Origin of the sequence: Kitasatospora sp. NPDC086801, from assembly GCF_044745805.1 — a bacterium.
Classification (GTDB): domain Bacteria; phylum Actinomycetota; class Actinomycetes; order Streptomycetales; family Streptomycetaceae; genus Kitasatospora.
On sequence record NZ_JBIVAX010000012.1, the window covers coordinates 1 to 57671 of the forward strand.

46 protein-coding genes, 3 pseudogenes and 1 riboswitch (1 of these 50 running past the window's edge) are annotated in these 57671 nt (G+C 72.7%); of the genes and pseudogenes, 23 read left to right on the forward strand and 26 right to left on the reverse strand.

Annotation, left to right across the window (positions count from 1 at the left end; genetic code table 11):
* Window positions 1-529 precede the first annotated feature (529 nt).
* A riboswitch (M-box (ykoK) riboswitch) is annotated at window positions 530-706 on the reverse strand.
* A 167-nt stretch (window positions 707-873) separates the two neighbouring features.
* The 4 genes from ACIPLC_RS15990 to ACIPLC_RS16005 all read left to right on the forward strand — a co-directional run bounded on the left by ACIPLC_RS15990 (window position 874) and on the right by ACIPLC_RS16005 (window position 5867).
* Window positions 874-1698 carry an ABC transporter ATP-binding protein gene (locus tag ACIPLC_RS15990; RefSeq protein WP_400473582.1) on the forward strand — a complete coding sequence of 275 codons (825 nt, stop codon included), beginning with the start codon at window positions 874-876 and terminating at the stop codon, window positions 1696-1698.
* Entirely contained in the window at window positions 1695-4442 is a 2748-nt protein-coding gene (locus ACIPLC_RS15995) for an FtsX-like permease family protein (RefSeq protein WP_400473583.1), read from the forward strand. The genes ACIPLC_RS15990 and ACIPLC_RS15995 overlap by 4 nt, the downstream gene beginning before the upstream one ends.
* Before the next feature lie 148 nt (window positions 4443-4590).
* Window positions 4591-4959: a BlaI/MecI/CopY family transcriptional regulator gene (locus tag ACIPLC_RS16000; protein ID WP_400473720.1), complete on the forward strand. Its 369-nt coding sequence runs from the start codon at window positions 4591-4593 to the stop codon at window positions 4957-4959.
* Window positions 4956-5867 carry a M56 family metallopeptidase gene (locus tag ACIPLC_RS16005; protein ID WP_400473584.1) on the forward strand — a complete coding sequence of 304 codons (912 nt, stop codon included), beginning with the start codon at window positions 4956-4958 and terminating at the stop codon, window positions 5865-5867. Before ACIPLC_RS16000 ends, ACIPLC_RS16005 begins: the two co-directional genes overlap by 4 nt.
* 288 nt (window positions 5868-6155) lie before the next feature.
* Here ACIPLC_RS16005 and ACIPLC_RS16010 read toward each other — a convergent pair whose 3' ends face one another.
* A complete protein-coding gene (locus ACIPLC_RS16010) occupies window positions 6156-7226 on the reverse strand; it encodes an NlpC/P60 family protein (RefSeq protein ID WP_400473585.1) in 1071 nt (356 codons plus the stop codon).
* A 302-nt stretch (window positions 7227-7528) separates the two neighbouring features.
* On the opposite strand from ACIPLC_RS16010, the gene ACIPLC_RS16015 reads away from it, so the two are divergent.
* Genes ACIPLC_RS16015 through meaB form a run of 3 tightly spaced genes read left to right on the forward strand, consistent with a single transcriptional unit; the run spans window position 7529 to window position 12612 of the window.
* Entirely contained in the window at window positions 7529-9397 is a 1869-nt protein-coding gene (locus ACIPLC_RS16015) for a methylmalonyl-CoA mutase family protein (RefSeq protein WP_400473586.1), read from the forward strand.
* Window positions 9394-11598, forward strand: a complete 2205-nt coding sequence (gene scpA / locus ACIPLC_RS16020) for a methylmalonyl-CoA mutase (RefSeq protein ID WP_063346509.1) — start codon at window positions 9394-9396, stop codon at window positions 11596-11598. The genes ACIPLC_RS16015 and scpA overlap by 4 nt, the downstream gene beginning before the upstream one ends.
* A 12-nt stretch (window positions 11599-11610) precedes the next feature.
* Window positions 11611-12612 carry a methylmalonyl Co-A mutase-associated GTPase MeaB gene (meaB, locus tag ACIPLC_RS16025; protein WP_400473587.1) on the forward strand — a complete coding sequence of 334 codons (1002 nt, stop codon included), beginning with the start codon at window positions 11611-11613 and terminating at the stop codon, window positions 12610-12612.
* 323 nt (window positions 12613-12935) lie between these two features.
* On the opposite strand, the gene ACIPLC_RS16030 is transcribed toward meaB, so the two are convergent.
* Both ACIPLC_RS16030 and ACIPLC_RS16035 read right to left on the reverse strand, forming a co-directional pair.
* Window positions 12936-13409, reverse strand: a complete 474-nt coding sequence (locus ACIPLC_RS16030) for a DIP1984 family protein (protein ID WP_400473588.1) — start codon at window positions 13407-13409, stop codon at window positions 12936-12938.
* A 383-nt stretch (window positions 13410-13792) separates the two neighbouring features.
* Entirely contained in the window at window positions 13793-13927 is a 135-nt protein-coding gene (locus ACIPLC_RS16035) for a hypothetical protein (RefSeq protein ID WP_400473589.1), read from the reverse strand.
* A gap of 168 nt (window positions 13928-14095) precedes the next feature.
* On the opposite strand from ACIPLC_RS16035, the gene ACIPLC_RS16040 reads away from it, so the two are divergent.
* From ACIPLC_RS16040 to ACIPLC_RS16050, 3 genes and pseudogenes are all read left to right on the forward strand, one after another.
* Window positions 14096-15436, forward strand: coding sequence for a hypothetical protein (locus ACIPLC_RS16040; protein WP_400473590.1), 1341 nt, complete (start codon window positions 14096-14098; stop codon window positions 15434-15436).
* Between the two features lie 3 nt (window positions 15437-15439).
* Window positions 15440-15664, forward strand: a pseudogene (locus ACIPLC_RS16045) (putative quinol monooxygenase); the annotation flags it as partial.
* Between the two features lie 105 nt (window positions 15665-15769).
* Window positions 15770-16243, forward strand: a complete 474-nt coding sequence (locus tag ACIPLC_RS16050) for a hypothetical protein (protein WP_400473721.1) — start codon at window positions 15770-15772, stop codon at window positions 16241-16243.
* A 21-nt stretch (window positions 16244-16264) separates the two neighbouring features.
* Here the strand turns inward: ACIPLC_RS16050 and cyaB are convergent, their stop codons facing one another.
* The 4 genes and pseudogenes from cyaB to ACIPLC_RS16070 form a co-directional block, all read right to left on the reverse strand.
* Window positions 16265-16834 carry a class IV adenylate cyclase gene (gene cyaB, locus ACIPLC_RS16055; RefSeq protein WP_400473591.1) on the reverse strand — a complete coding sequence of 190 codons (570 nt, stop codon included), beginning with the start codon at window positions 16832-16834 and terminating at the stop codon, window positions 16265-16267.
* A 113-nt stretch (window positions 16835-16947) separates the two neighbouring features.
* Complete coding sequence (locus ACIPLC_RS16060; RefSeq protein WP_350887191.1) at window positions 16948-17529, reverse strand: HD domain-containing protein; 582 nt, start codon at window positions 17527-17529, stop codon at window positions 16948-16950.
* 13 nt (window positions 17530-17542) lie between these two features.
* Window positions 17543-17722: a hypothetical protein gene (locus ACIPLC_RS16065; RefSeq protein ID WP_400473725.1), complete on the reverse strand. Its 180-nt coding sequence runs from the start codon at window positions 17720-17722 to the stop codon at window positions 17543-17545.
* Between the two features lie 328 nt (window positions 17723-18050).
* Window positions 18051-18197: pseudogene (locus ACIPLC_RS16070) on the reverse strand (transcriptional regulator); the annotation flags it as partial.
* A 268-nt stretch (window positions 18198-18465) separates the two neighbouring features.
* Here ACIPLC_RS16070 and ACIPLC_RS16075 point away from each other — a divergent pair.
* The 4 genes from ACIPLC_RS16075 (at window position 18466) to ACIPLC_RS16090 (ending at window position 22170) form a co-directional block, all read left to right on the forward strand.
* Entirely contained in the window at window positions 18466-18642 is a 177-nt protein-coding gene (locus tag ACIPLC_RS16075; RefSeq protein ID WP_363587065.1) for a hypothetical protein, read from the forward strand.
* Window positions 18639-19826: a methyltransferase domain-containing protein gene (locus ACIPLC_RS16080; RefSeq protein WP_400473592.1), complete on the forward strand. Its 1188-nt coding sequence runs from the start codon at window positions 18639-18641 to the stop codon at window positions 19824-19826. Before ACIPLC_RS16075 ends, ACIPLC_RS16080 begins: the two co-directional genes overlap by 4 nt.
* Before the next feature lie 319 nt (window positions 19827-20145).
* The gene (locus tag ACIPLC_RS16085) at window positions 20146-21006 is read left to right on the forward strand and encodes a tetratricopeptide repeat protein (protein WP_400473593.1); all 861 of its coding nucleotides are present in this window, start codon (window positions 20146-20148) and stop codon (window positions 21004-21006) included.
* Window positions 21007-21060: 54 nt separating this feature from the next.
* Window positions 21061-22170, forward strand: coding sequence for an XRE family transcriptional regulator (locus tag ACIPLC_RS16090; RefSeq protein ID WP_400473594.1), 1110 nt, complete (start codon window positions 21061-21063; stop codon window positions 22168-22170).
* Between the two features lie 61 nt (window positions 22171-22231).
* Here ACIPLC_RS16090 and ACIPLC_RS16095 read toward each other — a convergent pair whose 3' ends face one another.
* A complete protein-coding gene (locus ACIPLC_RS16095; RefSeq protein ID WP_363587062.1) occupies window positions 22232-22834 on the reverse strand; it encodes a superoxide dismutase in 603 nt (200 codons plus the stop codon).
* 178 nt (window positions 22835-23012) lie between these two features.
* Here ACIPLC_RS16095 and tsaD point away from each other — a divergent pair, with 178 nt between their 5' ends.
* Window positions 23013-24065 (forward strand): tRNA (adenosine(37)-N6)-threonylcarbamoyltransferase complex transferase subunit TsaD, encoded by a 1053-nt coding sequence (gene tsaD / locus ACIPLC_RS16100; protein ID WP_400473722.1) that lies wholly within the window; start codon window positions 23013-23015, stop codon window positions 24063-24065.
* A gap of 208 nt (window positions 24066-24273) precedes the next feature.
* A complete protein-coding gene (locus ACIPLC_RS16105; protein ID WP_400473595.1) occupies window positions 24274-26577 on the forward strand; it encodes a M9 family metallopeptidase in 2304 nt (767 codons plus the stop codon).
* A gap of 78 nt (window positions 26578-26655) precedes the next feature.
* On the opposite strand, the gene ACIPLC_RS16110 is transcribed toward ACIPLC_RS16105, so the two are convergent.
* The gene (locus ACIPLC_RS16110; protein ID WP_400473596.1) at window positions 26656-27204 is read right to left on the reverse strand and encodes a DUF5990 family protein; all 549 of its coding nucleotides are present in this window, start codon (window positions 27202-27204) and stop codon (window positions 26656-26658) included.
* A gap of 488 nt (window positions 27205-27692) precedes the next feature.
* Between ACIPLC_RS16110 and ACIPLC_RS16115 the strand changes: the two genes are divergently transcribed.
* Both ACIPLC_RS16115 and ACIPLC_RS16120 read left to right on the forward strand, forming a co-directional pair.
* Window positions 27693-28739, forward strand: a complete 1047-nt coding sequence (locus tag ACIPLC_RS16115) for a cytochrome P450 (RefSeq protein WP_400473597.1) — start codon at window positions 27693-27695, stop codon at window positions 28737-28739.
* Window positions 28740-28778: 39 nt separating this feature from the next.
* Complete coding sequence (locus ACIPLC_RS16120) at window positions 28779-29783, forward strand: JmjC domain-containing protein (RefSeq protein ID WP_400473598.1); 1005 nt, start codon at window positions 28779-28781, stop codon at window positions 29781-29783.
* A gap of 112 nt (window positions 29784-29895) precedes the next feature.
* Here the strand turns inward: ACIPLC_RS16120 and ACIPLC_RS16125 are convergent, their stop codons facing one another.
* The gene (locus tag ACIPLC_RS16125) at window positions 29896-31920 is read right to left on the reverse strand and encodes an ATP-binding cassette domain-containing protein (protein WP_400473599.1); all 2025 of its coding nucleotides are present in this window, start codon (window positions 31918-31920) and stop codon (window positions 29896-29898) included.
* A gap of 554 nt (window positions 31921-32474) precedes the next feature.
* Between ACIPLC_RS16125 and ACIPLC_RS16130 the strand changes: the two genes are divergently transcribed.
* Window positions 32475-33014: a hypothetical protein gene (locus ACIPLC_RS16130; RefSeq protein ID WP_400473600.1), complete on the forward strand. Its 540-nt coding sequence runs from the start codon at window positions 32475-32477 to the stop codon at window positions 33012-33014.
* Window positions 33015-33665: 651 nt separating this feature from the next.
* Window positions 33666-33887: pseudogene (locus ACIPLC_RS16135) on the forward strand (response regulator transcription factor); the annotation flags it as partial.
* 143 nt (window positions 33888-34030) lie between these two features.
* Here the strand turns inward: ACIPLC_RS16135 and ACIPLC_RS16140 are convergent.
* Window positions 34031-34261, reverse strand: a complete 231-nt coding sequence (locus ACIPLC_RS16140) for a hypothetical protein (RefSeq protein WP_400473601.1) — start codon at window positions 34259-34261, stop codon at window positions 34031-34033.
* Between the two features lie 121 nt (window positions 34262-34382).
* Window positions 34383-36617 carry a catalase/peroxidase HPI gene (gene katG / locus ACIPLC_RS16145; protein WP_400473602.1) on the reverse strand — a complete coding sequence of 745 codons (2235 nt, stop codon included), beginning with the start codon at window positions 36615-36617 and terminating at the stop codon, window positions 34383-34385.
* A 200-nt stretch (window positions 36618-36817) separates the two neighbouring features.
* Between katG and ACIPLC_RS16150 the strand changes: the two genes are divergently transcribed.
* Window positions 36818-37231, forward strand: a complete 414-nt coding sequence (locus ACIPLC_RS16150) for a Fur family transcriptional regulator (protein ID WP_400473603.1) — start codon at window positions 36818-36820, stop codon at window positions 37229-37231.
* Here ACIPLC_RS16150 and ACIPLC_RS16155 read toward each other — a convergent pair.
* The 5 genes from ACIPLC_RS16155 to ACIPLC_RS16175 all read right to left on the reverse strand — a co-directional run bounded on the left by ACIPLC_RS16155 (window position 37194) and on the right by ACIPLC_RS16175 (window position 45612).
* Window positions 37194-41486 (reverse strand): caspase family protein, encoded by a 4293-nt coding sequence (locus ACIPLC_RS16155; RefSeq protein WP_400473604.1) that lies wholly within the window; start codon window positions 41484-41486, stop codon window positions 37194-37196. The two genes, ACIPLC_RS16150 and ACIPLC_RS16155, sit on opposite strands and share 38 nt — an antisense overlap.
* A 23-nt stretch (window positions 41487-41509) precedes the next feature.
* A complete protein-coding gene (locus tag ACIPLC_RS16160; protein ID WP_400473605.1) occupies window positions 41510-42361 on the reverse strand; it encodes a hypothetical protein in 852 nt (283 codons plus the stop codon).
* A 176-nt stretch (window positions 42362-42537) separates the two neighbouring features.
* On the reverse strand, window positions 42538-43839 hold the full coding sequence (locus ACIPLC_RS16165; protein WP_400473606.1) for a cytochrome P450: 1302 nt from the start codon (window positions 43837-43839) through the stop codon (window positions 42538-42540).
* Window positions 43840-43897: 58 nt separating this feature from the next.
* Window positions 43898-44737: a helix-turn-helix domain-containing protein gene (locus ACIPLC_RS16170; protein WP_400473607.1), complete on the reverse strand. Its 840-nt coding sequence runs from the start codon at window positions 44735-44737 to the stop codon at window positions 43898-43900.
* An 89-nt stretch (window positions 44738-44826) separates the two neighbouring features.
* The gene (locus ACIPLC_RS16175; RefSeq protein WP_400473608.1) at window positions 44827-45612 is read right to left on the reverse strand and encodes an SDR family NAD(P)-dependent oxidoreductase; all 786 of its coding nucleotides are present in this window, start codon (window positions 45610-45612) and stop codon (window positions 44827-44829) included.
* Window positions 45613-45762: 150 nt separating this feature from the next.
* Here ACIPLC_RS16175 and ACIPLC_RS16180 point away from each other — a divergent pair, with 150 nt between their 5' ends.
* Window positions 45763-46425, forward strand: a complete 663-nt coding sequence (locus ACIPLC_RS16180) for an NADPH-dependent F420 reductase (protein ID WP_400473609.1) — start codon at window positions 45763-45765, stop codon at window positions 46423-46425.
* A gap of 81 nt (window positions 46426-46506) precedes the next feature.
* On the opposite strand, the gene galK is transcribed toward ACIPLC_RS16180, so the two are convergent.
* Window positions 46507-47673 carry a galactokinase gene (gene galK / locus ACIPLC_RS16185; RefSeq protein WP_400473610.1) on the reverse strand — a complete coding sequence of 389 codons (1167 nt, stop codon included), beginning with the start codon at window positions 47671-47673 and terminating at the stop codon, window positions 46507-46509.
* A complete protein-coding gene (gene galT / locus ACIPLC_RS16190) occupies window positions 47670-48770 on the reverse strand; it encodes a galactose-1-phosphate uridylyltransferase (RefSeq protein WP_400473611.1) in 1101 nt (366 codons plus the stop codon). Before galT ends, galK begins: the two co-directional genes overlap by 4 nt.
* A gap of 176 nt (window positions 48771-48946) precedes the next feature.
* Here galT and ACIPLC_RS16195 point away from each other — a divergent pair, with 176 nt between their 5' ends.
* On the forward strand, window positions 48947-49768 hold the full coding sequence (locus ACIPLC_RS16195; protein ID WP_400473612.1) for a DeoR/GlpR family DNA-binding transcription regulator: 822 nt from the start codon (window positions 48947-48949) through the stop codon (window positions 49766-49768).
* Window positions 49769-49792: 24 nt separating this feature from the next.
* On the opposite strand, the gene ACIPLC_RS16200 is transcribed toward ACIPLC_RS16195, so the two are convergent.
* From ACIPLC_RS16200 to ACIPLC_RS16230, 7 genes are all read right to left on the reverse strand, one after another.
* Window positions 49793-50938: a LacI family DNA-binding transcriptional regulator gene (locus tag ACIPLC_RS16200; RefSeq protein WP_400473613.1), complete on the reverse strand. Its 1146-nt coding sequence runs from the start codon at window positions 50936-50938 to the stop codon at window positions 49793-49795.
* 45 nt (window positions 50939-50983) lie between these two features.
* A complete protein-coding gene (locus ACIPLC_RS16205; RefSeq protein WP_400473614.1) occupies window positions 50984-52696 on the reverse strand; it encodes a glycoside hydrolase family 36 protein in 1713 nt (570 codons plus the stop codon).
* A 2-nt stretch (window positions 52697-52698) separates the two neighbouring features.
* Window positions 52699-53604 carry a carbohydrate ABC transporter permease gene (locus ACIPLC_RS16210; protein ID WP_400473615.1) on the reverse strand — a complete coding sequence of 302 codons (906 nt, stop codon included), beginning with the start codon at window positions 53602-53604 and terminating at the stop codon, window positions 52699-52701.
* Window positions 53601-54521, reverse strand: coding sequence for a carbohydrate ABC transporter permease (locus ACIPLC_RS16215; protein WP_400473616.1), 921 nt, complete (start codon window positions 54519-54521; stop codon window positions 53601-53603). The genes ACIPLC_RS16210 and ACIPLC_RS16215 overlap by 4 nt, the downstream gene beginning before the upstream one ends.
* Window positions 54518-55861 carry an ABC transporter substrate-binding protein gene (locus ACIPLC_RS16220; RefSeq protein ID WP_400473617.1) on the reverse strand — a complete coding sequence of 448 codons (1344 nt, stop codon included), beginning with the start codon at window positions 55859-55861 and terminating at the stop codon, window positions 54518-54520. The genes ACIPLC_RS16215 and ACIPLC_RS16220 overlap by 4 nt, the downstream gene beginning before the upstream one ends.
* Before the next feature lie 210 nt (window positions 55862-56071).
* Window positions 56072-57298, reverse strand: a complete 1227-nt coding sequence (locus ACIPLC_RS16225; RefSeq protein ID WP_400473618.1) for a radical SAM protein — start codon at window positions 57296-57298, stop codon at window positions 56072-56074.
* Between the two features lie 20 nt (window positions 57299-57318).
* Window positions 57319-57671: the end of a hypothetical protein gene (locus tag ACIPLC_RS16230; protein ID WP_400473619.1), read on the reverse strand. The gene runs 391 nt beyond the window's last position; only the last 353 of its 744 coding nucleotides appear in the window; the start codon falls outside the window, past its right edge; it ends in the stop codon at window positions 57319-57321.

Sequence of the window (57671 nt, forward strand, 5' to 3'; positions counted from 1 at the left end):
TTGAGCCTTGCGGACAGGCCGTGACGCGGGGTGGTGTCATCGAGCCGGATGGTGCCGAGCGCACCCTTGATGTCGCCGACGTGGGCGTCGTCCAGCACGGCGGTGCGGGTGGTGGTGGCGTTGGTGGTGGCGTTGGTGGTGGGGACCTTCGGGTCCAGCGTCACGTTGGTCATGGCAGGGCCTCCCTGCCCCCTTCCTCGAGGGGGCGACAGGGGGCACGCAGCAGCGATCCTCCCTGCGAGCGCGCAGCGTCGAACCGCACGGCGGCGCTGAGCGGCGGCGGCCGTGAGGGCATGACGAAGCATCAGGCGGCGTGCGTCAGGGCGCGGTTGAGCGCATGGCGTACCGCCGGGTGAACGCGCAGGAAAGGTTGTTACCGCGTGCCAGAGGTGATCGAGAGCATGCGGGGGTAGGGGCGACTATGGCCCGGACTATCGCAGTCCATGTCTCTCGCCTCCTCCCGGTCGGGGGTGCACCGTCTGTGCACCGCATCGCGACACGGCAAGGAGCGGACCGGCCCCACGGGACCGGCACACCCCAACTCGTCAGAGCTTTGGCACTCCACGGCGTGTCCAGCCAGGTCGGCCGGAAGCCACTTGGGGTCAACCCTTAACTCGGGAAGACCTGTCCTGAACCTGGGCGTCTCTCGACGTCGTCGGGTCAGTGGCCTGTGTCCGTGAAGACGCCTCACCGAACGAGGTGCCTTTCAAATCTCGTCCAGCATAGACCCTCCCCATCACCCGGATAGCGGCGCTTCGACCGAACTTCGACAGCTTTGTAGAAGCTTGACCAAACCCGGCCCTCGACGTGCACCCCCATCCGGCATATATAGTTCACCGACATATGCAGCTCAACAGCTCACGAGGGGGAAGTGTGTCCCACAGCGATCCGACCCGGCCCGCACCCGTCCTGCACCTGGCCAACGTCACCCGCGTGCACGGGCGGGGCGCGGCCGAGGTGCACGCCCTGCGCGGCGTCGAACTCGCCGTCCACCCAGGCGAGTTCGTCGCCGTCATGGGACCGTCCGGCTCCGGGAAGTCCACCCTGCTGACCCTGGCCGGCGGACTCGACGCGCCCAGCGAGGGCGAGGTCCTGGTCGAGGGCGTGGCCCTCGGCGGCCTCAGCCGCGGCCGGCTCGCCGACCTCCGGCGGCGCTCCATCGGGTACGTCTTCCAGGACTACAACCTGATCCCCGCCCTCACCGCCGCCGAGAACATCGCCCTGCCCCGCGAACTCGACGGAGTCTCCGGACGCGCCGCCCGCCGGGAGGCGGTGGCCGCGCTGGAGGAACTCGGCATCGGAGAACTCGCCGACCGCTTCCCCGACGACATGTCCGGCGGCCAGCAGCAGCGCGTGGCCATCGCCCGCGCGCTGATCGGCGAGCGCCGGCTCGTGCTCGCCGACGAACCGACCGGCGCCCTCGACTCCGCCACCGGTGAGGCCGTGCTCGCCGTGCTGCGCGCCCGCTGCGACGCCGGGGCCGCCGCGATGATGGTCACCCACGAGGCGGCGCACGCCAGTTGGGCGGACCGGGTGGTCCACCTGAAGGACGGCGAGGTCGCCTCCGAGAGCCACGGGCGCCGCACCGGCAAGCGCCGACTGGGCGGCGACCCGCTCAGCGCTCCGGCCGGGGGCCCCGGCCACGCGGCCGACGGGGCCGGGCACCCGGCCGGCGGCTTCGGCGAGGTGGCCCGATGAGACTCGGTGTCTGGAAGGTCGCCCTGCGCATCGCCCGCCGCGACGCGCTGCGCGCCAAGGGCCGCAGCGCCCTGATCGCCGCCATGATCGCGCTGCCCGTCCTCGGCGTCACCGGCGCCGACATCGTCCACCGCAGCGGACAGCTCACCCCGGCCGAACGCGTCGAACGGGTGATGGGCGGGGCGGACGCCCTGGTCACCGTGCTCTCCCCCGGCCGGACCGTCGAGCAGGCGCCGGTCGCCGAGGACGGCTCCTTCGTGGTCGAGACCCGCTCCGGGCAGCCGCCCACGGCCGAGCAGCAGAAAGCGGCCGGGACCGACCCGGTCGCCCTGGTCACCGGCCTGCTGCCGCCCGGCAGTGTGCTCACCGCCGCCCGGCCGGGCCCGGAGACCGGCGCGACCTCCCCCGAGGGCCTGGTCCGCGCCCTCACCACCGAGGCCGACCTCACCGACCCGATCTGGCACGGCCGGCTCAACCTGGTCGACGGCCACGCCCCGGGCGGCCCGCGCGAACTGGCCGCCACCCGGGCCTTCCTGGACAACGCCGGGCTCTCCGTCGGCGGCACCACCACCCTCCCGGGCCTGGAGCGGACGACCTTCACCATCACCGGCGTCGTCGAGCACCCGGACGACCTCCGCCGGGTCGAACTCGTCGCCCAACCGGGCACGTTGCTGAGCCAGCTCGCCGCCGCCACGCCGCCCGGCAGCCCGGCCGCGGAACCGCCCGGGCCCGAACGCGGCGCCTGGCTGGTCCGGCTCCCCGCCGGGGCCGCCCTCGACTGGGCCAAGGTCCAGGAGTTCAACGCCCACGGCTACACCCTCACCGCCCGCTCGGTCGCGCTCGCCCCGCCGCCGCGCGCCGCCGTCCCCTACTACCGGGACGCCTACCGCTCGTTCGGCCCCTCCGCCGACAACAACACCAAGGTCGTGGTGGCCACCGTCACCGGCATGGGCCTGCTGGAGGTCGCCCTGCTCGCCGGGCCCGCCTTCGCGGTCGGCGCCCGCCGCTCCCGCCGCCAGCTCGCGCTGCTCGGCGCCGCCGGCGGCCGGCGGACGCACGTCGGCGCGGTGGTGCTCGGCGGCGGACTCGTCCTCGGCACGGCCGGGGCACTGGTCGGCGTGGTCCTCGGCGGCGGGCTCGTCGCCGGGCTGCGCCCGTGGATCGAACGGGCCGGCGGCGCCCGCTTCGGGCACTTCGCCCTGCCGGCCCCGGACCTGCTCGCAATCGGCGGGATCGGCCTGCTCACCGCACTCCTCGCGGCCGCGCTGCCCGCCCGGCAGGCCGCCCGCCGCAGCGTCACCGCCGGGCTCACCGGCCGGGACACCACCCAGGCCCCGAACCGCTGGGTCACCGTGCTCGGTGTGCTGCTGCTCGCCGCCGGCGCCGCCCTGGCCCTGTACGGCGCGGGCGCGGTGCAGCGCGGCCTGCCCGTCGTCAGCACCTTCGACACCCGCACGCTCACCGTGCTCGGCGGCTCCGTCATCGCCGAACTCGGCCTGCTCGCCTGCACTCCCGCACTCGTCGCCCTGCTCGGCCGGATCGCCGGGCGGCTGCCGCTCGGGCCCCGGCTCGCCCTGCGCGACTCCGCCCGGCACCGCTCGCGCACCGCACCGGCCGTCGCCGCCGTGATGGCCGCCGTGGCCGGGGCCGTCGCCATCGGCGTCTACAGCACCAGCACCGACGCCGAGAACCGCCGCGACTACCGGCCGCAGGCCCCGTACGGCGCCGTGCAGCTCCTCTCCGCCGCCGACGGACCGCGACTCGACGGCCTGCGCTCCGAGGTGGGCAAGCAGCTGACCGACCTGGGGCCGCGCACCGACCTCGGCGAAGCGGTGTACCAGTTCTGCGCCAACTGCTCCAGCACCGTCCAGCTCAAGGGCACGGTGAACTGGCGCACCGCGTCCGGCCCGCCGCGCCTGGCCGCCGGGGACGCCGCCATGCTCCGCACCCAGTTCGGCATCCACGACCCGGCCGCCGAACAGGCCCTGGCCGCCGGGAAGATCCTGGTCTTCGACCGCGCCTTCCTCGCCGGCGACGGCCGGACGGTGCTCCAACTGCGCGGCGGCTCGGGCGCGCCGCTCCAGCCCGGCGAAATCCCCAAGCCCGACCTGCAGGAAGTCCCGGCCGACGCCGTCCTGGTCGAGAACGCGACCGCCGCCCGCTTCGCCCAGGGCCTGATCCTGCCCGCGGCGCTGCCGAGGCTCGGTCCCGGGCTCACCGCGAAGCCCACCGGCTCGATCTGGGTGCCCGCCACCCCGCCCGACCGCAAGGCCCAGCAGCGCGCCGAGGCCGCCGTCGTCCGGCTCGACCGGGCCGCCCAGCTGGAGGTCGAGCGCGGCTTCCAGCCGCGCGGCGACGCCCTCACCCTGGCCCTCAGCGGCTTCGCCGGACTGGTCGTCCTCGGCGCCGCCGGCATCGCCACCGGCCTGGCCGCCGCCGACTCCCGCCAGGACCAGGCCACCCTGGCCGCCGTCGGCGCACCCCCGCGGATCCGCCGCACCATGGCGGGCCTGCAGTGCGCGCTGATCGCCCTGCTCGGAGCGCTGCTGGGGGCGATCAACGGCTTCGTCCCCGCGGTGGGGCTGCTGAAGTCCCGGGCGAGCGGGTTCGGCAGCCAGCCTGCCCTGATCACCGCCCCCTGGGGCCAGCTGCTGCTGGTCGTCCTGGTGCTCCCGGTGCTGGCGGGGCTGTTCGCCGCCCTGCTCACCCGCTCCCGGATCCCGATGGGGCGGCGGCTGTCCTGACACCCGGCGCACACCGACGCCCGCCCCCTACTCCGGAGGGCGGGCGTCGGCGTGCGCGGGCCGCCCCACGCACGGGAGCGCCGTACCATGGGCAGGTTCTAGCGGCGCGATGGGCGCCGGCGGTCGGCGAGGGAGAGAACGGGCGGTGCTGCGCGGGTTCGGCGACCTGGAGGCCGAGATCATGGACCGGCTGTGGTCCTGGGGCCGGCCCGCCACCGTGCGCGAGGTGGTGGACGACCTCCAGCGGCAGCGGCCGGTCGCGTACACCACCGTCACCACGGTGGCCGACATCCTGCACACCAAGGGCTGGCTGCACCGGGACAAGGTGGGCCGGGCCTGGGCCTACGAGCCGACCTGCTCCCGGGAGGCGTACACCGCGCAGCTGATGCACCAGGCGCTGGAGACCACGCCGGACCGGGCGGGTGCACTGCTGCACTTCGTCGACGGGATCAGCGGCGACGAGGCGTCCGCGCTGCTGGCGGCGCTGGAGCAGGTGAAGGCCCGGGACGCCGAGTGACCCTCGCGCTGCTCGGCCTCCACCTGGCCGTGACCGGGGTCCTGCTGCCCCGCCGACTGGCCGGCTCGACCCGGTTGCAGGCGCGTCCGGCGGCGGGCGCCGCGCTCTGGCTGGCGCTGATGGCCTCCTTCCTGGTCGCGCTGCTGCTGGCGGCGCACCACGCGGTGGAGCCGTTCGCCCACGATCCGGCCGGGCTGGTCGGACTGTTCCCGCACCCGGAGCCGGCCGGGCCGGTCGCCCCGCACACACACGACTGGTGGCTGCTGGCCACCGCCGGGACGGCGATCGCCACGGTGGTGGCGGCCGTCGGCGCCCGGGCCGGGCGGGCACGACGACGGCACCGGGCGATGCTGGACGTGGTCGCCGTCCGGGACCGGCGCTGGGGTGCGCTGATCCTGGAGCACGCCCACCCGACCGTCTACTGCCTGCCCGGCCGCAGCTCCCGGGTGGTCCTGTCGCGCGGGGCGCTGCGGCTGCTGGACGAACGGCAGTTGGCCGCGGCGGTGGCGCACGAGCACGGACACCTCCGCGGCCGCCACCACCTGTTCCGGCTGCCGGCGGACACCTTCGCCCTGCTGTTCGGTCCGCTGCCGCTGGCCCGGCACGGGCGGGCGGAGGTGGGGCTGCTGCTGGAGATGGCGGCCGACGACGCCGCGCTGGCGCGGGTGTCGCGCAGCGAACTGGCCTCCGCGCTCTGCGCCCTGGCGACCTCCGGGGCCCCGACGGGCGCCCCGACCAGCGCCGCGCCGGGCGGGTCGCTCGCGGTGGCCGCCACCGGGGTGCTGGCCCGGGTCCGCCGGCTGGCCCGCCCGGGGAGCGGTCGGCGGAGGCGCCGACTGGCCTCCAGGCTCGGCGTGTCGGTGCTCCCGCTCCTGCCGTACCTGCTGGCCTGCGCGCCGCACCCGTAGGGCGCCCGTCGATCCCGCACGCCCCCTCTTCCCGCCGCGTGATCACGACCCCGGACGGACCTGGGCGGTGCCGCAGGTACGCCTCGGCGGTCGCGCGCAGGCGCTCGTGCAGGCCCTCGTGCAGGCCCTCGTGGGCGGCGGGGCCCCGGGCGACGGCGGCGACAGCAGCCCCGGCACCGACACGTGGTCGAGCAGGACCCTCCAGCCGGACAGGAAGCCGGACCCCCGAGAGAGCACTGCCCCGGGGGACGCCGTCTCCCGGGGCAGTGCGCGGTGACGCGCCGAGGCCTACGGCCGGACGGCACCCACGTACGGCATGGCGCTGATCGGGAGGACCTCGACGTTCTTGCCGGTGCGCGGGGCGTGGATCATCTTGCCGTCGCCGATGTAGATGCCCACGTGGTGGATGTCGCCGTAGAAGAAGACCAGGTCGCCGGGCTGGAGGTCGGCGCGCTGGACGCGGGCGCCGCTGTTCCACTGGTCCTGGGACATCCGGGGCAGCTTGACGTTGGCCGCGCGGTAGGCGCCGCCGGTGAGGCCGGAGCAGTCGAAGCTGTTGGGACCGGTCATGCCCCAGCCGTAGGGCTTGCCGAGCTGGGCGTAGGCGAACTGGAGGATGGCGGCGGCGCGACCGCTGGCGGGCGGCGCCGGGGTGTTCATGTTCTGGCGCTCGGCGGAGCGGGAGGCCCGGTCGGCGGCGGCCGCCTGCTGGGCCTCGGCCTTGGCCTTCTCGGCGTTCTGCTGGGCGTTGATCTTGGCGCGGTCCTCGGCGCTCAGCTTGTTGAGCATGCCCTGGGCCTGGGCGAGCTTGGCCTGGATCTGCTTCTTCTTCTCCCCCAGCTCGGTGCCGACGGAGTCGAGCTGGGCCAGGGTGGCGGTGGCCTCGGCGCGGTCCTGGTCGAGCTTGCGCTGCTCGTTCTGGGCCTGCTTGAGCAGGGATATCTGGGAGTCGGCGAGGTGGTTCTGCACCGAGGCGCGTTCCAGGTAGGCGGCCGGGTCGGAGTCGAGCATCAGCTGGAAGGAGGGGTCGATGCCGTTGGTGCGGTACTGGTCGGCGGCCACCGCGCCGAGCTGGGAGCGCAGTTCGTTCATCGCCTCCTGCCCGCGAGCGACCTTCTCCTGGATCTTGCCGGCGTCGCCCTGGAGCTTCTGCTGCTTCTCCTGGAAGCCGTTGAACTGCTCGACGGCCTGCTCGGCCTCCTCGTTGAGCTTGTCCACCTGCTCCTTGACCGAGGCCAGGCTGGGGGCGGGCTCGGCGTGGGCGGTGCCGGAGGCGAGGACGGCGCCGCCGGCCATGGCCGTGGTGAGGACCGCCATGCGGGCCCGGCTCGGGGGGCTGGGCTTGCGACGCTTTCCCATGGCGGGGGGCTCTCCTTCGGGGGACGGCAGGGGACGGCGAAGGCGGGCGGGCACCTACGGGGGTTCGGTCCCCACCCACCTTCTTCGAAGTAACTTAATAGATGAGTGGAGGGGTTCCGCAATCCCCCTGTTCCGGGCCGTTCCGGGCGACCGATCGTGCTCCCCGACACGGCCGTTGACCTCGGGTGCCACCGCCCACGGCGCTCCTCGCCGCCCGGAGTGCTGAGAACGTGCCAAATCGAGGGAAAGGTCACACGCGCCGCCCCTCCTGCGGGCTTGCGAACGAGCGCTAACCTGCGGTCATGAACGTCCCGCCCGAAGGGCTCCCCCTCGCCGCCGAATTCCCGGCCGCACACCGCGAGCAGTGGCAGCAGCTCGTCGAGGGCGTGCTGCGCAAGTCCGGCGCGCAGCCCGCGGACGGCGCCGCCGCCGAGCGGGCGCTCACCACCGAACTCCCGGACGGGCTGCGCGCCCGCCCGCTGTACACCGCCGAGGACACCCCGGCCGAAGCCGGCTACCCCGGCTTCCCCCCGTTCGTGCGCGGCGGCCGGCCGCAGGGCGCGGCCGTCGCCGGATGGGACATCCGCCAGCGGCACGCCGACCCGGACCGCCGGCGCGCCAACGAGGCGGTGCTGGCCGACCTGGAGAACGGCGTCGGCTCGCTCTGGCTGGAACTGGGCAGCGCGGGCCTCCCCGTCACGGCCCTGCCCGAGGCGCTGACCGGCGTGTACCTCGACCTGGCCGCCGTGGCACTCGACGCCGGGCCCGAATTCACCGCCGCCGCCGAGCAGTTGTTCGCCCTGTACGAGGAGCGCGAGGTCTCCCCCGGCGCCGCCGCCGGCAACCTCGGCGCCGACCCGCTGGGCCTCCAGGCCCGCACCGGCGAGGCCGGGCGCACCGCCGCGCTGCTCGCCGAGGCCACCGCGTTGGCCGCCCGCTGCGCCGCCGAGTACCCCGGCGTCCGGGCGCTGACCGTGGACGCCCTGCCCTACCACGAGGCGGGCGCCTCGCCCGCCCAGGAGCTGGGCTGCTCGCTCGCCACCGGCGTCGCCTACCTGCGGGCGCTCACCGCCGCCGGGCTGTCGGTGGACGCCGCGCTCGGCCAGCTGGAGTTCCGCTACGCGGCCGACGCCGACCAGTTCCTCACCATCGCCAAGTTCCGTGCCGCGCGCCGCCTCTGGTCCCGCGTCGCCGAGGTGTCGGGGGCCTCCGCGGCCGCTTCGGCACAGCGCCAGCACGCCGTCACCTCCCGGGTGATGATGACCGCCCGCGACCCGTGGGTGAACATGCTGCGCACCACCGTCGCCTGCCTCGCCGCCGGCGTGGGCGGCGCCGACGCCGTCACCGTGCTGCCCTTCGACAGCGCCCTCGGCCTGCCGGACGCCTTCGCCCGCCGGATCGCCCGCAACACCCAGTCCATCCTGCTGGAGGAGTCCCACCTGGCCCGGGTGATCGACCCGGCCGGCGGCTCCTGGTACGTCGAGCAGCTGGGCGAGGAGCTGGCCGCGGCCGCCTGGGCCTGGTTCCAGGAGATCGAGCGGGCCGGCGGCCAGCAGGCGGCACTCACCGACGGGACGGTCCACGAGCGGATCGCCGCGACCTGGGCGGAGCGCTCCGTCAAGCTCGCCAAGCGGCGCGAACCCGTCACCGGCGTCAGCGAGTTCCCGCACCTGGACGAGCAGCCGCTGGTCCGCGAACCGGCCCCGGCCGCGCCGGGCGGCGGGCTGCCGCAGGTGCGCCGCGCCGAGGCCTACGAGGCGCTGCGCGACCGCTCGGACGCGGTGCTCGCGGCCACCGGCGCCCGGCCGAAGCTGTTCCTGGCCTCGATCGGCACCGCCTCCGCGCACACCGCGCGCACCACCTTCGCCGCCAACCTGTTCCAGGCCGGCGGCATCGCGACGACCTCGCTGGAGTCCGTCGACCCGGCCGCCTTCGCCGAGGCCTTCACCGCCTCCGGCGCCACCGCCGCCTGCCTGTGCTCCGGAGACGCGCAGTACGGCGAGCACGCCGAGGCCGTCGCCGGCGCGCTGAGGGCGGCCGGAGCCCAACGGGTGCTGCTGGCCGGTCGGCTCGGCGAAACCCCGGCAGGAGTAGACGAGTTCATCCACGCGGGCGGGGACGCCATCGCCGTCCTCACCTCCCTGCTCGACCAGATCGGAGTGGCACGATGATCCCCGACTTCACCGGAATCGGGCTGAACGGGGATCCCTCCGGGGACGTCACCGACGGCCAGTGGCGGGCCGCCTGGCGGCAGTCCACCGGCAAGGACGTCGACGAGCTGGTCTGGGACACCCCCGAGGGCATCGGCGTCAAGCCGCTGTACACCACGGCGGACCTGGCCGGCCTGGACTTCCTGGAGACCTACCCGGGCATCGCCCCGTACCTGCGCGGGCCGTACCCGACCATGTACGTCAACCAGCCGTGGACCGTCCGCCAGTACGCGGGCTTCTCCACCGCCGAGGAGTCCAACGCCTTCTACCGCCGCAACCTGGCGGCCGGCCAGAAGGGCCTCTCGGTCGCCTTCGACCTGCCGACCCACCGCGGCTACGACAGCGACCACCCGCGCGTCACCGGCGACGTCGGCATGGCGGGCGTGGCGATCGACTCGATCTACGACATGCGCCAACTCTTCGACGGCATCCCGCTGGACAAGATGTCGGTGTCGATGACCATGAACGGCGCCGTCCTGCCCGTCCTGGCCCTGTACATCGTGGCCGCCGAGGAGCAGGGGGTGGCACCCGAGAAGCTGGCGGGGACCATCCAGAACGACATCCTCAAGGAGTTCATGGTCCGCAACACCTACATCTACCCGCCGCAGCCGTCGATGCGGATCATCTCGGACATCTTCGCGTACACCTCGCAGAAGATGCCCCGGTACAACTCCATCTCCATCTCCGGCTACCACATCCAGGAGGCCGGGGCCACCGCCGACCTGGAGCTGGCCTACACCCTGGCCGACGGGGTGGAGTACCTGCGCGCGGGCCTGGACGTGGGCCTGGACGTGGACGCCTTCGCGCCGCGGCTGTCGTTCTTCTGGGCGATCGGCATGAACTTCTTCATGGAGGTCGCCAAGCTGCGCGCGGCCCGGCTGCTGTGGGCGAAGCTGGTCAAGCAGTTCGACCCGAAGAACGCCAAGTCGCTGTCGCTGCGCACCCATTCGCAGACCTCCGGCTGGTCGCTCACCGCCCAGGACGTGTTCAACAACGTGACCCGCACCTGCGTGGAGGCGATGGCCGCCACCCAGGGCCACACCCAGTCGCTGCACACCAACGCGCTCGACGAGGCGCTGGCCCTGCCCACCGACTTCTCCGCCCGGATCGCCCGCAACACCCAGCTGCTGCTCCAGCAGGAGTCCGGCACCTGCCGGGTCATCGACCCGTGGGGCGGCTCCGCCTACGTCGAGAAGCTCACCCACGACCTGGCGCGCCGCGCCTGGCAGCACATCCAGGAGGTCGAGGCGGCCGGCGGCATGGCCAAGGCCATCGACGCGGGCATCCCGAAGATGCGCGTCGAGGAGGCCGCCGCCCGCACCCAGGCCCGGATCGACTCCGGCCGCCAGCCGGTCATCGGCGTCAACAAGTACCGGGTGGACAGCGACGAGCAGATCGACGTGCTCAAGGTCGACAACTCCTCGGTGCGCGCCCGCCAGCTCGAGAAGCTGCGCCGGCTGCGCGAGGAGCGCGACGAGGCGGCGTGCCAGGACGCGCTGAACGCGCTCACCCGGGCCGCCGAGGCCGGCCCGCAGCGCGGCGGCTCGCTCGATGGCAACCTGCTGCACCTGGCCGTCAACGCGGCCCGGGCGAAGGCCACCGTCGGCGAGATCTCGGACGCCCTGGAGAAGGTGTACGGCCGGCACAGCGGCCAGATCCGTACCATCTCCGGTGTGTACCGAGACGAAGCGGGCCCCTCGGCCTCCCTCCAGCGCACCCGCGACCTGGTCGAGCGGTTCGAGCGGGCCGAAGGCCGGCGCCCGCGCATCCTGGTCGCCAAGATGGGCCAGGACGGCCACGACCGCGGCCAGAAGGTGATCGCCACCGCCTTCGCCGACCTCGGCTTCACCGTGGACGTCGGCCCGCTCTTCCAGACCCCCGACGAGGTCGCCCGCCAGGCCGTCGAGGCGGACGTGCACATCGTCGGCGTCTCCTCGCTCGCCGCCGGACACCTCACCCTGGTCCCCGCGCTGCGCACCGCGCTCGCCGAGGCCGGCCGGGAGGACATCACCATCGTGGTCGGCGGGGTGATCCCCCCGCAGGACTTCGACGCGCTGTACGAGGCGGGAGCGGCGGCGGTCTTCCCACCGGGGACCGTGATCCCGGACGCCGCCTACGACCTGCTCACCTCGCTGGCGGCCGACCTCGGCCACGAGCTGTGAGATTTTGATCGCATGCCTCCACGGACGATCGACCTCGACAGCTACGTGACGGGTGTCCTCGACGGCTCTCGCGCCTGGATCGCGCGCGCCGTCACCCTCGTCGAGTCCACCCGGCCCGACCACCGCGCGCTCGCGCAGCAGTTGCTCCAACGGCTGCTGCCGCACGCGGGCGGGGCCGTCCGGGTGGGCATCACGGGCGTGCCCGGTGTCGGCAAGTCGACCTTCATCGACTCCTTCGGCACCATGCTGACGGGGCTCGGCCACCGGGTCGCGGTGCTCGCCGTCGACCCGACGTCGAGTCGCACCGGCGGCTCCATCCTCGGCGACAAGACCCGGATGGAACGCCTCGCCGTCGACCCGCACGCCTTCGTCCGCCCCTCGCCCACCTCCGGGACGCTGGGCGGCGTCGCCAAGGCCACCAGGGAGTCCATGGTGGTGATGGAGGCCGCCGGCTACGACGTGGTCCTGATCGAGACGGTGGGAGTCGGCCAGTCCGAGACCGCCGTCGCCGGGATGGTCGACACCTTCCTGCTGCTCAGCCTCGCCCGCACCGGCGACCAGTTGCAGGGCATCAAGAAGGGCGTCCTGGAGCTGGCCGACGTCATCGCCGTCAACAAGGCCGACGGCCCGCACGAACCCGACGCCCGCGCCGCCGCCCGCGAACTCGCCGGCGCCCTCCGCCTGTTGCAGGCCCCCGACGCGGCGTGGACACCGCCGGTGCTGACCTGCAGCGGCCGGGACGGCGCCGGACTCGACGTGCTGTGGGAGCGGCTGCAGCAACACCGCAAGGTACTGGACGCCACCGGCGCGCTGGCCGCGAAGCGGCGCGACCAGCAGGTCGAGTGGACGTGGGCCATGGTCCACGACCAGCTCTACGCGCGGCTGCACGACCACCCCGAAGTGCGGCGGCTGTCGGTCGAGTTGGAGGCCCAGGTCCGCGCCGGCACCATGCCGGCGGGGCTGGCCGCGCAGCAGATTCTTGAGAGCTTCTTCGGCTTCTTCGGCGCGCCCTGACGGGAGGCGCCCCCTGATGGCGCCTCCTGACGGCGCTTCCCGAGTAGCTCCGGGGTGGAACAGGTGCGAGGGCCGTGCTGGTGTGCACGGCCCTCGCACCGGGTGTGGGGCGCCCCGTTCCCGCCCTCGTCGTCCGGATCTGCACGTGGTGGTGAGCTGTGCGGTGTGCTCTGTCACCTGTACGCGATGCTGAGCTGCGTTGTTCGGTGAGGAATCGAACCCCTGCGTTGCTCTTCACGCGCCAAGGGCCGGATGAACCGCCGGCCCGCGGTGTGTGCACGCCTCCGTGGCGACTACCTGCTTCCCACACCCGGCTTGCGGGGTCAGTCCTCGATCAGGTCGATCTCCCAGTTGGTGCGCTGGATCAGGGTGTCCACCTCGCGGATCTCCTTCGCCAGGGCGTCCGCCTGGGCTCGGAGCTCGGCGACCGGCAGGGCCGAGAGGATCCGCAGTTCGGACCGCAACTGCCGTACGGCTCCGTGCTGGTCGCGCCCGGAGGCGGCGTCGGCGGCCGCGGTGATCACCGAGTGGCGCAGCCGCAGGACGTCCCGGCGGGCGAGGGCGTCGGTCAGCGTGCCGCCGCCCTCGATGAGCGCGGTGGAGTTGGTCCGGTTGATCTGGCGGATCAGCCGCTCCAGCTCGTCCAGCACCTCTCCGGCCTGGGCCAGGACCTCCGCCGCGTGCTCGGCCGGTTCCTCGCCCTCCTGGTAGCGAGCACTGCCGACGACGCGCGCCCGCAACTGCTCCACCCGCCGCACCGCAGCCGCGCGCTGCGCGAGCGCTTCAGCCAGTTTCACCGCGTCATCACCTCTACGTCCCACTGATCGTCCGGCAAGTATGCACGTCGGTGCCTGACGGCGCGGTCCCCGGGGTGGGGCCCGCCGGAATGACCGGGCGGGCGCCACTACGCCACCTCTCGCAGCGCGTGAAGGTCCAGCGCCGTGCCCCACCCATACGTGGGGCACGGCACTTCGGCGGCTTCCAGGTACTCGAACCAGACCACCTTGCCCACCCCCGCCGGGTGCCACCCCGAGGCGTGCGCCAGCACCTCCACGAGCAGGAGGCCACGCCCTCTGGTCGAGCCGACGTCGAGCTCGCGCCTCGGGAGTTCCGGGCACCGATCGGCGACCTCCACCCGCACCCGCCCGGCACACCACCGGACGGTCACGACACAGCGCTCCTAGGTGTGCACGAGCGCATTGGCGATCACCTCGCTGGCGCACAGCTCCACCTCCCCGAGCGCATCAACCGAGAGCGGCACACCCCACTCCAGCGGAACCGGGAATCGAGCGGTGTTGAGCGGACTGACGATCACTGGGAATCCATTCGGTCACATATCGACAATTCGGCAGCCATGTCAGATGGTTCGGGTCCGCACCCATCGCCCGAATGGCTGACGTCAAGTCAACGCGGGTACAGAGGAAGGGAGAACGGGCGAAGCTGGTCCAGGCGTTGAACCGGTTGAACAGAGGACGGGATCGCGATGACCCACCGACCGCGCACACCCAACACCGCTCTCGCGACACTCATGCAGCAGGCGGGGTGGGGCAACGGCCAGCTCGCCCGAGCCGTGAATCGCGTCGGAGGCGAGGCGGGGCACCAGCTGACCTATGACAAGTCGGCGATCTCGCACTGGCTCTCGGGCACTCAACCCCGGGCAGACGTACAGGAAGTTGTCCGCGAGACGCTCTCACGTCGGCTCGGACGACCGGTGACACCCGAGGAGACGGGCTTCGGGCGCGGTGCCGAGCAGGCGGGCAGCCAGGGGGTCCTGTCCGATCTGATGTCGATCGGCAAAGCCGACATGGACCCCTCGCGCCGTGGTGTACTCGCCTCCGGGCTCTACTCGCTCGCTCTGACGCTGCCGGTCTTCGACGAGACCGCTGACCGGATGAGCCATGCCGCGGCGGGCCGTACCGTACGGGTCGGCCAGGGCGAGGTCGAGACCGTTCAGAGAATGACGGACCGGATCGCCGATATCCTCGACGAGCTCGGCGCCGCCCACGCCCGCCCGATGGCGGCGGCCTTCCTGGTCAACTCGGTCGGTCCCTGGCTCCAGGCATCCGGCACCACGGAAGTGAAGGCCGGCCTGCTGTCGGCCGCCGCCGATCTCAGCTACCTCACCGGGTGGATGGCGATGTACGAGACTGCCCACGGTCTCGGCCAGAAGTACTACGTCCAGGCCCTCAAGCTCGCACGCGAAGCCCAGGACCACGTGACCTACTGCCGCACCCTACGGGGTATGGCGCTCCAGGCGTCCAATCTCGGATACGGCCCGAAGGCGCTGGAACTCGCCGACTCGGCCGCCGAAGCGGCTCCGGCCTCCGGCCCGCGACTGCGAGCCTTCCTCGCCGGCCAACAGGCGCACGGCGCCGCCATGGTGAAGGACAAGCGGCAGGCATTCGCGCGCCTTGCCGAGACCGAAACCGCGCTGACCCAGGCTGAGGGCCGCAACGACTCCGTCGGTGGCTACGACCAGGCCGCCTATCACTTCCACGTCTCGCACGTGCTGTACGAACTCGGCGACCTCCCAGGGGCGATCAAGGAACTTCAACTCTCCAACCGAGCCCGCCCCGCCAACGAAAAACAGGGCCGCGTACACGGCAACGGCCTGCTGGCCCGCCGCCAGATGGAACTCGGGCACGTCGAGGCCGCCTGCGCCACCTGGAACACGTTCCTGGACGACTACGTCACGATCAGCTCTGTCCGTGGCGACGAGCACTTCCAGGCTCTGGGCAAGAGCCTCCCGGCACGAGCCACCAGCCGTACGGTCCGCCAGCTCCACCAGCGCACCCGCGAGGTCGCCGGCCAGAAGGCCTCGTGACCCATGGGATTCGGTCTGGTCGTACGCTTCATCACCCGCGATGCCACAGCAGCCCGCGCCTTCGACCAGCTGACAGCTGCGGCCCTCGAAGAGATCCGCGCAAAAGAACCCGGCACGCTCCTCTACGCCATTCACACCGTGCCGGGCGAGCCACACGTCCGGGTCTTCTATGAGTTGTACGCGGACCGTGCAGCCTTCGAGGAGCACGAACGGCAACCTCACGTCCGCCGGTTCCTGGCCGAACGCGCGCAGCACCTCGAATCGTTCGAGGTGACGTTCCTGGATGAGACATCCGGCAAGGGCGCGTACACCGTGAAGGCCGACCGGAGCGGTCTGCGAATCGGAGCCACCGGGCACCGGGGGCTGGCGGCCGGGGTGGAGGAGCAGGTTCGACGGCTGCTCGAAGACGCTCTCGCGGGAGAGGACCCGACTGGGCTCACGATCGTGTCCTGCATCGCGGACGGGCCGGACGCGTGGATCGCGGAGATCGCGCTCGAACGGGGGGCGCGGCTGGAGGTCGTCATTCCCGCGGATCAGTACCGGGACGGGCTACCAGATTGGCATCACCCCGTCTACGACCGGCTGTTGAGCAGTGCCAACGCCGTTCACCGAACAGGCCGGGTGGAGTCCGACGAAGCCGCGCACATGACGGGGAGCGAGGTCCTGGTGGCCCAGGTCGACAAGCTCCTCGCCGTCTGGGACGGCCTGCCGGCCCGCGGCTACGGCGGGACGGCGGACGTGGTCGCCTACGCCCGCCAGCGCGGCGTGCCGGTTGAGGTGCTGTGGCCTCAGGGAGCTCGCCGGTGAATGCGGAATGAGGCCTGCCAGTCAGGCAGGTCGCGCCGCCGCGACCGCGTCGGTGTAGAGCTCGGCGGTCAAGTCGACTTCTCTGATGCCGAGTTCGGCCAGCACCGCACGGACGAGGGCGAGGGCCGGCGCGAGGTCGGCCTCCGTGGCGGCCGTCGTCTCGACCTCGATGAACGTGGCGTCGTCCAACTCGGGAACGCGAACGAACGTGGCGAGCAGGCGCCTTCCGTCGCGCTGGAAGCCGTAGTTGCGGCACCGCTTCTCGAACGCGATGCGAGGGGTGAAGCCCAGGCCCCGCATGATCTCGTGCGCGGCATCGGCGTCCTCGACCATCGTCTCGGACTCCGGCTTCGACCCGGACGCCTCGTCCACCCGAGACCCCTTGTACGTGAGCACCGTACGCATGTCGTCCGGGCTGTGCACGGTACGGATCCGCAACTCGCGATCGGTGCCCATCAGGCTGCCGTCCGGCGCGTCGTAGTACGTGTCGCGGTAGACCTCGGCGCGGCCGGCACCGTGCCGGGCCTCCAGTTGCTTGAGCACGCCTTCCGGGTCGCGCACGACCGCCTTGAGCTCCGCTTCGATCGCCATCCTCGCCCCTCCGTCAGATCACGCGCTCGGCGCCGTCCACCATCACATCGAACTTCCGCTTTGAGACCGACACCTGCGAGGTGCCGCCTTCAAGACGCGATCCACGACCCGCGTCAGCTCGACTTCTCGCCGAGGGCAGCACGGAGCCAGTCGAGGGAGTCGGTTGCCAGGACGGCGTCGGCGAGTGCGTTGGCGGTCTTCGTGGTGAGACGGCCACGGCTGTTGTCGATCCAGCGCTGAGCGTTCGCATAGCCCTGCGCCTTGTACTCGACGCCCTGGATCAGGCACTCCAGCTTGTCGGCATCCCGCGCACAGACCGCCTCCGGAGAGTCCTTCGCTTCGTACTCCGCGACGAGATCCCGGATGGTGGAGGCGAGGATCTCCGGCATGCCGCCGACCTGGTCGGCCGTCACCGCCGCCGGATCGGCGCCGGGTGCGTACTTCTTCCCCAGATGGTTGACGTCCCCGGTGCGCGTCTCCTGGGAGTCGTGCCAGACCGCGAGGAAGGCGGCCTGCGCCGGGTCCGCGCCTTCCAGCTTGGCGATGATCGAAGCGATCAACGCGGTTCGCCAGGAGTGTTCGGCGACCGATTCGGGATCGCGGACGCCGGCCATCCACCAGCCCGTGCGCTTGGTCTGCTTGAGCGTCCCGGCTTCGAACAGGAACCTCGCCACCGGTGTCAGGTCGTCTGTCACTGTCTGGCTCCTCTCACGCCTCGACAAGGCGGATCGCGTAGCGGATGCTGTCGAGCTCGCGTCGCCCTCGCCGCGACAGCTCCCGACCATCCAACAGCACCGGGAGCCGTTCGCGCAGGGCGCGGGCCGCAGTTCCGGAGCGCAGCAGATCCGGCCGGATCTGGAGCAGTGACCACACACTGTGGATGTTCAACTCGGCGTACCCGCACTGCGGGCCGAGCCCCTGAACTCGGTAGGTCGCGAACGGCCTTCGGCGCTGCACCGCTGAGCGGCCACATGAGAATCTCCACAAGGTCGCGCCGTATCACCATCGCCCCGAGGGGGCTCCCGACAGCCGACGACTTCTCCTCAACGATGCCGGCGAGCAGAATGTCGGCCTCGAAGGATCGCTCCAGTGTTTGGAGGAGTGCGGGCGCTGTGCCCATCTGCATCAGCCGATGGCGGTAGGTGAGCATCTGCCCGACAGGTACGGCCGTGAGTGGGCGCCGACCACTCTCCCACCCGGCGATCGTGTCGCTTGACACGGCCAGCCGCTCGGCGAACTCGTCCTGGGTGGCACCGTGCTGTTCTCGGATCACCCGAAAGACGTACCCGGAGATGATGCCCACGCGCGGGCGCCGAGGCCTTCCCTGACCGACAGTCAGGGAAGGCTGTGGGCTTGACTGCATGAGAGCCCCCCACCTCGGGAGTCCGTGCCGACGTACGTGTACTCGTGGTCACTTCAGGTTCTGACTCCGGGACCCTACCGTCGTAGGCGTCCCCGACCGAGAGCGGTCGGAGACCCGTCGGTGGGTCTCGCTCCCTGCGACGGCGGTCCCGCTCTCATCAAGGAGCGTACCGGCCCGGGGGCACGCCAGTTGGCAACTGTCACGTCCGTACACCTGGGCAAGCGCTCCACGCGACAACCATCGTGAAGAAAACAGGCAGGAGGCACCCATGGGATGGGGAACCGGCAAGGACGGAAGCTCCGGTGGCGGCAGCGGGGGCAACGACGGCGGGCAGGGCAAGCACGCGAACAAGGACCGGAAGGACTTCGGGAAGGACAAGTCGACCCCGGACACCTCGTCCGGGTCGTCGGCCGGCAAGCACCGCAAGGACGGCGACGGGAAGTGAAGAGCCAGCAGAACGACCTGGAGCAGGCCGCCACGAACGGCCTGCTCCGGGCCGTATCCCGCTCTCTCGGCCACGATGTGTCCGATGAGTGGCGAAGGGCCGCAGAAGCGACCCCGCGCCATCGTTTCCTCCCGGACCGGATCTGGCTTGCCGACGGTGACGGCTACCAGCTCTGCGACCGTGACCGTGAGCCCGACCGCTGGTTCGCCGCCGCCAGTTCGGACATTCCCGTAGTGACACAGGTCAACGACGGAGACGAGCCGACGGATGTAGGCGATGCGTGGCCTTCGTCCTCGGCCTCCGAGCCGTCGGTCGTCTTCCAGATGCTCGAACTCCTGGACATCGCACCGGGGATGCGGGTTCTTGAGATCGGCGCGGGCACCGGGTACAACGCAGCCATGCTCTCCCACCGCCTCGGTGGGGCGAACGTGACGACGATCGAGATCGACGCCGCCGTGGCCCACCGCGCCCGCACCAACCTCGACGCCACCGGCTACGCACCCACCGTCGTCTGCGGCGACGGAAGTCTCGGCTGGAACGCCGCATCGCCGTTCGACCGGATCATGGCCACCTGCTCCGTGAAGCGCGTTCCGGGCGAATGGATCAGCCAGACCAGGCCCGGCGGGCAGATCCTCACCCCTTGGTACGACGAGTGGAGCTGCGGCGGGCTCCTCCGTCTGACCGTCACCGGCGACGGTACCGCCACCGGGCGGTACACCGCCGACAGCGCCTTCATGCTGATGCGCACCCAGCGCCGCGACCTCCGCCTCTTCCGGGACGTCGTCATGGACGAGCACGTGCCGGACGAGTCCACGACCACGCTCGACCCCTGGGCCGTCGCCGACTCGGAGTTCGAGACCCAGTTCGCCCTCGGGCACCGCCTCGGCGACCTCTGGTACGCCTGGCACCACGACCCCGATCTCGATGACGTCGAGACCCGCCTCTGGGTGGCCACGACCGACGGCGGCTCCTGGGCCGCCGTCGACTGGGACGGCACCGAGAACGCCGAGCGGTACACGGTGTGGCAGCACGGCCCGCGCCGCTTGTGGGACGAAGTCGAGACCGCCCACCGCTGGTGGCTGGACAATGGCCGCCCCGGGCCGAGCCGCCTCGGCCTCACCATCGGCCCCGGAGGCCATCAGGCCTGGCTGGACGACCCGACGAATGCGTGGCCCCTGCCGTAGCGGAGTGGATTGCCCGTCTCATTCGGCACGGCCCCGGACCGCCGGTCCGGGGCTGCCTGCCTGGAACCGATCGGATGTTCCAGGTGGTCAACAAGCCGACAACTGGGCATGTAGAGAGTGGAATTGGCGTTACCGTGGATCGGCTGTCGAGCTGAGCCGGAGGGACGTGGTGGATCGCCGGGGATTCGTGTCCGCCTCCAGCGCGTACGCGCTTGCGATGTTGGGCCTGTCCGACCTTGATGCCATCCTGCGGCGGGTACAGGGAAAGACTGGCAGCACAGTGAAGGTGGGCCGGGGCGAGGTCGCAGCGATCCGCCAGATGACGAAGTCGCTGGGCGACGCGGCCGCCGAGCTCGGCGGCGGGCACGCCCGTCACCTCGCCGTCCGCTACCTCCACGACGACGTCGCCCCCTGGCTGGACGGGTCCTGGAGTGAAGCCGTCGGCCGGGAGCTGTTCGCGGCGACCTCCCAACTCGTCCACCTGGCCGGGTGGATGGCCCAGGACGAGGGCAACCAGGACGCCGCCCAGCAGTACTACGCCCACTCATTTCATCTGGCAGCCGAGGCTGGTAGCGCAGAACTTGCCGCCACCGCCCTGCGCGGTCTGGCCGTCCAGGCCATCGACCTGGGTTTCAGGCCCACCGCCGTGCGGATAGCAGAAGAGTGCGTCGACCAGGCCAAACACCTGGACGATTCCCGAGCCCTGGCCTACTACCAGGCCACCCTCGCCAACGCCGCAGCCCTCGACGGCGACCGGCGCACCGCGACCAGCTCGCTCGCCGCGTCCCAGAGCGCAATCGAACGGGCCACCGGCGCGCCGGGCGAGTCATGGGCCTCGCACTACAGCATCGGCCGGTGGGCCCACGAGTCCGGCATGATCCTCGCCCGACTCGGCGACCACACCAGCGCGCAGGAACACCTCCACCACGCGCTCGACATCCACGGCCTCGACCGCCGCCGCACCCGTGCGATCGTCCTCGCCGACCTCGGCGCCGTCCGTCTCCGGCAGGACGACGTCGACGGTGCCCTCGCTTCCTGGCACGACTTCCTCGACTGCGCGGACGGCATCCGCTCGATCAAGGTCCAGGGCGCCGTCAACGACCTGCGCGCCCGCCTTCATCGCCTCCGCGACGTACCCGGCGTCGAGGAACTGGACGAGCGGGCCGCAGCGCTAGGGTGAACCGTGGCATACGACCGACCGGGCCCGTCCGACAGCCGGGAGCACTGGCGATGGGTGCGGAGCTTCCTCAACGACCACCGCTTCGAGTTGACCAGCCGGCTCCTGACCGAGAGCACTCCCGAGCAGTTGATCCCGGGGACTCCGCTGCTGGCCCGTCGGCATTGGATTCCGGAGCAGCCGGTACCGCTGGAGCGCGTCCGGCTGCGGTGGCGGCCGGACGCGCCGGAGGCCGACCTGGACGGCGGCGAGCCGGAGCTCGACCACATCCGCCCGCACCGGGTCGATGGAACCGCCCATCGCCGCTATGCCGATGCCGTTGGAGATCTCGCCAGGCCCAAGCTGTTCGAGGATCGAAGCTGCTACCGCCTGCTTGATGTCGGGACGTCTGCGGGCGATCCGACGCTGACCTTCGGGCGCGGCCGGTACTTCGACGTGATCAACATCTGTGAGGCCGTCGCGCACGAGTACGCTGCGGCGGTCCTGGCGGGCTCGGCCGCCACGCCCTTCCGCGCCGCCATCGGCGATCCGACCGACCTCACGCGCCGGCCGGTCATGGCGGCCACCAGTACGCTGACCATCCGCCACGATCGCAGGACCGGCGAAGCTGAGTTCGTGCTGCACTGGCGTGATCCCGAGAAGGTCGCCAGCGGCGGGGGTCTCTTCCAGGTGATGCCGGTCGGCATGTTCCAGGCCTCGCACGACGCGCTCTGGAACGAGGCGAACGATTTCGACCTGTGGCGCTCCATCCTGCGGGAGCTGCGCGAGGAACTGCTCGGCGGCACCGAGGATTACGGGAGCGACCAGGCACCCATCGACTACGCCACCTGGCCACTCAACGAGTCTCTCACCGCGGCGCGCGCAGACGGCCGCCTGCGGGTGTTCTGGCTGGGCCTCGGGATGGACCCGCTGACCTTCGTCACCGACCTGCTCACCGTGGCCGTGTTCGACGCCGAGCTGTTCGACGAGACGTTCCGGCGCATCGTCTCGACCAACGACGAAGGCCACCGCGTCGGGCTGGAGGACGCGACGGGGCGGTCGGCCGGCATCCCGTTCACAGCCGAGCAGGTCGATCGCCTCACCGGTGCGGAGCCGATGCAGCCCGCCGGCGCGGCACTCCTGCGGCTCGCCTGGCGGCACCGGAAGGCGCTGTTGCGGCTCCCCTGACAACAGGGAAGGCCCCGGACCGCCCGACCGGTCCGGGGCCGTTCACCTGGTGCGCGTCGCGTCAGGCGGTCTTGGCGGCCGCGAAGCGGGACGAGACGTCCTGCCAGTTGACGACGTCCCAGAGCTTCTCGACGTAATCGGGGCGGACGTTGCGGTACTGCAGGTAGTAGGCGTGCTCCCAGGCGTCGAAGGCGAGCAGCGGGGTGGTGCCCTGGCCGACGTTGCCGTGGTGGTCGTAGACCTGCTCGACGATCAGGCGCTTGGCCAGCGGCTCCCAGGAGAGGATGCCCCAGCCGGAGCCCTGGACGCCGGTGGTGGCGGTGGTGAGCTGCTTGCGGAAGGCCTCGAAGCTGCCGAAGTGCTCGGTGATGGCGTCGGCCAGCTCGCCCTCGGGGCGGTCGCCGCCCTCCGGGGAGAGGTTCTGCCAGAACAGCGAGTGCAGCACGTGGCCGGACAGGTGGAAGGCGAAGGTCTTCTGCAGGCCGACCAGGCCCCCGAACTGCTCCTTGTCGCGCGCCTCGGCGAGCTGGTCCAGGGTGTCGTTCGCACCCTTGACGTAGGCGGCGTGGTGCTTGGAGTGGTGCAGCTCCAGGATCTCGGGGGACATCGCCCGCTCAAGCGCGGAGTAGTCGTACGGCAGGTCGGGAAGCGAGTAGGTGCCCATCAGGACACGGCCCCTTTCGGCGGGTTGAACGTTGGCGATCGTGCCGGAACCACACTATTGCGTATCGGTTGCAGGAACGAAGCATGGGCTCCTGCTTATTCCTCACGTCTCGTCGGGCACAATGGTCGCGAGTGCATGTAATGAGTGATGAGGGTGAGTGACTGTGACAGGGTCACCGGTGGTGCTGGGGATCGAGTCCTCCTGCGACGAGACCGGCGCGGGTCTGGTCCGGGACGGCGTACTGCTCGGGCAGGCGGTGGCGTCGTCGATGGACGAGCACGCGCGGTTCGGTGGGGTGGTGCCGGAGATCGCCGCCCGGGCGCACGTCCACGCGATGGCGCCGGTGGTCGGCGAGGCGCTGGCGCGGGCCGGGCTGACGCTCGCCGACGTCGGCGCCGTCGCGGTGACGACCGGTCCGGGGCTGGCCGGGGCGCTCCAGGTCGGGGTGGCCGCGGCCAAGGGCTACGCCTTCTCGCTCGGCGTCCCGCTGTACGGGGTGCACCACCTGGCCGGGCACGTCGCCGCCGCGACGCTGGACGGCGGGCCGCTGCCGAACCCCTGCGTGGTGCTCATCGTCTCGGGCGGGCACACCTCGCTGCTGCTGGTGCGCGATCTCGCCCGCGATCCGATCGTCCACCTCGGCGACACCCTGGACGACGCGGCCGGCGAGTGCTTCGACAAGGTCGCCCGGATCCTCGGCCTCCCCTACCCCGGCGGGCCCGCGATCGACCGCGCTGCCCGGGAGGGCGACCCGACGGCCGTCCGCCTGCCGCGGCCGCTGACCGGGCCACGGGACGACCCGTACGCGTTCTCGTTCTCCGGGCTCAAGACGGCCGCCGCCCGCTGGGTGGAGGCGCAGCGCTCGGGCGGCCGCGACCCACACGTCCCGGACGCGGCGGCCGGGTTGCAGGAGGCGATCGCCGACGTGCTGACCCGCAAGGCGGTGCGGGCCTGCACCGATCACGGGATCGGCACCCTGGTGGTGGTCGGCGGGGTCGCGGCCAACTCCCGGGTGCGGTCGCTCGCCGAGGAGCGCTGCGCGGCGGCCGGGATCACGCTGCGGGTGCCGCCGCTCAGGCTCTGCACGGACAACGGGGCGATGGTGGCGGCGATCGGCGACCTGCTGGCCCGCTCCGGCGCCGAGCCGGCCCCGGCGGAGCTGTCGGTGGATCCGTCGGCGCCGCTGGAGTTCGCAGCGTTGACGCCGTTGGCGCGGGCCGCCGCGGTCTGAGGGTTTCGCCGCTTTTCCGCCGGATCACACCCCCGTCGCCGGTCTGACGGCGTGTTGATCCGGCAACGGTTCGATCTCGCCCGACGCGAATCCGTTCCCAAGCCTTCCCCCGGCCGCAACGACTGTGCCATTTTACATGTCACACATCAGGAACCCGTGTGCCCCCCAACCACACGGCAACCCTCAACGGCCCCGGAGGCCCCCACAGATGCGTCCCTTCCGGATAACCACGGCCCAGGCGCGGAGACTGCCCGCGCTCGGCGCCGCGTTCTTCCTCGCACTCGGCCTGTTCGCCCCGCAGGCGCACGCCGCGACGGCCGACTCCACCACCACCCTCAAGGCCCAGGCCCAGGCCCAGGCACAGACACAGACCGGCAAGGCGGCCACGCCGCGCTCCGTCCCGGTGCCGAAGTCCCCCGACACCCCGAAGGACGACCGCCCGCTGCCTGCGGACCAGCAGGCCAAGGCGACCGCCCCGGCGGCGGGCAGCGCCACCGGTGCGCACGCCGCCAAGGCCGCCAAGCAGCTCTCCGCCGCCCCCGCCGCCGCCTGCAACGTGTCCGCCTTCACCGGCAGCACCGGCGCCGCGCTCGTCCAGCAGGTCAAGGCCGCCGACCTCGGCTGCATCAACACCCTGTACAACCTGACCGGCGACGACGCCAAGGGCGCGTTCAACGAGGCGCAGATGGCCACCGTCGCCAACGCCCTGCGCGACGTGTCCGCCGCCTACCCCGGCGACGACTCCACCTCGGCCGGCCAACTGGTGGTCTACCTCCGCGCCGGCTACTACGTGCAGTGGAACCACGCGGACGTGGTCGGCACGTACGGCACCACCCTGCAGACCGCCATCCGCGGCGCCCTGGACGGCTTCTTCGCCGCCCCGCACAGCAAGGACGTCACCGAGGCGAACGGCGCGACCCTCGCCGAGGCCGTCACCCTGATCGACAGCGCCCAGGAGAACGCCCGCTACACCGGCGTCGTCAAGGGCCTGCTCAACGACTACACCGGCTCCTGGACCGGCTCGATGGCCGACGCCGTCGGCAACACCAAGACCGTCATCGAGCGCGGCTTCGACCTGCCGGCCTTCACCGCCGCCCTCCAGGCCGACCCCTCCTTCGCCACCGCCATGGCGTCCTTCGTCACCCGCAACGGCTCCCAGCTGAACGGCTCCGACCTGGTCACCTCGATCGGCATCCAGATCGGCAACCTGGTCGCCAACGACGTCACCAAGGCCCAGGGCCGGCCGATCGTCAAGGACCTGATCAACCGCTACCCGCTGGTCGGCGCCACCGGTCCGCTCACCATGAACCTGGTCTGGTTCGCGGAGAAGAAGGACACCGGCAACTGCAGCTACTACGGCACCTGCGACCTGCCCGCCCGGCTCGTCCCGCTCGTGCTCACCGTCGACCACACCTGCAACGCCAACCTGCGCATCCGCGCCCAGGACATGACCGCGCAGCAGCTCGCCGACACCTGCACCAGCCTGATCAACGAGGACCAGTTCTTCCACCAGGTGGTCAAGGACAAGGGCCCGGTCGCCAACGACAACAACACCAGTCTTGAGGTCGTCGTCTTCGACGACTACTACGAGTACAGCCTCTACGCCTGGGAGATGTACGGCATCGCCGTCGACAACGGCGGCATGTACGAGGAGGGCGACCCGGCCAAGGCCGGCAACCAGGCCCGCTTCATCGCGCACGAGGCCTCCTGGCTGCGCCCCGCCTTCCAGATCTGGAACCTCAACCACGAGTACACCCACTACCTCGACGGCCGCTACGACTTCTACGGCGACTTCGACGCCGGCATGACCACCCCGACCGTCTGGTGGGTCGAGGGCCTCGCCGAGTACGTCTCGTACAGCTACCGGGGCGTCCACTACGACGACGCCGTCGCCCAGGCCGCCAAGGGCACCTACGCGCTGAGCACCCTCTTCGACAACACCTACGACAACTCCGACTCCACCAAGGTCTACAACTGGGGCTACCTGGCGGTGCGCTACATGCTCCAGTCGCACCCGCAGGACGTCGACGCACTCCTCGCCAAGTACCGCGTCGGCGACTGGAACGGCGCCCGCACCCTCCTCAAGACCACCATCGGCACCTCGTACGACGCCGACTTCGCCGCCTGGCTCAAGGCCTGCGGCGCCGACAACTGCGGCAGCCTGCCCACCAGCCAGGCCCCGCTCTGCACCGCCGCCGACACCCGGCAGTACGACAAGAACTGCCGCCGCGACGGCGTCGCCGCCACCACCGGCAACTACAGCTACAACTTCCTCAACCTGCCCGCCGGCGTGAAGCAGCTGACCATCACCACCAGCGGCGGCACCGGCAACGCCGACCTCTACTACAACGGGGGCGCGTGGGCCACCACCGGGTCGAACCTGGCCAAGTCCACCAACTCCGGCAACGGCGAAACCCTCACCATCACCAACCCGCCGTCCGGCTGGGTGTACTTCAGCCTCTACGGCCAGCAGGGCTTCGGCGGCGTGACCGTCACCACGACGTACAACTGACGTCCGTGTCCTGAACGCGCGAGGAGGGCCCCGCGTGCGGCGGGGCCCTCCTCGCGCGTTCCGGGCGTGTCGTGCGGATCAGGCCGGGCCCTCCGCCGACCAGGTCACGGCGGGCGGGCGGACGGCGGCGCACAGCGGGTGGCCCTCGGCGTCCGTCAGGCCCAGCCGGGCCACCAGGACGCCGCTCTCCACCGCCGCCCCGACGACCTCCCGTTCGACCGCCGCCAGCAGCAGCTTGGCCCGGCGGAGCAGCGCCCAGCCGTCGCCGTCCCTGGTCACCCAGTTCAGGTAGACGAACCGGCCGCCGGGGCCGCCCTGCACGTACCGGCCGGTGAGATCCACACCGCCGGTGAGGCCCACGCCACCGGTGAAGTCCACGCCGCCGGTGAGGCCCACGCCACCGGTGAAGTCCACGCCGCCGGTGAGCTCCAGGCCGCCGGGAGCCGGCCGCGCCTCGCACTCCAGCGACCAGCGGGCGCGCGGCGCGTCACCCGGGAACAGGTCGAGCAACTCGGCCGGGCGGCCCCGGCGTTGGACGGCGACGTGAAGGTCCCGGTAGCCCGGGAAGCCCGGGGTGGCGTCACGGTCGCGCCCCGGCAGGTCGGTGGCCTCAATCCTCAGCTCCATACCGATATGGTCCCCCACCGCGCCCCTCGGGGAGTTATAACGATCGGCTATCCAATGCGTCGCACAACCCGGCGCGACGAGCGGGCCATCCTTTGTCAAAAGAGTGTCAGGAGCCCTAGCTTTCGGTTAAGTTCCGGAGTTAGATGAACGTCAGTTCGGCGTCCGGAACGGAATGCCGAATTTCCGCCAAGTCGCGGGCGCCCTTGTCCGTCGCACCCGCAATCCCGGGAATGGAGAGTACCCATGAAGATGATCAAGGCCATCGTGAAGAAGTTCAAGCGTGACGAGGACCTCGCCAACCACGCCTGGGTCCTGCACGTCATCTGACGCACCGTCACTGGCGGGGGCCACGGTCATACCGCGGCTATGCCGTGGCCCCCGCCGGCGCTGCACAGCGCCCCACCCGTTCACCTGCCCGGAGCTCTCCGCCGGCCGGGGGAAATCCGTTTCATCGCCATTTCAATGGAGGCGGGATTCTCATGGAAGAAATGGCGCCGACAGCGGTGCGCGACCATTCCATCGTTTACGCCCCGAAGATTCAGGACCTGCTGACCAGGGAAGAGAAGGTATTCCGGATCGACGCCAGCACGGTCGGCGTCTCCGACTGCGACCTGATGGCCGAAATCGTCGCGGCGCGCCCCGTGCTGTCGGCCGAGCGCTCGGTCTACAAGCCCGCCGCAGGGGCCGACATCCACCACGACAGCGCGACCCGGACGATCCGCGCGCTGGGGCAGGACGTCATGGCGGGCATCAAGACCCCGCCGCCCCCGGCGCGCGGACTGTCCGGCGCCTGGCCCTACGCGGCCACCTCCTACCTGCGCCGCTGGCTCTTCGCGTCCGACCCCCTGCCGGTCTCCCTGCTGTCGAAGCGCGGCGTCACCCGCTCCGACACGCTCTCCCGGATCGTCGACCGCGCCGTCACCGTCTGGCCGGGATCCGCTGCCGAGGGCAGGAGCACCGCGCTGGCCGGGCAGATCCGCGACGCCTCCGGCACCCAGGACCGGAAGCAGGCCATCGCGCTGTACCGGCGATCGACGGCCACCCTCTGCGACGGCGTGGCCGCACTGGCCGGCAACGCCCTGTGGCTCATGGGGCCGGCCCGGGAGCGGGACGGCGCCCGCGCCGACCTCACCGAGGTCCTGTGGGAGACCCTGCGGCTGCTCCCGCCCGCGTGGATGCTGTTCCGCAACGACGGGCACGCGTACACCGGACTGCACCCCGAGATCCGCCCCGAGGACCGCGTCGCGCTCTTCCCGCTCCTGATGCACCGCCACCCGGACTACTGGTCCGACCCGTTGGAGTTCCGGCCCGAACGGTGGGCCGGGGTGGCGGACCCGGAGAAGACGCCCGGGTTCATGCCGTTCGGGTTCGACGGCGCCCGCTGCTGGGCCAAGCACCTCGTCGTCCCCCTGGCCGAACGCCTGCTGAACGTCGCCTTCGACCACCGGCTCGCCATTCGCGGCCCGCAGCAGGAGACGCACGTCCCCCTGCGCTCCCTGCTCTCCGTGCGGTTCGACGCCGAGACCAGGGCATGACCCACGAGCACCGAACACCCTGACACCACGGGAAACACCATGGAATCTCCCACGCTGGCCGACTGGGTCGGCGACGTCCGGAGCTTCGCCGGCCACCAGTGGCAGCGCATGCCCGCGGTCTTCACGCCGGAGAAGCTCGCCTCACCGTTCGACCTCGACGCGTTGGACGCCGCCTTCGACGGAGGGCTGCTGCGCAGCCCCTACCTGGAGATGGTCCGCTCCAACAAGGTCACCGTCCCGCCCGAGGCCTACACCACGTCACGCGTGGTCAACGGCACCACGTACCACGGCTTCGCCGACCGCGCGAAGGTCCTCGCGCTCCTGGGCGCCGGGGCGACGCTGCTCCTGCGCTGCGTCGACCAGTGGCACCGCCCGACCGGCGAGCTGGTGGCGCGGCTGTCCGCGGACCTCGACCGGCGCGTGGAGGCGTTCTTCTTCGTCACGCCCGCCGGCGGCCAGGGCCTCGCGGTGCACCGCGACGACGCCGACGTGTTCGTCCTCCAGGCGGCCGGACGCAAGACCTGGTACGTCCACGACGCGCCGACCGTGGCGGACTGGTCGCCGGGAGAACTCCCCGACGACGAGCACTCCGCACGGCTCCTGCAGAGCGTCCTCGAACCCGGCAGCGTGCTCTACGTCCCACGCGGCTTCGCGCACCGCGCCGTCGGCGCCGCCGGGCTCTCCGCCCACCTGTCGCTGACGATTCGCGACATCTCCGTGCCGGACCTGCGGACCGCCCTGGAGCAACGGTTGACGGACGGTCTGGACCTCCCGGCGCGCCCACTGGGCGAGGCCGCGATCGGCGACGCCTGCTCCGCGCTGCTCGACCACGTCCGGGCGAAGCTCGACACGATCGAACCGGAGGACCTGCGGCTCTCCGCACGGGCCGCGCAGACCCGGGCGCAGAGCGTGGGGACGGCGGGGACGTTCGCCGAGGCGGCCCGGAACTGGGAGGCCGACGGGACCGGCGCCGGGCGGGCCGGGCTGGCCTCCGTCAGCCGCACCTGGCGCAGGCTGCGCGACGCGGCACGCACCGCGCACTGACACCCGGCCACCGCGTCCCCGGCCGGAGCGGGAGCCCGCCGCCCGTCCTCCGCACGCCGAGATGGCGACGGTACGGAGGACGGGCGGCACCGCCCCTCGACGGCCGGGGACCCTAGACCCGTTGCGCCGGGACCGTCCGGTCCCGCTGGAGATCCAGCAGCTCACGGAACAGCCCGTCCGGGCGCGCCGCCAGCTCCGCCCAGGTGCCGGTCTGCACGATCCGGCCCCGGTCCATCACGATCACCCGGTCCGCCACCGCCGCGTTGGCGATGTTGTGGGTGACGAGGAGGGTGATCCGCCCCGGGGCGAGGGAGCGCAGGGCGTGCAGGATGCGGTGCTCGGCGCGCGGGTCCAGGTCCGAGGTCGGCTCGTCCAGGATCAGCAGGCCCGGGCTGCGCACCGTCCGGTACAGCGCCCGGGCCACCGCCGCCCGCTGCCAGCCGCCGCCCGACAACTCGGCGCCGCCCCACCAGCCCTGGGCCAGCAGCGTGCGCCAGCCCGACCGCAGCCGGGCCACGATCTCGTCGAAGCCCGTCCGCGCGGCCGCCCGCTCCACGTCCGCCATCACCTGCTCCGTGACGTGCCCCAGGTGGACGTTCTCGGCCGCCCCCAGCGGCCAGCGCGCGAACTCCTGCGGCACCCGGGCCACCCGCGACCACATGCCGTCCGCGTCCAGTTCCTCCACCGGCACGCCGTCCCAGCAGATCCGGCCGGACTGCGGCAGGTAGAGGCCGGACAGCAGCTTCAGCAGCGTCGACTTGCCGCTGCCGTTCTGCCCGATCACCGCCACCACCTCCCCGGCCCGCAGCGTCATGCTGACCCCGCACAGCGCCGGCTCCTGCTGCTCGCCCGGATAGGCGTGCCCGAGGTCCGCGACCTCCACCAGCTGCGGCGCGCCCGGCACGATCCCGCCGCGCCGGATCCGGTGGCCGCCGGCCTCGTCCAGGAAGGTGAAGTAGTCGTCCAGGTACAGGCCCATCCGGTACAGCCGGGCGCCGTTGCCGACCAGCCCCTGCAACCCGGACGAGGCCGTCCGCAGCGCGAACGTCGCCGTGCCCGCCGCCGCCAGGTCGATCCGGCCGCTCGCCACCAGGTACAGCAGCGTCCCCCAGACCAACGCGCTGCCCGCCCCCGTGCCCAGCGAGGCCAGCAGGGAGACCTTCGCCGCCTCCCGGGTCGCCCGGTCCGTCGCCTCGACGATCTTCTCCTCGGCACGGCGGTACTTCGCCATCAGGAACGGCGTGACCTGGTCCGAACGGACCTGGTCCGCGCGGGTCTTGTCGATCAGGAACCAGCGGTAGACGCGCAGCGCGCCACGGTCCTCGTTGGTCGCCACCGCCGCCAGGTAGTGGATCCGGGCCGTCCGGACGGCCGCCACCCCGGTCGGCACCGAACCCAGCAGCAACAGCGGCACCAACCACGGGTGGAGCGTCGCCAGGACACCCGCCGCGGCCGCCAGCGAGACCGTCGAGGCGATCACGTCCTGGGCGTTGGAGAGCAGGTCCGGCGTGGTCGAGGCGCCCCGGTCGGCCGCCTCCCACTGCTCGTTGTACGCGGGCTCGTCATACGCCCGCAGCTCGGCCGCACACCCGGCGGCGATCAGCGCCAGCTCCGCCTCCCGGGTGACCCGCGGCGACACCCGGCCGGACAGCCCCACCACCGCGATCCCCAGCACCGCACGCAACCCCGCCGCGACGGTCAGCAGGACCAGCGACGGCGCGGCGGTCCGCAGGTGCTCCCCCACCGGGCCGGCCACCAGCAGCGCGCCCAGGGTGCCGGTCGTCGCGTACAGCGCCAACGCCCCGAACGCGCCCGCCAACGCCTGGCACGCCAGCAGCAGCACGGTGGACGTCCGGTCCGCCGCCCACGCCAGCGCCAGCGCTCGGCGCACCAGGTGCGGCAGGCGGCGCAGCATCGCGCTCGCCGACATCGACGCGCCGGCCTCGGCGCGGTGGTCGCCGGGGAAGCGCAGGCGCAGTTCCTCGTCGTGCTGGTCCTGGCCGGGCTGGTCCTCGTCGTGCTGGTCCTGGCCGGGCTGGTCCTCGTCGTGCTGGTCCTGGCCGGGCTGGTCCTCGTCGTGCTGGTCCTGGCCGGGCGGGGTGTGGGGCTTCTCGGGTTTCACGATCTGTTCGGACACAGTGCTCCCTGTTCCCTCGTACGGCGGCCGGTGGCCGCAGCGGATCCGCGCGCGGGCAGCCCTGACCGCCGAGTGGGCGTGTGGGGTCGGCAGCGGTGCCGGAGGGCACTCTGCGAAGGGCTGGCTGCGGTGCGGACCCCGATCCTGGCAGCGGTCCGCCGGGCCGTCCGGCGTGTCCCGGCCGGTCTCACTCGATCCGGGCGATTCCGTGTCGGCGGCGGCGAGTTGGTGGCAGTCGATCACCGGGAGGGTCCGCGATGTTCGATTCGAGGTCCGGTTGCGGCGCACTCCGGGCATGCAATCCGACGATCACAGGACCATCCCGGCCAAGCCCGCGCCGCCCGACACCGACCCGGCGCGGGGAGCGCGGGCAGGGACGGGAGGGGCGGGGCGGGGCGGGGCGCGGGGTCGGCAGGTGGGGGGTGGAGGGCGAGGCGGAGGAGGGGTGGGCAGCGCACCGGGAGGTCCGCCACCCGTCGCTCCTGTGGCCGGGCCGGGCACCGAGGGTCACGATGGAACCCGGCGACCCCCGCCCCCGGCCCGATCGGAGCGCGATGAGCGAGCAGCACAACGTCGTCCTGCTGACCTTCCCGGACGCCACCGCGTGGCGGCCGGCCTTCGACGAGGCGCAGCACCTGCCGGGCCTGCGGCAGCTGGCCGCCCTGGAGCGCAGCGCCGACGGCCTGCTGGAGGTCCAGGACACCTTCACCCGGGGCGCGGGCGTGGCCACCGTGAGCTCCGGCGTCCTCGGCGGCCTGGTGGGGCTGGTCGGCGGGCCGATCGGCGTCCTGCTCGGCTTCGCGGCGGGTGCGGCGCTCGGCAGCGCCGCCGAGGAGGGCCGGGCGACGGAGGGCGGCGCCGGGCTGATCATGCTCTCGCCCCGCGTCCCGGACGGCGGCGCGATGCTCGTCCTGGAGCTCCGGGAGTCCTCCCCCGACCGGGCCGACGGCCTGGCCCTCCGGCACGGGGCCACGGTCGAACGGATCGACGCGCACACCTTCACCGAGCAGGTCCGGGCCGCCGAGCACAAGGCGGACGAGGACAAGGGGGACGGGCGCAAGGGGGACAAGCACAAGACGGACGAGGACGGCTGAACCACTCCGCGCTACTCGGCCCGCAGCGCCTCGAACGGTCCGCGCCCGGGCCGCCCGGACGGCGGGCGGCAGGGCCCCGGGCATCCCGGCGGCCCGGGCCGGGCGGGCGAAGGGCCGGGCCGCCCGGACGGCGGGCGAAGGGCCGGGCGAGGCCGAGGCTCAGCGGCCGGGGCAGCGGCAGCCGGGCGGCCAGCGCGGCGGCGCGGGCCGCCGCCGGGTGCCGCCCGCGGCGACTTCGGTACCGCGTCGGGGGTACCCGGCGCGGCGTCATCCCTCCGAGGTAGTCACCCGGTGTACGGGCTCCCGCAGGCTGCGGGGCTGTGCGGGGCGGTGGGCGGGCGCCACAATGTCCCGGTGATCAACCTCCCGACAGCGGGGCGGCTGCGTGCGGCGGCCCGCCTGCCCGCCCCCCGGGGCACCGCCCGCCCGCCCCGGCCGACCCGGCGCGGCCAGGCCTTCGACGTGGCCCTGGCCCTGTTCCTGGCCCTCTTCCTGGCCCTGACCGGCGGCCGCTACGCCTCGATCGCGGGCGGGCCGCACGAGACGTCCTGGTCCTGGCTGTTGCCGCTGTTGCCGCTGGTCCCGCTCGTGCCGCTGCCGCTGGCGCTGCGCCGCCGCTTCCCGCTGGCGGTGCTGTGGACGGTGCTGCCGGCCGCGCTGCTGGTGCGCGAGCGGGAGGTGATGGGGCTGCTCGCCCGCGGCCTCAGCAACGCCGAACTCGCCGCCCGGCTCCACCTCTCCGAGGCGACGGTCAAGACGCACGTGGCCCGGATCCTCGGCAAGCTGAACCTGCGGGACCGGGCCCAGGCGGTGGTCGCCGCCCACGAGACCGGGCTGGTCAGCGTCGGCACGGCGGCGGTGGAACCCCGGTAGCGGCGCGCCTCCGGGGTTCCACCGTCAGTGGCTCAGCCGCGCAGCCGGGTGACGCGCAGCTGCGGGTCGACCGCGTTCTCGGCCTAACGGGCGCGCTCGCCGCGCAAGGTCAGGACCTGGTCGGCGAGTTCACACAGGTTGTCCTACGCGAAGGCGTAGCCGTAGCCGAGGCCGGGGAAGTCGCGGGCGAGGATGTGCGGGATGCCGTACTCGGTACGGCGGATCTGCGCCGAGTAGCCGTCCCCGCCGGCGAGTTGCTCCGCCGGGCCGGTGGCGGGCGCGGCCACGGCCGGGCCGGGCAGCAGGGTGGCGGTGACGGAGGCCAGGCAGAGCGCCGCCAGCGCGGAGCCCGACTTCCTTGTCGTGTGCGTCATGAGGCCACCCTCCCGCGGGAGGCACTCCGGCCGCGTCGGCCCGGCGGCGCGATCCCCGGGCAGGCCATTGGCCCGGGGGCGTACGCCTCCGGGCCAATGGCGGGCTCCCCGGATCGCGGGATCAGGCGAGGTCGAACCGGTCCAGGTTCATCACCTTGACCCAGGCCGCGACGAAGTCCGCCACGAACTTCTCCTTCGCGTCGTCGCTCGCGTAGACCTCGGCGACGGCGCGCAGTTCGGAGTTGGAGCCGAAGACCAGGTCGGCCCGGGTGCCGGTCCACTTGAGCGCGCCGGTGGCCGCGTCCCGGCCCTCGAAGGTGTGCCCGTCCTCCGAGGTGGCCTTCCAATCCGTGCCCAGGTCCAGCAGGTTGACGAAGAAGTCGTTCGTCAGGGCCCCGGGGGTCTCGGTGAGGACGCCGTGCGGGGACTGCTCGTAGTTGGCGCCCAGCACGCGCAGGCCGCCGACCAGGACGGTCAGCTCGGGCGCACTCAGGGTCAGCAGGTTCGCCTTGTCGAGCAGCAGGTACTCGGCAGCCAGCTGGCTGCCCTTGCCCACGTAGTTGCGGAAGCCGTCCGAGGCCGGCTCCATCGCCTCGAAGGAGTCGACGTCGGTGAGCTCCTGCGTGGTGTCCACCCGGCCCGGCGTGAACGGCACCACCACGTCGCGGCCGGCCGCCTTGGCCGCCTTCTCCACGCCGACGCCGCCGGCCAGCACCACCAGGTCCGCCAGCGAGACCTGCTTGCCGCCGGCCCGGGCGTTGAACTCCTGCTGCACGCCCTCCAGGGTGCGCAGCACCGAGGCCAGCCGGTCCGGCTCGTTGACCTCCCAGCCGATCTGCGGCTGGAGCCGGATCCGGCCACCGTTGGCGCCGCCGCGCTTGTCGCTGCCGCGGAACGAGGAGGCCGCCGCCCACGCGGTGGACACCAGCTCGGCCACCGACAGGCCGGAGGCGGCGATCCGCTCCCGGAGGGCGGCGACGTCCGCGGAGTCGATCTGCTGGTACGTGACCGCGGGCAGCGGGTCCTGCCACAGCAGTTGCTCGGTCGGGACCTCCGGGCCGACGTAGCGGGCGACCGGGCCCATGTCGCGGTGGGTCAGCTTGTACCAGGCGCGGGCGAAGGCGTCCGCGAGCTGGTCGGGGTGCTCCAGGAAGCGCCGGGAGATCGGCTCGTAGACCGGGTCCAGGCGCAGCGACAGGTCGGTGGTCAGCATCGTCGGGGCGTGCCGCTTCGACGGGTCGTGGGCGTCCGGGACGGTGCCCGCTCCGGCGCCGCCCTTCGGCTTCCACTGGAAGGCGCCGGCCGGGCTCTTGGCCAGCTCCCACTCGTAGCCGAACAGCGTCTCGAAGAAGCTGTTGTCCCAGGTCACCGGGGTGGCCGTCCAGGCGCCCTCCAGGCCGCTGGTGATCGCGTCCCCGCCCTTGCCGGTGCGGAAGGTGCTCTTCCAGCCGAGGCCCTGCTGCTCCATCGGCGCGGCCTCGGGGTCGGGGCCGACGTTCTCCGCGGGGCCCGCGCCGTGGGTCTTGCCGAAGGTGTGGCCGCCGGCGATCAGCGCGACGGTCTCCTCGTCGTTCATCGCCATCCGGTAGAAGGTCTCGCGGATGTCGCGGGCGGCGGCGAGCGGGTCCGGGGTGCCGTTGGGGCCCTCGGGGTTGACGTAGATCAGGCCCATCTGGACGGCGGCGAGCGGGCTCTCCAGCTGGCGGTCGCCGGTGTAGCGCTCGTCGCCGAGCCAGGTGGTCTCCGGGCCCCAGTAGACGTCCTCGTCCGGCTCCCACTCGTCCACGCGGCCGCCGCCGAAGCCGAAGGTCTCGAAGCCCATCGACTCCAGGGCGACGTTCCCGGCGAGGATCATCAGGTCGGCCCAGGAGAGGTTGCGGCCGTACTTCTTCTTCACCGGCCACAGCAGGCGGCGGGCCTTGTCCAGGCTGGCGTTGTCGGGCCAGCTGTTCAGCGGGGCGAAGCGCTGCTGCCCGGCGCCGGCGCCGCCACGGCCGTCGCTGATCCGGTAGGTGCCCGCGCTGTGCCACGCCATCCGGATGATGAAGGGGCCGTAGTGCCCGTAGTCGGCCGGCCACCACTCGTGCGAGGTGGTGAGGGCCGTCTCGATGTCCCGCTTCACGGCCGGAAGGTCGAGGGAGCCGAACGCCGCGGCGTAGTCGAAGTCCGCGCCGAGCGGGTTCGCCACGGCCGGATTCTTCGCGAGGATCTTCAGATTGAGCCGCTCCGGCCACCACTGGCGGTTTCCGCCGCCCTGGGTGGGGTGCGGCGCGCGCCCGTGGGCCACCGGGCAGCCACCCGTGCTCTCCGCCTGCGGCTCGGGTTCGGTAACGATGGGATCGTGGTTCTCAGACATGGAAATCCTTCCCTACAAGGCGGATCACGGTGTCTTGACTGCTACTTCCTGCTACCCAGGCTATCGCCGGAGCCGATCCTACGATGGACTCGATCCACGTCAAGATTGACACCAAACCCATATCCGATCGGGAACCGGAGAGAAGCCGAAATCCGTTGGTAAAATCCGGTCGTCCCATTGACCTGAATAGGTGAACCGATATGAGTGACCTGCTGGAACGACTGCGCGGACGCGGCTGGCGCCTCACCTCGCAGCGGCGTGTCGTGGCGGAGGTCCTGGACGGCGAGCACGTTCACCTCACCGCCGACGAGGTCCACGCCCGAGCCGCCCAACGCCTGCCCGAGATCTCCCGGGCCACCGTCTACAACACCCTCGGCGAGCTGGTCACGCTCGGCGAGGTCACCGAGGTCTCCACCGACGGCCGCGCCAAGCGCTACGACCCCAACGCCCACCACCCGCACCAGCACCTCGTCTGCACCCACTGCGGCACCATCCGCGACGTCCACCCCACCGACGACCCCCTCGCCGCCCTCCCCGCCGACCAGCGCTTCGGCTTCACCGTCACCGACGCCGCCGTCACCTACCGCGGCCTCTGCCCGGCCTGCGCAGGCTGAGGCCGGGGGCCGGGTCGAGCACGATGACCTCGTGGCCGGTCGCGACGACGATGGCGCCGTCCCGCGCCATCGCCAGCTCCTGCACCGGATACGGCAACGGCCAGTGCCCGAGCTCCGCACGGCTCGCCACGTCCCAGAGCCGGACGAATCCGTCCCGGGCGGCCGTTGCCACCCGCATGGCCCCATCGACCACCTGGCAGGCCAGCACGGACACCTCGTCCGCATGGGCGGTGAACACCACGCGCTCCTCGTCCGCGACGAGGTCCCACACCCCGACTTCCCCGGACGAGGTGCCGTAGACCGCGAAGGGCCCGTCGGCCGACTCGGCGAGGGCTAGCGCGGTCACAGACCGCGTGGCGTCACCGGTGCAGTGCCGCACCGCCCCGGTGGCCGGGTGCCAGACGAACAGGCCGCACGCGGGCTCCCCCCAGTAGTTCGTTTCCACCGCCTTCTCGACGTCGATCTCGCCGGCCAGCACAACGATCTGCCCACCCCGGATCCGGGTGCTGAAGGCGCTTCGCTGGAAGGCCGAACGCCCGTCAAAGCTCGCCAACTCGACCGCCGCGGCCAGGTCGTACACCCGCAAGGTCCGGTCGGCCTCGGCGAGCAGCGCCGACCGTCCGTCCAGGGACAGACCTCCGAGCGCCCGTGCGTTGAGGTCATCGGTCTTCACCTGGGCCACCGTCGCCCCGGTGAACGGGTCGACGACCCGAGCGCCCGCCGGCACGCGATCCGGGATCGAGACCAGGAGTTCGCCGTCCACCGTCAGGCAGTACGCAAGGCCACTCCTGGGCCTATTGGCCGTGAGGACGGCCACGACCTCGCCGGTCGCCAGGTCCCGAACCCACGCATTGCCGTCCATACCACCCGTCGCCACCAACTGGCGCCCGTTCCGGACCGCGAGCGCGACCGAGAAGACGGATCCGGTGTGACCGGTGTGTTCCCGGCGGGGCACGGCTCGCGGCAGGTCCCATACCCTCACTTCCCCGTCGTACCCACCCGTGACCGCGACCGGCTCTCCGGCGATCTCGGTACACGCGACCGCGTAGAGGATGTTGGTGTGTCCGGTCAGCCTGCAGGGCTCGGCGGAGCCGGTGAGGCTCCGGAGCGACGTCGTCCCTCCGCTCTCACCGCAGACCGCGACCACGGACCCGCCCACCTCGGTGACCGCCAGAGCGGTGGTCCCACCGGTTTCATCCTCGACCGCGACTTCCCGGTGGCGTCCGCCACCGGTCAAGTCCCACATCCGCAGGACCCTTCCGACGCTCGCGACGACCATCGGCACACCGTCCACCACGGTGGACACCAGATCGTCGACCCAGTGGTGCCCGATGTCGAAAGCCGTCCGCTCGCTGCCGGACCGTAGGTCCCACACCCGCACCTGGGGGTCCCGCCCGCCAGACACCACCACTGGCACGCCGTCCACGACGTGGCAGGCGAGGCTCTGGACGAAACCTCCGTGTGCGGCGATCACGCACCGCGTCGTCGCAGCGGGCCAGTCCCACAACCTGACCGTGCCATCGGTGCCGCCGGTGATCACCACCGTCTCCCCGTCGACCGAGGCGAAGGCAACGGCCATCACCAAAGCGTCCCGGCTCCCCGCGCCGACCTCGTGGCCGCGCAGCACCGCCAGTTGCTCGCCGGTGCGCAGGTCCCAGACCCTGGCCGTCCCGTCCCGGGCCCCGCTCACGGCCAGCGGCCGACCGTCCACCACCGCGCACGCCACCGCGTCCACGACGCCCCGGTGCCCCAGGAGCGTGCGCAACTCGCGGTTGGCGACCAAGTCCCAGACCCGCAGCGTGGCGTCGCCACTGGCGGTGACCGCGACGGGCACGCCGTCGAGCACGGTGCACGCCACGCCGAAGATCCAGCCCGTGTGGCCGCCGAGCGTGGCCCGCAGCGCAGGACTGACCTGTGATCCGGTGGCCCAGCGCAGCCGCCACGGGTGGTTCCCGGCCAACTTCGCGGCCAGTTCGGCGTCCTGGTTGCGCAGGGCGTCCAGGGCGAGGAGCAACCGCCGGTCCGCCGCCGACAGCGCGCCGTGCCGGCCGACCGAGATCCGGTACACCGACGCGATGCGCCGACCCCACGCGGTGGTCACCGCGTCCAGTGCCCGCGACAGGGGGCCGGGGGCCGCCACGGCCACGTACCCGAGGTCGTCCAGGAGTTCGTCGATCCGCCCGGCGCGGGCCGCGTGCGTGGCCAGGTGTCGCAGGATGTACGGGTGCGCCCGGGCCCAGTCCCGTTCACCGGTCATGGCACGCGGGACCGTCCCCAACAGCGCGTCCACGAAGGCGTGTTGCACGCTCCGTTCGTCGACGCCCCGACGCAGGTGCTCGTCCAGCGCCATGTGGTAGAGCCGGTAGGCGGAACGGCCGTCCTCGGTCGCCTCCACCACGTACGAGCCGGTGTGGCGCTTGAGCCAGAACAGGTCCGCGTTGGTGAACGGCCGGCCCGCGACACCGGAGGCGAGGGGCGCCCACACGTCCTCCCAGGGCAGGCCCTGCCCTTCGGCGTACGCCAACGGCCGCAGCAGATCACGGGCGCGGGCCGCGTCCGCCCCGAGCCGCCGGTCGAGGTCCTGGGCCATCGCGGCGTCCGCGGTGCGCGGCAGCGCCGCGCACCAGACGGGGTCGTCCGGATCCGCGGGGCCCGGCTCGGCGGCAAGCGTGCCCGCCACGATCCGGGCGACCAGGAACGACGGATCGGCGGCTGCGGCGACCACCGCCGCCACCCGGGCGGTCCGCCTCGGCGCGAGGAAGCGGTAGGGGCTCTCGGGGTGGGACTCCAGCAGGCCCCGCAGCACGTAGCCGGCCATCGCGTCCGGGTCCCGGTGGTCGGGGCCGTCGAGGCCGATCACGCGCACCTCGGGCGGCAGGTGACGCAGCAGGTGCGGCCTGGTCCCCAGCAGCAGCCGCAGCCGTCCCTGCCCGTGTTCCAGCAGCGGCCGGATGAGCTGGGTGAGGAGGGTGTCGGGGGTCACCGCCTCGTCCAGCGCGTCGATGATCGCGGTGAACGGGCGCGTCCGTCCGCCCAGGGCGTCCACCAGGTCCCCGGGCGTTCGGGCCGTCGTCCGGGCCGCGGCGGCGAGCCCGCGCAGCACCGCCTCGTTGGTGAGGGACTGCGCGTAGAGGGTGACGTCCACCGACCCCGGCTCCGGCACATCGTCGGACGCGGCGAGGCCGAGCGCGTGCAGGGGCACGGTGGCGCGGTGGTCGGGGTGGGTCAGCGCGGCGGTCAGCCCGAGCACGGCGGTCTTGCCGGAACCGGGGCCCGCCGACACCACCAGCGCGGGGCTCCCGGGGACGGGCTTGGCCAGCCAGCGGGCGATCTCGGCGACGGCACGCCGGCGCCCGGCGAACCACCACCGCGTCTCGCCGCCGTACGAGGCCATCGCCCGGACGAGCATCCGTCGGGAGAACTCGGTCTCCCGGCGCTTCTCCTCCGCGTCCCATTCGACGGCGTGCTGAATGGCGAGGTCCAGATCGCGCGGCCCGGTGCGGTGCCGCGGATTGGGGAAGAAGTCCGGGACGACACCACCGAGCCGCGCCGCGTCCCACTCGATGCGCTGGGTGGGCGGCTTGGCCGGGTCGGCGTTCATGTGCGCGACCAGGGCGCCCAGGTCGAGGGTGTGGGGTCGACTGCCCGCGAGTGCCCGGCTCTCCACGGCGGCGGCGAGCAGGTCGGGGAACGCGCCCTCGATCGCCTCCTGGGCCGGTTGGGCGGAGGCGATCACGGCGATGCCCGAGGGGTCGTCGTCGATGTCGCGCCGCAGGCTCTCCAACGCGGCCCCGACGGCGTCCCCGGCGCCCTGGCCGGCGTGGCAGGAGTCGAGGATCAGCAGCAGTTGGGTGATCTTGGTGTCGTCGGTCAGCGTCGTCGCGATCTGGGCCGTGGGCAGCGCCAGTTTGGGCTTGTCCAGGTCGGCGTCGGCGGGGAAGAACACGTGTCGGCGCGGGGTGGAGCCGAGGAGTTGGCCGTGCCCGGCCAGGTAGACGGCGACGATGTCGTCGGGGCGCCGGTCCGGATCGGTGGCGAACCGGTCGAGGTGCTCCAGCAGCGTGTCGCGGTCGGGATCGAGTCCGAGGTCGCTGACATGCGTGTAGCCGAGCCGCCCGGTGAACAGGTCGATGATCTTCTGACGGGCCTGGACGAGGCCGGGGCGGTCACCTCCGGGAGAACGCCGGTGGTGCGCCACCGCGGTCGCGATGAGGAAGCGCCGGGGTTCCCGGCCGACGGCCCCGGTGGGCTCCACGGCTCCCGGCGCGGGTGCGGCGCTCACCACAGGACCGCGGCGAGCGCCGCACCGGTCTCCGCCTTGCCGAGGTAGTGGGTGGCATCGTGGGCGTGCGACCCGTTGGGTACCAGGTGGCAGGCCACGCGCTCGCCGAAGCGCGGCCGCAGGTCCTTGGCCAGCGCCACGACGTCCCGGGCGTCCGCGATGTTCGTCCAGCTCAGCCCCCTCCCACCGGGCCAGGCGCCGCGGCCGGCCGTCGGCTCCGGCAGCAGCCGGTCGAAGACGAGGTTCGGGATCCCCAGGGGCGAGCCCAGGGTGACGAAGGACCGCACTCCGTGGCCCGGCAGCGCGCACAGCGCCTCGTAGGCCACGACCGACCCCAGCGAGTGCGCCACCACGGACTCCGTGTCCGGGCCGATCACCGCACGGACACGCTCCGTCGCGGCGGCCCGCACAGCGGGCTCCCCCAGGTACCGCCGCACCTGCCTCAGGTCGCGGATCAGGGCCCGCTCGGCCACCCCGGCGAAGAAGCGCGAGTGGGAGAGCGCGAGCAGCGCCCGCTGCACGGGCTCGCCGACCCCGCCCAGCACGCCGCTCGCCCCGGGCCCGATGACCTGCGGTTCGGCGGCGGCGGCCGCGGCCCACCAGGACATCAGCGCCTCGGTCTCCCAAGCGGGTTCGACGTCCGAGGCGGTGAGGTACGGGTCTCCGCCGGAGAGCACGCGACCCGGCGGCAGGAACAGGTCACCGTAATAGGCCATGGCCACGTCGTCCACGCCCAACAGGCCCGGCGCACCGGCGCGGGTGAGGCCGTCGCGCAGGGCGGGCAGCCAGTCCCGCAGCAACTGCTCCTCCCCGAGTTGCTGCTTGCCGACCCCATGCACACAGACCACCCGAGCCACGACGCCCCTCCCCAGAACCACGGAGGGACAAGCGTATAGACCGCTCAGCTACGTCAGCGGCCAGGGCCGGGGCATCGTGGCGAGCCCGTTGCCCCTGGGCGGCGTCCGAGGGCGCGGGCTGGGCACGAGGGCCCCTCCGGGGCGGCGGGGGCGCCGGAAGGGCTCGGTCACCGCCAACGGATGCGCAGGTCCTTCAAGCCGTTCTGGAAGTTGGAGACCAGCCGCTTCGGCGGCGCGCCCGGAGCAAGTTCGAGACCGGGCAGCCCGGTGACGATCCGCCGGATCAGGGCCGACATCTGGATCCGGGCGAGTCGCGCTCCGACGCAGAAGTGCGGGCCGAACCCGAAGCTGACGTGGTCGTTCGGCGTGCGGGTGATCTCGAAGCGGTCCGGGTCAGGGAAGACCGATTCATCGCGGTTGGCGGAGGCGTGGTAGAGGACCACCTTGTCTCCAGCGCGGATCGGCTTCCCCGACAGCGTCACGTCCCGCGTGGCGGTGCGCCGGATCTGCAGCACCGGCGGCCAGAACCGGAGCATCTCCTCCGTCGCCGAGTCGGTCAGGTCAGGCTGCCGGGACAACTCGTCGTACTGGTCGGCGTGGGTGAGCAGGGAATACAGCCCGCCGGGCAGGCCGTTGCGCAGGGTCTCGTTTCCAGCGACTGCGAACAGGAAGAACATCGTCTCGAACTCGGTGGCGCTCAGCCCGGCTTCCCGCAGGCGAGCGACGATGCTGCCCGCCGGTGGCTGCTCGGCGAGCGCGTGAGCGTACCCGAACATGTCGGCGAGGGCCGCACGGGAGCGCGGATTGAGCGGGCGGCCCTCGGCGGTGGTGAGGGCCGCGGGGCGAAGGGCGAGCGCGGCCCGTCCCAGGTCGGTGAGCCGAGACGGGTCGGCCGTACTGGACCGGGCGTAGTCGGGATCCTGGTATCCGATCACGCGGTTCGACCAGTCGACCAGCAGCTGTCGGTCCTGCTCCGGCACACCCAGGATTCGCGCCAGCGTCCACACCGGCAGATCCGCGGCGATCGGGACGAAGTCGACCTCACCCAACAGGCCGATCGCGGCGACGAGTTCGGCTGCTCGTTCCTCGATGGCACCGGCCAGCTCGTGCAGCACCCGGGGGGTGAAAGCGGCAGCGACGATCCGGCGCAGCCGGGAGTGGTCCGGCGGATCCTGGTTGAGCATCATCGCCCGGACGAACTCCAGGTCGGCCGGGGTGTCCGGGTCCCGGATCTGGGTGGCGCCCAGGTGGGACGAGAACACCTGCGGACCGCGCAGCACCTGCTTCACGTCCGCATGCCGCAGCACCGCCCAGTAGCCGGGCCCGCCCGGCCAGTCCCCCACCGGCGGCTCCTCCACCCAGCACACCGGCGCACTCGCGCGCAGCTCACGGAAGAGGTCGTACGGGACGCCGTCCGCGTAGGTGGCGGGGCGGAAGATCCGGTTCACCTGCTCCTGGTCGAGGCTCACGTGGGGACGGTACGGGAGCGCCGGGCGGCACGCCAGGGTCACCGGCCCCGGTGTGCCGTCAGGGTGTCGCGGACCAGCAGAGCAGGAGGCGGAGGGCGTCGCCCGACGGGGTGTGCGGGTCGGCGGTGTAGGTGACGAGGGCCTGGTCGGGGTCGTCGGCGGGGCGGAGGGTGTCGTAGGCGAGGTCGAGAGGGCCGGCGATGGGGTGGTGGAAGAGTTTACGGCCGGAGGTCTTGTCGGCGACCGGGTGTTCGGCCCAGAGGTGGCGGAACTCCTCGCTGTGGACGCAGAGTTGGCCGACGAGTTCGGCGAGGAGGGGGTCGTGCGGGCGGCGGCCCGCCTCCAGGTGGAGGAAGGCGACGTTCTCCCGGGCGCAGGCCGTCCAGTCACCGTAGAGTTCGCGCGAGGCGGGGTCCAGGAAGGTGCCGCGGGCGATGTTGCGGTCCTCGACCGGCAGGGCGCCGTAGTCGCCGAACAACGCGACGGCCGCGCGGTTCCAGGCCAGGACGTCCATCCGGTGGCCCATCACCAGGGCCGGGGTGTGGTCGAGTTGGTCGAGCAGGCGCAGCAGGGAGGGGCGGGGCTGCTGAGGTGCGGTGCGACGGCGGGGCGCGCGGTGGGTGGGGCGGGCGAGGCGGTGGAGGTGGCCGGACTCGTCGGGGGCGAGTTGGAGGGCGCGGGCGACGGCGTCGAGGACGGCTTCGGAGGGGTTGCCGACGCGGCCCTGTTCGAGGCGGGTGTAGTAGTCGACGCTGACCCCGGCGAGGTGGGCGAGTTCCTCGCGGCGGAGCCCGGCGACCCGGCGGCGGCCGCCGTAGTCGGGCAGGTCGACGTCCTCGGGCCGCAGCTGGGCGCGGCGGGTGCGGAGGAACTCGCTCAGGGCGCTGGTCGGGTTCATGGGGATGATTCTCACCCGGGGGCGGGCGGCCGTGCCTGGCCCTGTCAGGACCAGGCACGGCCGGAGCCGGGCACCACCTCGGCCGGACGTCAGCCGGCGACGGCCTGGACGGCGGGGACGAGGCCGCCGTCGATGACGATGTCCTGCGCGGTGATGTAGGAGGAACGGTCGGAGAGCAGGAAGGCGACGGTCTCGGCGACGTCCTCGGCCTGACCGAGGCGGCCGAGCGGGACGAGGCCACGGATCGGCTCGTGCGCGGCCGGGTCGGGGATGACCGCGTGGAACATCTCGGTGGCGATGAACCCGGGGCTGACGGAGTTGACCCGGATGCCGCGCGCGGCGAGGCCGCTGCCGAGGGTGCGGGCGAGGCTGAGCACGGCCGCCTTGGTCGCGGCGTAGACCGGGGCGTCGGGCAGGCCCCGGTGCGGGGTCCAGGAGGCGTTGAGGACGACGGAGCCGCCGCCGGCCGCCTCCAGCAGGGGCAGGGTGTGCTGGACGGTGAAGAACACCCCCTTGAAGTTGACGTCCACGGAGTGGTCGAAGTCGCTCTCGGTGGCGTCGGCGACGGGCTGGAAGACGGCGACGCCCGCGTTGGCGAAGACGCCGTCGAGCTTGCCGTGGCGCTCCCGGACGGTGTCGGCGAGCCGGGCGAGGTCGGCCGGGGCGGCGACGTCGGCGCGGACGGTGAGCAGCCGGTCGCCGCCGTCGAGCCGGTCGGCGGCACGGGCGAGCCGGGCGTCGTCACGGCCGGTGATGACCACCTGGGCGCCGGCGGCGAGGAGGAGGCGGGCGGTGGCGAAGCCCATGCCGCTGGTGCCGCCGGTGATCAGGACGGTGCGGTCGGCGAATTCCCGGGAAATGTCGTTGTCGGTCATGGGCCCCACTCTCCCGACGGTCGCGGAGCCGGTGCCAGGCCCGGTTCGACCCTGGGTCCGGAAGAACCACCCTGCGCCGGGAATCGACGGCGCCACCGGGTGGTTGGGGCAGGACGACAAGGGTGCGACACTCGCGAACAGGGGTCTGAGATGAAGATCGGCATTATCGGCGCGGGCAACATCGGCGGCAACCTGACCCGGCGGCTGACCGCGCTCGGGCACGACGTCTCGGTGGCCAATTCGCGCGGTCCGCAGTCGCTGGCCGCCCTGGTCGAGGAGACGGGCGCGACGGCCGTGCCGGCCGCCGAGGCGGCGCGCGGGGCGCAGGTCGTGGTGGTGACGGTGCCGCTGAAGAGCGTGCCGGACCTGCCGGCCGGGCTGCTGGACGGCGCGGCCGAGGGCGCGGCGGTGATCGACACCGGCAACTACTACCCGCAGCAGCGCGACGGGCGGATCGACGCGATCGAGGACGACGGGCTGACCGAGAGCCGGTGGACGGAGCGACACCTCGGCCACCCGGTGGTGAAGGCGTTCAACGGCACCTACGCGCAGGACCTGCTGGAGCGGCCGCGGCCGGAGGGCGATCCGGAGCGGATCGCCGTGCCCGTGGCGGCGGACGACGAGTCGGCCAAGCGCGTGGTGCGGGCGCTGATCGACGAGTTGGGTTTCGACACGGTGGACGCGGGCGGGATCGACGAGTCCTGGCGGCAGCAGCCGGGCACGCCGGTGTACGGGCTGCGCGCCGGGGTGGAGGCGGTCACCCGGGCGCTCGCGGAGGCGTCTCCGGAGCGCCCGGCGGACCACAAGGCGTGACGACACGGGGTGTCGGCGCCGCGTGACGACACGGGGGATAGCGCCGCGTGACGACACCAGGGGGCGGCGGCGCCCCGCCGGTCAGGCCGTCCGGCGGGCCCCCTCGGCCGGGACGGCGGTGAGGGTGCGCGGGGCGGCGTAGCCGGCCGCGCGGAAGGCGGCGGTGACGGCGGCGGCGACGGTGTCGGCGGCCGGTGCGTCGACGAGGGCGATGACCGAGCCGCCGAAGCCGCCGCCGGTCATCCGCGCGCCGTGGGCGCCGGCGGCGAGGGCGGCCTCGACGGCGAGGTCGGTCTCGGGGCAGGAGACCCGGTAGTCGTCGCGCAGCGAGGCGTGGCCGGCGGTGAGGATCGGGCCGAGCGCGGCGGGGCGGCCGGCGTCCAGGTGGGCGACGGCCGCCGCGACGCGCTCGTTCTCGGTGACCACGTGGCGCACCAACGGCCGTAGTTCCTCGGGAAGTCGGGGCAGAGCGGCCGGCAGGTCGGCGGGCGTCAGTTCGCGCAGTGCGGGCAGTCCGAGCAGCGCGGCGGCCCGTTCGCAGCCGGCCCGCAGGGCGGCGTAGGCACCGTCGCCGAGGTCGTGCTTGACCCGGGTGTCGAGGACCAGCAGGGCGAGGCCGGCGCCGGCCAGGTCCAGCGGCACCTGCCGCATCGTCAGGTCCCGGCTGTCCAGGTGCAGGGCGGCGCCCGGGCGGCAGCACATCGAGGCCATCTGGTCCATGATCCCGCAGGGGACGCCGACGAAGTCGTTCTCGGCCCGCTGTGCGATCAGGGCCAGTTCGGGCGCGGACAGCCCCAGCCCGTACAGGTCGTTGTAGGCGGTCGCGACGGCGCACTCCAGGGCGGCCGAGGAGGACAGCCCGGCGCCGCCGGGTACGTCGCTCTCCAGTCGGAACTCGGCGCCGCCGACGGGGTGCCCGGCCTCGCGCAGCGCCCACACCACGGCGGCCGGGAAGGCCGCCCAGCCGGGCACCGAACCCGGGGCCAGCTCCGCGACGGCCAGCTCGGCGACCACCCCGTCACCCTGGGCGGACCAGAGCCGCAGCCGGCCGTCGTCGCGGCGCCGGGCCTGGGCGCGGACGGCCTGCGGGAGGGCGATCGGCAGCACGAACCCGAGGTTGTAGTCGGTGTGTTCGCCGATCAGGTTCACCCGGCCGGGGGCGGCCCACTCCCCCTCGGGGGCGTGGCCGTGGAGCTCTTCGAAGGTGTTCACGGGGGCGTTCGCGGGGGTGTTCACGCGGGTGTTCACAGAGCTACCTCCCGCAGCCGCCGGGCCGCGTCCTCGGGGGTGATGTCGTTGACGAAGGCGTCCATGCCGGATTCCACCCCGGCCAGGAACTTGAGCTTGTCGGCGGCGCGCCGGATGGTGAACAGCTCCAGGTGGAGGGCGAGTTCGTCCTCCTGACCGGCAGGCGCCTGGTGCCAGGCGGAGATGTACGGGGTGCGGCCGGTGCCGAAGATGCGGTCGAATCGGCGCAGCAACTCCAGGTAGAGGCCGGGGAATTCGGCGCGCTGCGGCTCGTCTAGGCCGGTCAGGTCGGAGACCCGGCGGTGCGGGTAGAGGTGCACCTCGTACGGCCAGCGGGCGGCGAAGGGGACGAAGGCCGTCCAGTGTTCGCCGGCCAGCACCACCCGGGCGCCGTCGGCGCGTTCGGCGGCGAGCAGGTCGTCGAAGAGGCTGCGGCCGGTGGCGGCACGGTGGTCGGCCGCACGCGCGGCCATCCGGGCGGTGCGCGGGGTGGTGAAGGGGAAGGCGTAGATCTGGCCGTGCGGGTGGGCGAGGGTGACGCCGATCTCGGCGCCGCGGTTCTCGAAGCAGTAGACCTGCCGGACGCCGGGGAGGGCGGCGAGTTCGGCGGTGCGGTCGGTCCAGGCGTCGAGGACGAGGCGGGCCCGCCGTTCGTCGAGGTCGGCGAAGGAGGCGTCGTGGTCGGCGGTGAAGCAGACCACCTCGCAGCGCCCGGCGCCGGGGCCGCTGGTCCACAGTCCGCCGGTGCCCTCCAGCGCCGCCGACGGGCCGGCCAGCGAGGGGAAGCGGTTCTCGAAGACGGCGACCTGGTAGTCGTCGGCGGGGATCTCGCTGTGCCGGCCGCCCCGGGAGGGGCACAGCGGGCACTCCTCGGCGGGCGGCTGGTAGGTGCGGGCCTGGCGGTGCGCGGCGACGGTGACCCAGGCTCCGGTGGCCGGGTCGAGCCGGACCTCGGAGCCGTGGGCCGGCGGGTCGAGCGGGCGCCGGTCGACGGCGTCCCGGGGGACGGCCTCGCCGCTGTCGTAGTAGATCAGCTGCCGCCCGTCCGCGAGTGTGGTCACGGTTTTGGCGGTGGGCTGGGTCAGGGTCCCGGCCATGGCCTTCTTCCCTCTATCCGACATGAAACAACAATATCCAACATTATCCATCAGACCTGGCTGTCCGGAAGGGGTCCGCGCCTGCCATGATGGCGGTGACCGTGGTCGCTCGTACGGCCCGCCGGACGGGCGGTCGGACGGGCGGTCGGACCACACCGACCCGAGGAGGCCCCCCGATGGCTGACAGCGCCCAACCGCTCGCCGGACAGCGCCGCGTGCTGATCCTGGAGCAGGTCCGCGCGCGCGGCGGTGTCCGGGTGACCGAGCTGGTCCGGGACCTCGGGGTGTCCGACATGACCATCCGCCGCGACCTGGACGCGCTGGCCCGCCGCGGGCTGGTGCACAAGGTGCACGGCGGGGCGGTGCGGATCGAGGCGGCGGCCAGCGGCGAGCCCGGGTTCGAGACCAAGGCCAACTGGCAGCTGCCCGCCAAGGAGGCCATCGCCCGGGCGGCCGCCGCCCTGGTGCCGCCCGGCTCGGCGGTCGGGCTGGCCGCCGGGACGACCACCTTCGCGGTCGCCCGGCACCTGCGCACCGTCGAGGGCCTCACCGTCGTCACCAACTCGCTGCGGATCGCAGAACTGCTGGAGGAACCCGACGAGGACGGCACCCCCGCCACCGCGACGGTGATCCGCACCGGCGGCGTCCGCACGCCCTCGGACGCGCTGGTCGGGCCGGTGGCCGACCAGGCGATCCGCTCGCTGCACGTCAACGTGCTGGTCATGGGCTGCCACGGCCTCTCGGCCGAGACCGGGCTGACCACCCCGAACCTGGCCGAGGCGGAGACCAACCGGACCTTCCTGCAGTCCGCCCGCCGGGTGGTCGTGGTCGCCGACCACACCAAGTGGAACGCGGTCGGCCTGGCCTCCTTCGCCACGCTGGAGCAGTTGGACGTGCTGGTCACCGACGACGCGCTGGCGGCCGAACACCGGGCGGTGGCCGCCCAGTTGGTGGGCGAGCTGATCGTCGCGCCGACCGGGGAGCCGGAGCGGCGGTAGCCGGCCCCGACGCGGACGACCGGCTCACCCCGAGCTGTCCCGCACCACCAACTCGGCGGCCAGCTCCAGCCCGCTCGCCGGCGGCGCCTCCCCGCGCACCTGGCCGAGCAGCCGCTCCACCAGCGCGGCGGCGATCGCCCGCAGCGGGAGCCGCACCGAGGTCAGCGCCGGGTGCAGGTGGCGGCAGAGCGGCGTGTCGTGGAAGCCGGTGACCGCCACCCCGGCCGGACCGACCGTCCCCGCCGACCCGACCACCCCGGCCGAACCGACCACCCCCGCTGGCCCGACCATCCCCGCCGAACCGACCGTCAGCCCCTCCGCCCGTACCGCCTCGTAGACGTCCAGCGCCAGCAGGTCGCTGCCCGTCGCGAACGCGGTCGGCCGCTCGGGCCCGCGCAGCAGCTCCCGCACGGCCGCGACGTCCGGCCGCGCCGCCGTCACCGCGGACAGGCCCAGCCGGGCCGCCTCGGCGAGGAAGCCCGCCCGCCGGGCGGCCATCCACGGCAGGTCCTCGGCGCGGCCGACGTACCCGATCCGGCGGTGGCCGAGCGCCGCCAGGTGCCGCACCACCACGGCCATCGCCGCGTCGTTGTCGATGTCCACCCAGTGCTGGGGCTGCCCCGGGCCGGTCCGTCCGAAGGTGACGAAGGGGAGGCCGGCCCGGGCGACGTGCCCGATCCGGGGATCGTCGCCCAGCACGTCCGCCAGCACCAGCCCGTCGACCTGACGGGCCGCCACCAGTTCGTCGATGGCCGCCAGCGGATCAGCTGCGCCCTGAGCCCCGCCCCCGACCCCGACCGCACCCTGAGCCCCGCCCTCGGCCCCGCCGTGCCCCGGACGGAACAGCAGCACCCGCTGCCCCTGCGCCCCGGCCGCGTCGACCAGCGCCTCCAGGAAGCCGGACATCAGCGGGTTGGGGTCGAAGGGGTCGTCCACCGGGGCGAGGTAGCCGATGGTGCGCCGGGCGCCGCTGCGCAGCGAGCGCGCCGACTGGTCGGGCTGGTAACCGAGTTCGCGGATCGCCGCGGTGACCCGGGCCAGCGTGTCCGGGCGGACCCGCTGCGGGGCGTTGAGCGCGTTGGAGACGGTCTGCCGGGAGACCCCGGCCGCGCGGGCCACCTCTTCGATGGTGGTGGCGCCGCGGCGCGGTCGGGGTGTTCCCTTGGGCATCGGACGGCTCCAGGACGGTCGCTCGGGTCTGACGGCTACTCGGTTCTACGGACGGCGCAAGGTCAGCAGCCCGCCGCGCGGCACGGGGATGCCGCCCGCCCGGTCGAGCTCGACCTCGCCCTGCCGGACGATACGCCCCCGGGCGTCCTGCACGGTGGCCTCGGCCGTCCCGCCGCCGCCGGTGAGCCGGACGTCCGGGTCGGCGTCGGCGTTGGCGACCAGCAGGGTGCGCCAGTGCTCGCCGGAGACGTCCACCGGCAGCGCGGCGTAGCGGGCCACCGCGACGGTGCCGCCGCCGACGGCGGTGACCATCGGGTAGCCGAGGTCCGGCCGGACCGGGCGCAGCTCGCCGAGTTGCAGGGTGGCGACGTGCTCGCGGAAGACGCCGAGCCAGAAGGCGATCGCCTCGCGCTGGGCGGGGCTCTGCGCGGTGAGGTCGACGGAGACCTGCGGCACCGAGAACAGCACGTTGATCAGGTGGCAGGCGATCTGCTCCGGCGGCTCGGCCGGGTGCCACATCAGCATGTCGGCGTGGACCGGGACGGGCCCGGCGGCGAGCCGGACGTCGATGGTGCGCTGCCGGTTCTCCTGCGGGCTGAGCGGGCAGTCGGTGGCGCGGACCATGGTGACGTACGGCCACAGGCCGGGGCTGACGTACGGCTGGCGGTGCTCGATCATCGCGTCCGGCTTGACCGCGGTGATCCGGCGGCGGATCGCGCCGAGCAGCCGCTCGACGCCCTCGTCCACGGTGGCGCAGTCGGCCTCGGGCCCGGTCTCCGGCGCGTCGGCGCAGGCGAACCAGTCGACGAAGTCGACCTTCAGCCCGTCCATGCCCCACTCCTCGACGGCGCGGGCGAGCCGGCCGGTCAGGAACTCGCGGACCTCGGGGTAGCGCGGGTCGGCGACGACCGCGCCCATGTGGGCGGCGTCGACGAGCGCGTAGCGGCCGATCGCCTCGAAGGCTGCGCTGTCCTTGCCGATGAACGGCAGCGCGTACCAGAGCAGGTACTGCACGCCGAGGTCGTGGACGCGCTGGACGTGGGCGGCGGTGTCCGGCAGCGAGACCGGCTCCCAGTCCCCGCAGTGCGCGTAGCCGCGGGTGCGGTCGGCGGTCATCCAGCCGTCGTCGACGATGATGACGTCCATGCCGAGCTCCTTGCCGAGCGCGGCCTGGGTCTCGACGCCCTTGGGCGTGACGTCCTGGTGCATCGAGTACCAGGTGGAGTACGCGGGGCGGCGCGCGGCCTCGGGGATGTCGGCCTCGCGGTCGGTCCACCACCAGGCGGCGAGGCCGGCCAGGCAGCGGGCGAAGTGCCGGCGGGAGGTGTCGATGCGGACGGTCAGCCGGCCGGCGGCCTGCGCCCAGAACCGGAACTCCCCGGTCTCCTCCAGCACTCCGGCGCCGGCCAGGACGTCGGCGCGCTCGGCCGCGAAGGCGCAGATGGCGATGTCGCCGGTGCCGATCAGGGCGGCGATCGGGGCGCCGTTGGCCAGGCCGGTGCGGCGCGGGGCGCTCCACGCGGCGGGCAGCCAGCCGGTGCCGCGCGGCTCGGGCGTCCAGAACGCGGTGGCGTCCACGCACGGCACCCGCCACTCGATCCGGACGTCGCCCGTCCCTTCGGCGGTCACCTCGACGATCCCCTCGCCCACCCCGCGGGCGCTCGCGTTCCCGCTGACCCGCAGGTCCAGGCCCTCGGCGTAGAGCGAACGCAGGCCGCCGGCGACGGCGGGGGCGTGCGGTTCCCAGATCTCGGTCATGTTCAGCCCTTCGTGGCGCCGGCCAGCAGGCCGGAGATGAACTGCCGCTGGAGGACCAGGAAGAGGACCATCATCGGCAGGGTGGACAGCGCGGTGCCGGAGAGGATCGCGCCGTAGTCGGTGTTGCTCTTGTTGCCGTGCAGGGTCGCCAGGGCGACCGGCAGGGTGTGCATCCCGGGGCTGCGCAGAGCGATCAGCGGCCAGACGAACTGGTTCCAGGAGCCGAGGAAGAGGAAGATCGAGAGGGCTGCCAGCACCGGCCGCATGACCGGCACCACCACGCTGAACAGCACCCGGAACTCGCCGGCGCCGTCGACCCGGGCGGCGTCCAGGAGTTCGTCCGGCAGGCTGCTCAGTGACTGCCGCATCAGGAAGATGGCGAAGGGCACACACAGGCCGGGCAGGATCAACGCCTGGTAGGTGTCCAGCAGGCCGAAGTTCGTCATCATCTTGAACAGCGGTACCAGCATGACCTGTTCGGGCACCACGAGGGTGGAGAACAGCAGGGCGAACAGCAGGGTCCGGCCGCGGAAGCGGAACTTGGCGAAGGCGTAGCCCGCGAGCAGCGCCACGACGAGGGCGCCCAGCGTCTGGACCCCCGCCACCAGCAGGGAGTTTCCGACCACCCTGAGCAGGCCGATCTTCTGCTCCAGGTGGCTCAGGTTCTCACCGAGGCTCCCGCCGGGCAGCAGCTTGGGCGGCCAGTCGAAGACCTCGGTGTCCTTGCGGGTGGAGGAGACCACCAACCAGTAGAAGGGGGCGATCGACAGCCCGGTGATGCCGGCGAGGAAGAAGGTCAGCGGCCAGCCGCGCAGCTTCTTGAGGGGGTTCACGCGCGTGGAGGTCGCGCGCTTGGAGCTCTCGCTCTTGGAGGTCTCGCTCCTGGAGGTCTCGCTCTTGGAAGTCACTTGTCGCGCTCTCCCATCAGGCGCATCTGGACGGCGCCGAGCACCGTCACGAGCAGGGTGAGCGCGTAGGCGATGGCGGAGGCGTAGCCGAAGTCGAAGTACCGGAAGCCGTTCTGGTACAGGTACATGGAGACGGTCAGGGTGGCGTTGTCCGGCCCGCCGCCGGTCAGCACGTACGGCTCGTCGAAGAGCTGGAGCGTGCCGATGGTCGAGAGCACGACCGTGAACAGCAGCACCGGGCGCAGCGCGGGGACGGTGATGGAGGTGAAGCGGCGGATCGGTCCGGCGCCGTCGACCATCGCGGCCTCGTACAACTCCCGTGGAATGGACTGGAGTCCGGCGAGGTAGATGACGGCGTTGTATCCGGTGTAGTGCCAGGTGAGCACCACGACGACGGCGATCCGGGCCCAGACCGGCTGGCCCAGCCAGTCGACGGAGGGCAGACCGACGGCGTTCAGCACCCAGTTGACCGCGCCGTCGTCGGCCTTGAGCAGGTAGGCGAAGATCACGCCGGTGGCGACCAGGCCGGTGACCGAGGGCATGAAGACACCGAGCCGCCACACCGTGCGCCAGCGCACCAGCGCGGAGTTGATGCCGACGGCCATCAGCAGGGCCAGCCCGAGCATCAGCGGGACCTGCATGACGAGGATCTCGCCGGTGTTGCGCAGGGCCGTCCAGAACAGCGGGTCGTCCAGCAGGCGCCGGTAGTTGGCGAGGCCAGCGTTGCGGGTGGCGGCGCCGGAGCCGGTGGTGAAGGACAGCAGCAGCGATTCGACGACCGGGTAGGCCTTGAACACGCCGAAGGTCAGCAGGGCGGGGGCGAGCAGCAGGTACGGTACGGCGGTGCGCCGCCAGCGGGCGCGGCGCGGCACTGCGGATCTCTTGGCGAGGGCGGCGGGCGGGCTGGCGGCACTCATGCGATACCGCGCCCGGTCTGCTGGGCGAGCTGCTTGGCGGCGTCCTGGAGGACGGCGGCCGGGTCGGCGCCCTTGAGGAGGACCTTGACCTGGGCGTCGCTGACGAGCTTGAGGGCGCGGGCGTAGTCGCCGGAGTAGTTGGTGGGGTCGCCGCCCTCGACGGCGAGGTCGGCGAAGGTCTTGAGCACCGGCTGGCCGCCGTAGTAGGCGCTCGGCGCGGCGTACAGCGGGTCGGTGTAGGCCTCGGTGAGGGCAGGGAAGACGCCGCCCGCGTTGAACATGGCGTTCACCGAGGCCGGGCGGGTGACCGCGTACTCGACGAACTTCCAGGCGGCGCGGCGGCGCGGGCTGGAGGCGGCGACGGCCAGGTGGGTGGAGTTGACCAGGGCGGTGCGCTTGCCGCCGGGGGTGACCGCCGGGGGCTTGGTGAGACGCCAGTTGCCGCTCTGGTCGGGGAACTTCTTCTCCAGGTAGTGCGCGACCCAGGCGGGCATCGCGGCCGCCCCGAGCTTGCCGGCCTTCATCACGGGCGGCCAGCTCTGGACGCCGGGGGTGTCGCCTATCAGCCCGGCCTCGTCCAGCCGCTTGACGATGGTCAGGGCGCGCACGGCCGGCTCCGAGCCGACGGTGATCTTGCCCTGGAGGTCGAAGTAGAAGGCGCCCTGGAGCTGCATCAGGCCCTGAACGAAGTCCAGGTCGGGGGTGGGGTTGGCGGCCCTGTTGATGCCGATCAGGGCGACGCCGGGGTTGGCGGCCTTGAAGCGGTCGGCCACGGCGAGCAGGTCGTCCCAGGTGGCGAAGGACTCGGGGTCGATGCCGGCCTTGTCGAAGTAGTCCTTGCGGTAGAAGAAGCCGAGCGGGTTGACCTCCCAGGGCAGCGCGTAGGCGTGGCCGTCCTTGCCGCTGACGACGGGCCACAGGCCCTTGACGAACGTGTCCTTGTGCGCGTCGGCGCCGAGCGCGGAGAGGTCGGCCAGGCCGCCGGGGAACTTCTCCATGTAGCCGGGCAGGTAGTCGCAGCCGATGTGCAGCACGTCGCCGAGGCCCTGGCCGCCGGCCGCCAGGCCGACGGTGATCTTGTCCCAGATGGCCGGTTCGCCGATGTCCTGGACGTCGACCTTGATCCCCGGGTTGTCCTTCTCGAAGGCCGGGACGATCCCGCGCAGGGCGTCGGCGGCCGTGGCCCAGGACCAGACGGTGATGTTGCCGGTGTCGGCGTCCCCGCCCGAGGCGCTCCCCGAACCGGAGTCGCCGCAGGCCGCGAGCGTGCCGCCGGCGGTCAGGGCCAGCAGGCCCGCTCCTGAGGCTCGAAGCAGATCACGACGGGAAAGGTGTGACATTGCATTCCTCTCTGAGGGGGTGGCGAGGAAGGGGTAAGACAGGGAAGGGGGGTTTTGAACGTTCAAATACACAAAACAGACCAGAACCAAACAGGTTCGAACGGGCGGGTCACAGCAAACGCCCACCCTCCCCGCGCCGTCAAGCCCTGGGCGCACGGAGGGTGGGCTCCGCAACCGTTCTGTTATCAGCCGCGAGTGTCAGCCCCGGGTTCAGCCCGGCACGGCGTCCGAAGCGCCGAACACGGTTCCCGGGGTGACCGGGATCCCCCGGGCCATGGCTTCGAAGTCGAGGATCGGATGGGTCAGGATCTCCTCGACCTCGTCGGTCAGCAGGTTGCCCAGGATGAACTCCTCCTCCGCGCCCGACCCGAAGGTGACCACCTGCCCGCTCGACTGGATCATCCAGTTCAGCAGCTCCCGCTCGCTGCTCTCCGCGAGGTGGATCTCCCGGCCGGGGTGGTCGCGCCGGATCCCGTCGACGACCGCGCGGACCTCCTCCACCGCCACGCCGAGCCTGCGCACCGTGGCCGGTGCGGCCCGCCGGCCCCACCACTGGAAGATCACCCACTGGGCGACCGACGGGTGGGACAGCACCTCCGCAGCGAGCTCGGGCAGTTGGTGGAGGTTCTCGGCGCTCGCCACGGTGTGCACCCGCACCCGGTCGAAGCCCTCGGCGTCGCACAGGGCGAGGGACTCCAGCAGCGCGTCGAGGAGCTTGTCGTCCGGGCTCCGGCGGAAGGCGCGTTGCACGTCCGGCGTGACGGCGTCCAGCGGCAGCCGCAGCGAGGACAGGCCCCGGAGCCGGGAGAGCTTCTCGGCGGTGAGCGTGTAGCCGGTGGTGTCGAGGCCGACCTTCAGCCCACTGGCGACGGCGTGGTCGACCACGTCGAAGACCGGCGGCCACAGCAGCGGGTCACCTCCGGCCAGGACGAGGTCGGTGGTCCCGTGCGCGGCCAGCTTCCCGACGATCCGCCGGGCCTGGTCGAGGTCGATCTGCTCCGCCGCGAACGGGTTGTAGCAGCCCTGGCAGGACATCGGACAGCGGTTGTTGATCGACCAGTTGACCCGCCGGACGCGGCGGCCGGTGCGTGGCCGGTCCGCCCGGTCGCGGATCCCGGCCACGAGCCCGGCCAGGCGGGTGGCCTGCGGGAGGGTGGCGCCGGCGAGCAGTTCCCCGGCCCGTTCGACGGCGGCGGCGGTGGCGTTGTTCTGGAGCAGGAGGAAGGCCAGGCGCCACCGCATGGCCTCGTCCCCCGGGTCCCGGCCCAGGGCCCGTTCGACCCGCTCGGTCAGGGCGCCGAGGTAGCCGGGGGTGAAGTTGGCGGGTTCCAGGCGCCGTTGGAACGCGTCGGCTATCGACCCTCGTTCCAGGGCCCGGTCGTAGCCGGCCCGCAACGGGTGCGGGGGCAGGATCTCCACGTGCTGCCGGGTGGACATGCGGCGCTCTCCGGTAGGGGTCAGCTCGGGACGGACGGCCGCAGAACGACCATCGAGTCGGCGGACGGCAGGCCCATGCCCTCGACGAAGACCGCGTCGCGGACGAGCTGCGCGATGGCGGGGTGGGTGGGGGCGGCGAGGAAGCGGGCGGTGGATTCGAGCGGGGTGATGTCGTGCTTGGCGATCAAGGTGCGCAGCGAACCCGGCAGATCGTCGAGGCCCTCGCGCATGTCCTCCAGGTCGAACCGGTCGGCCAGCCGCATCGCGGCCCTGCGGGCCTTGGCGAGGTTGGTCGTCGGCTCCAGGACGGTCGCCTTCGCCAGGTAGTAGGGGACGGGCTGCATCATCCAGGCCAGCGCCGCGCGCGGGTCGT

Excerpts from the sequence above, each read along its gene's own strand:
- ACIPLC_RS15995 (WP_400473583.1), top strand. The coding sequence starts at position 1,695 with ATGAGACTCGGTGTCTGGAAGGTCGCCCTGCGCATCGCCCGCCGCGAC.
- ACIPLC_RS16010 (WP_400473585.1), bottom strand. The coding sequence starts at position 7,226 with ATGGGAAAGCGTCGCAAGCCCAGCCCCCCGAGCCGGGCCCGCATGGCG.
- ACIPLC_RS16015 (WP_400473586.1), top strand. The coding sequence starts at position 7,529 with ATGAACGTCCCGCCCGAAGGGCTCCCCCTCGCCGCCGAATTCCCGGCC.
- scpA (WP_063346509.1), top strand. The coding sequence starts at position 9,394 with ATGATCCCCGACTTCACCGGAATCGGGCTGAACGGGGATCCCTCCGGG.
- meaB (WP_400473587.1), top strand. The coding sequence starts at position 11,611 with ATGCCTCCACGGACGATCGACCTCGACAGCTACGTGACGGGTGTCCTC.
- ACIPLC_RS16040 (WP_400473590.1), top strand. The coding sequence starts at position 14,096 with ATGACCCACCGACCGCGCACACCCAACACCGCTCTCGCGACACTCATG.
- cyaB (WP_400473591.1), bottom strand. The coding sequence starts at position 16,834 with ATGGCGATCGAAGCGGAGCTCAAGGCGGTCGTGCGCGACCCGGAAGGC.
- ACIPLC_RS16075 (WP_363587065.1), top strand. The coding sequence starts at position 18,466 with ATGGGATGGGGAACCGGCAAGGACGGAAGCTCCGGTGGCGGCAGCGGG.
- ACIPLC_RS16085 (WP_400473593.1), top strand. The coding sequence starts at position 20,146 with ATGACGAAGTCGCTGGGCGACGCGGCCGCCGAGCTCGGCGGCGGGCAC.
- ACIPLC_RS16095 (WP_363587062.1), bottom strand. The coding sequence starts at position 22,834 with ATGGGCACCTACTCGCTTCCCGACCTGCCGTACGACTACTCCGCGCTT.
- ACIPLC_RS16105 (WP_400473595.1), top strand. The coding sequence starts at position 24,274 with ATGCGTCCCTTCCGGATAACCACGGCCCAGGCGCGGAGACTGCCCGCG.
- ACIPLC_RS16110 (WP_400473596.1), bottom strand. The coding sequence starts at position 27,204 with ATGGAGCTGAGGATTGAGGCCACCGACCTGCCGGGGCGCGACCGTGAC.
- ACIPLC_RS16115 (WP_400473597.1), top strand. The coding sequence starts at position 27,693 with ATGGCGCCGACAGCGGTGCGCGACCATTCCATCGTTTACGCCCCGAAG.
- ACIPLC_RS16120 (WP_400473598.1), top strand. The coding sequence starts at position 28,779 with ATGGAATCTCCCACGCTGGCCGACTGGGTCGGCGACGTCCGGAGCTTC.
- ACIPLC_RS16130 (WP_400473600.1), top strand. The coding sequence starts at position 32,475 with ATGAGCGAGCAGCACAACGTCGTCCTGCTGACCTTCCCGGACGCCACC.
- ACIPLC_RS16140 (WP_400473601.1), bottom strand. The coding sequence starts at position 34,261 with ATGACGCACACGACAAGGAAGTCGGGCTCCGCGCTGGCGGCGCTCTGC.
- katG (WP_400473602.1), bottom strand. The coding sequence starts at position 36,617 with ATGTCTGAGAACCACGATCCCATCGTTACCGAACCCGAGCCGCAGGCG.
- ACIPLC_RS16150 (WP_400473603.1), top strand. The coding sequence starts at position 36,818 with ATGAGTGACCTGCTGGAACGACTGCGCGGACGCGGCTGGCGCCTCACC.
- ACIPLC_RS16170 (WP_400473607.1), bottom strand. The coding sequence starts at position 44,737 with ATGAACCCGACCAGCGCCCTGAGCGAGTTCCTCCGCACCCGCCGCGCC.
- ACIPLC_RS16175 (WP_400473608.1), bottom strand. The coding sequence starts at position 45,612 with ATGACCGACAACGACATTTCCCGGGAATTCGCCGACCGCACCGTCCTG.
- ACIPLC_RS16180 (WP_400473609.1), top strand. The coding sequence starts at position 45,763 with ATGAAGATCGGCATTATCGGCGCGGGCAACATCGGCGGCAACCTGACC.
- galT (WP_400473611.1), bottom strand. The coding sequence starts at position 48,770 with ATGGCCGGGACCCTGACCCAGCCCACCGCCAAAACCGTGACCACACTC.
- ACIPLC_RS16195 (WP_400473612.1), top strand. The coding sequence starts at position 48,947 with ATGGCTGACAGCGCCCAACCGCTCGCCGGACAGCGCCGCGTGCTGATC.
- ACIPLC_RS16200 (WP_400473613.1), bottom strand. The coding sequence starts at position 50,938 with ATGCCCAAGGGAACACCCCGACCGCGCCGCGGCGCCACCACCATCGAA.
- ACIPLC_RS16205 (WP_400473614.1), bottom strand. The coding sequence starts at position 52,696 with ATGACCGAGATCTGGGAACCGCACGCCCCCGCCGTCGCCGGCGGCCTG.
- ACIPLC_RS16215 (WP_400473616.1), bottom strand. The coding sequence starts at position 54,521 with ATGAGTGCCGCCAGCCCGCCCGCCGCCCTCGCCAAGAGATCCGCAGTG.
- ACIPLC_RS16220 (WP_400473617.1), bottom strand. The coding sequence starts at position 55,861 with ATGTCACACCTTTCCCGTCGTGATCTGCTTCGAGCCTCAGGAGCGGGC.
- ACIPLC_RS16225 (WP_400473618.1), bottom strand. The coding sequence starts at position 57,298 with ATGTCCACCCGGCAGCACGTGGAGATCCTGCCCCCGCACCCGTTGCGG.